This is a genomic window from Prochlorococcus sp. MIT 0701, from assembly GCF_000760295.1.
Lineage (GTDB): Bacteria > Cyanobacteriota > Cyanobacteriia > PCC-6307 > Cyanobiaceae > Prochlorococcus.
Window position 1 is genome coordinate 1 of the sequence record NZ_JNBA01000020.1, and the last position, 57,671, is coordinate 57,671.

Annotated in this window: 52 protein-coding genes, 2 tRNA genes and 1 pseudogene (1 of these 55 running past the window's edge); 43 read left to right on the forward strand and 12 right to left on the reverse strand. The window is 50.2% G+C overall.

The window, feature by feature from the left end:
• The 6 genes from EV12_RS04600 to EV12_RS04625 all read left to right on the forward strand — a co-directional run.
• A partial coding sequence (locus EV12_RS04600) for a dockerin type I domain-containing protein (RefSeq protein WP_036912612.1) occupies positions 1 to 562 on the forward strand: 562 nt, incomplete at its 5' end.
• Between the two features lie 175 nt (positions 563 to 737).
• Positions 738 to 5,078, forward strand: coding sequence for a hypothetical protein (locus tag EV12_RS04605; RefSeq protein ID WP_152562328.1), 4,341 nt, complete (start codon positions 738 to 740; stop codon positions 5,076 to 5,078).
• Positions 5,079 to 5,277: 199 nt separating this feature from the next.
• The gene (locus tag EV12_RS04610) at positions 5,278 to 18,687 is read left to right on the forward strand and encodes a putative Ig domain-containing protein (RefSeq protein ID WP_036912618.1); all 13,410 of its coding nucleotides are present in this window, start codon (positions 5,278 to 5,280) and stop codon (positions 18,685 to 18,687) included.
• 56 nt (positions 18,688 to 18,743) lie between these two features.
• Entirely contained in the window at positions 18,744 to 19,493 is a 750-nt protein-coding gene (locus EV12_RS12890; RefSeq protein WP_052039487.1) for a peptidylprolyl isomerase, read from the forward strand.
• Complete coding sequence (locus tag EV12_RS04620) at positions 19,480 to 22,383, forward strand: peptidase domain-containing ABC transporter (protein ID WP_052039486.1); 2,904 nt, start codon at positions 19,480 to 19,482, stop codon at positions 22,381 to 22,383. The genes EV12_RS12890 and EV12_RS04620 overlap by 14 nt, the downstream gene beginning before the upstream one ends.
• Positions 22,384 to 22,493: 110 nt before the next feature.
• The gene (locus EV12_RS04625) at positions 22,494 to 23,495 is read left to right on the forward strand and encodes an HlyD family secretion protein (RefSeq protein WP_036912619.1); all 1,002 of its coding nucleotides are present in this window, start codon (positions 22,494 to 22,496) and stop codon (positions 23,493 to 23,495) included.
• 440 nt (positions 23,496 to 23,935) lie between these two features.
• Here the strand turns inward: EV12_RS04625 and EV12_RS04630 are convergent.
• Together EV12_RS04630 and EV12_RS04635 are read right to left on the reverse strand one after the other, a co-directional pair.
• Positions 23,936 to 24,565: pseudogene (locus tag EV12_RS04630) on the reverse strand (ThiF family adenylyltransferase); the annotation flags it as partial.
• 28 nt (positions 24,566 to 24,593) lie between these two features.
• Positions 24,594 to 25,097, reverse strand: coding sequence for a M67 family metallopeptidase (locus tag EV12_RS04635; RefSeq protein WP_036912621.1), 504 nt, complete (start codon positions 25,095 to 25,097; stop codon positions 24,594 to 24,596).
• 53 nt (positions 25,098 to 25,150) lie between these two features.
• On the opposite strand from EV12_RS04635, the gene EV12_RS04640 reads away from it, so the two are divergent.
• Positions 25,151 to 25,540 carry a CAAD domain-containing protein gene (locus EV12_RS04640; RefSeq protein ID WP_011826894.1) on the forward strand — a complete coding sequence of 130 codons (390 nt, stop codon included), beginning with the start codon at positions 25,151 to 25,153 and terminating at the stop codon, positions 25,538 to 25,540.
• Positions 25,541 to 25,562: 22 nt separating this feature from the next.
• On the opposite strand, the gene EV12_RS04645 is transcribed toward EV12_RS04640, so the two are convergent.
• Positions 25,563 to 26,456 carry a fructosamine kinase family protein gene (locus EV12_RS04645; protein ID WP_036912622.1) on the reverse strand — a complete coding sequence of 298 codons (894 nt, stop codon included), beginning with the start codon at positions 26,454 to 26,456 and terminating at the stop codon, positions 25,563 to 25,565.
• Between the two features lie 35 nt (positions 26,457 to 26,491).
• On the opposite strand from EV12_RS04645, the gene crtD reads away from it, so the two are divergent.
• Positions 26,492 to 28,003, forward strand: coding sequence for a C-3',4' desaturase CrtD (gene crtD, locus EV12_RS04650; RefSeq protein WP_036912623.1), 1,512 nt, complete (start codon positions 26,492 to 26,494; stop codon positions 28,001 to 28,003).
• Here crtD and EV12_RS04655 read toward each other — a convergent pair.
• On the reverse strand, positions 27,963 to 28,907 hold the full coding sequence (locus EV12_RS04655) for a prephenate/arogenate dehydrogenase (protein ID WP_036912624.1): 945 nt from the start codon (positions 28,905 to 28,907) through the stop codon (positions 27,963 to 27,965). The genes crtD and EV12_RS04655 overlap by 41 nt on opposite strands.
• A gap of 58 nt (positions 28,908 to 28,965) precedes the next feature.
• Between EV12_RS04655 and EV12_RS04660 the strand changes: the two genes are divergently transcribed.
• Both EV12_RS04660 and EV12_RS04665 read left to right on the forward strand, forming a co-directional pair.
• Entirely contained in the window at positions 28,966 to 30,411 is a 1,446-nt protein-coding gene (locus EV12_RS04660; protein WP_036912626.1) for a helicase, read from the forward strand.
• Between the two features lie 41 nt (positions 30,412 to 30,452).
• Positions 30,453 to 30,692 (forward strand): DUF2839 domain-containing protein, encoded by a 240-nt coding sequence (locus EV12_RS04665; RefSeq protein ID WP_036912629.1) that lies wholly within the window; start codon positions 30,453 to 30,455, stop codon positions 30,690 to 30,692.
• A gap of 108 nt (positions 30,693 to 30,800) precedes the next feature.
• Here the strand turns inward: EV12_RS04665 and recA are convergent, their stop codons facing one another.
• From recA to EV12_RS04695, 6 genes are all read right to left on the reverse strand, one after another.
• Positions 30,801 to 31,940, reverse strand: a complete 1,140-nt coding sequence (gene recA / locus EV12_RS04670) for a recombinase RecA (RefSeq protein WP_036912632.1) — start codon at positions 31,938 to 31,940, stop codon at positions 30,801 to 30,803.
• A gap of 153 nt (positions 31,941 to 32,093) precedes the next feature.
• Positions 32,094 to 32,870, reverse strand: a complete 777-nt coding sequence (locus EV12_RS04675; RefSeq protein ID WP_036912733.1) for an HAD family hydrolase — start codon at positions 32,868 to 32,870, stop codon at positions 32,094 to 32,096.
• 15 nt (positions 32,871 to 32,885) lie between these two features.
• A tRNA-Gln gene (locus EV12_RS04680) sits at positions 32,886 to 32,957 on the reverse strand.
• A gap of 104 nt (positions 32,958 to 33,061) precedes the next feature.
• The gene (locus EV12_RS04685; protein WP_036912736.1) at positions 33,062 to 34,699 is read right to left on the reverse strand and encodes an AAA family ATPase; all 1,638 of its coding nucleotides are present in this window, start codon (positions 34,697 to 34,699) and stop codon (positions 33,062 to 33,064) included.
• A gap of 54 nt (positions 34,700 to 34,753) precedes the next feature.
• A complete protein-coding gene (locus EV12_RS04690) occupies positions 34,754 to 35,725 on the reverse strand; it encodes a Light dependent period protein LdpA domain-containing protein (RefSeq protein ID WP_036912739.1) in 972 nt (323 codons plus the stop codon).
• A gap of 71 nt (positions 35,726 to 35,796) precedes the next feature.
• Positions 35,797 to 36,258 carry an NAD(P)H-quinone oxidoreductase subunit N gene (locus EV12_RS04695; protein WP_036912635.1) on the reverse strand — a complete coding sequence of 154 codons (462 nt, stop codon included), beginning with the start codon at positions 36,256 to 36,258 and terminating at the stop codon, positions 35,797 to 35,799.
• 397 nt (positions 36,259 to 36,655) lie between these two features.
• Between EV12_RS04695 and rplC the strand changes: the two genes are divergently transcribed.
• The 30 genes from rplC to prfA all read left to right on the forward strand — a co-directional run bounded on the left by rplC (position 36,656) and on the right by prfA (position 53,364).
• Entirely contained in the window at positions 36,656 to 37,312 is a 657-nt protein-coding gene (gene rplC, locus EV12_RS04700; protein WP_036912637.1) for a 50S ribosomal protein L3, read from the forward strand.
• Positions 37,312 to 37,947, forward strand: a complete 636-nt coding sequence (rplD, locus tag EV12_RS04705; RefSeq protein WP_036912640.1) for a 50S ribosomal protein L4 — start codon at positions 37,312 to 37,314, stop codon at positions 37,945 to 37,947. Before rplC ends, rplD begins: the two co-directional genes overlap by 1 nt.
• A complete protein-coding gene (locus tag EV12_RS04710; protein WP_036912641.1) occupies positions 37,940 to 38,242 on the forward strand; it encodes a 50S ribosomal protein L23 in 303 nt (100 codons plus the stop codon). The genes rplD and EV12_RS04710 overlap by 8 nt, the downstream gene beginning before the upstream one ends.
• A gap of 16 nt (positions 38,243 to 38,258) precedes the next feature.
• Positions 38,259 to 39,122 carry a 50S ribosomal protein L2 gene (rplB, locus tag EV12_RS04715; RefSeq protein WP_036912644.1) on the forward strand — a complete coding sequence of 288 codons (864 nt, stop codon included), beginning with the start codon at positions 38,259 to 38,261 and terminating at the stop codon, positions 39,120 to 39,122.
• Positions 39,123 to 39,157: 35 nt separating this feature from the next.
• Positions 39,158 to 39,433, forward strand: coding sequence for a 30S ribosomal protein S19 (gene rpsS / locus EV12_RS13140; protein WP_011131103.1), 276 nt, complete (start codon positions 39,158 to 39,160; stop codon positions 39,431 to 39,433).
• Between the two features lie 4 nt (positions 39,434 to 39,437).
• On the forward strand, positions 39,438 to 39,806 hold the full coding sequence (rplV, locus tag EV12_RS04725; protein WP_011131104.1) for a 50S ribosomal protein L22: 369 nt from the start codon (positions 39,438 to 39,440) through the stop codon (positions 39,804 to 39,806).
• A gap of 19 nt (positions 39,807 to 39,825) precedes the next feature.
• Positions 39,826 to 40,554, forward strand: a complete 729-nt coding sequence (gene rpsC, locus EV12_RS04730; protein WP_036912650.1) for a 30S ribosomal protein S3 — start codon at positions 39,826 to 39,828, stop codon at positions 40,552 to 40,554.
• Between the two features lie 16 nt (positions 40,555 to 40,570).
• On the forward strand, positions 40,571 to 41,047 hold the full coding sequence (rplP, locus tag EV12_RS04735; protein ID WP_036912653.1) for a 50S ribosomal protein L16: 477 nt from the start codon (positions 40,571 to 40,573) through the stop codon (positions 41,045 to 41,047).
• A gap of 3 nt (positions 41,048 to 41,050) precedes the next feature.
• Positions 41,051 to 41,263: a 50S ribosomal protein L29 gene (gene rpmC / locus EV12_RS04740; protein ID WP_036912656.1), complete on the forward strand. Its 213-nt coding sequence runs from the start codon at positions 41,051 to 41,053 to the stop codon at positions 41,261 to 41,263.
• A gap of 17 nt (positions 41,264 to 41,280) precedes the next feature.
• Positions 41,281 to 41,547 (forward strand): 30S ribosomal protein S17, encoded by a 267-nt coding sequence (rpsQ, locus tag EV12_RS04745; RefSeq protein WP_036912659.1) that lies wholly within the window; start codon positions 41,281 to 41,283, stop codon positions 41,545 to 41,547.
• Positions 41,544 to 41,909: a 50S ribosomal protein L14 gene (gene rplN / locus EV12_RS04750; RefSeq protein ID WP_011131109.1), complete on the forward strand. Its 366-nt coding sequence runs from the start codon at positions 41,544 to 41,546 to the stop codon at positions 41,907 to 41,909. Before rpsQ ends, rplN begins: the two co-directional genes overlap by 4 nt.
• 1 nt (position 41,910) lies before the next feature.
• Positions 41,911 to 42,267: a 50S ribosomal protein L24 gene (rplX, locus tag EV12_RS04755; RefSeq protein ID WP_036912662.1), complete on the forward strand. Its 357-nt coding sequence runs from the start codon at positions 41,911 to 41,913 to the stop codon at positions 42,265 to 42,267.
• 125 nt (positions 42,268 to 42,392) lie between these two features.
• The gene (gene rplE, locus EV12_RS04760; RefSeq protein ID WP_036912665.1) at positions 42,393 to 42,932 is read left to right on the forward strand and encodes a 50S ribosomal protein L5; all 540 of its coding nucleotides are present in this window, start codon (positions 42,393 to 42,395) and stop codon (positions 42,930 to 42,932) included.
• A 24-nt stretch (positions 42,933 to 42,956) separates the two neighbouring features.
• Complete coding sequence (gene rpsH / locus EV12_RS04765; RefSeq protein ID WP_011131112.1) at positions 42,957 to 43,358, forward strand: 30S ribosomal protein S8; 402 nt, start codon at positions 42,957 to 42,959, stop codon at positions 43,356 to 43,358.
• Between the two features lie 15 nt (positions 43,359 to 43,373).
• Positions 43,374 to 43,913: a 50S ribosomal protein L6 gene (rplF, locus tag EV12_RS04770; RefSeq protein WP_036912668.1), complete on the forward strand. Its 540-nt coding sequence runs from the start codon at positions 43,374 to 43,376 to the stop codon at positions 43,911 to 43,913.
• Between the two features lie 33 nt (positions 43,914 to 43,946).
• Positions 43,947 to 44,315, forward strand: coding sequence for a 50S ribosomal protein L18 (rplR, locus tag EV12_RS04775; RefSeq protein WP_011826919.1), 369 nt, complete (start codon positions 43,947 to 43,949; stop codon positions 44,313 to 44,315).
• Positions 44,316 to 44,329: 14 nt separating this feature from the next.
• Positions 44,330 to 44,962: a 30S ribosomal protein S5 gene (gene rpsE / locus EV12_RS04780; RefSeq protein ID WP_036912671.1), complete on the forward strand. Its 633-nt coding sequence runs from the start codon at positions 44,330 to 44,332 to the stop codon at positions 44,960 to 44,962.
• Between the two features lie 7 nt (positions 44,963 to 44,969).
• Positions 44,970 to 45,425 carry a 50S ribosomal protein L15 gene (rplO, locus tag EV12_RS04785; protein ID WP_036912674.1) on the forward strand — a complete coding sequence of 152 codons (456 nt, stop codon included), beginning with the start codon at positions 44,970 to 44,972 and terminating at the stop codon, positions 45,423 to 45,425.
• A gap of 107 nt (positions 45,426 to 45,532) precedes the next feature.
• Complete coding sequence (secY, locus tag EV12_RS04790) at positions 45,533 to 46,852, forward strand: preprotein translocase subunit SecY (RefSeq protein WP_036912676.1); 1,320 nt, start codon at positions 45,533 to 45,535, stop codon at positions 46,850 to 46,852.
• 40 nt (positions 46,853 to 46,892) lie between these two features.
• Positions 46,893 to 47,441, forward strand: coding sequence for an adenylate kinase (locus EV12_RS04795; RefSeq protein ID WP_036912679.1), 549 nt, complete (start codon positions 46,893 to 46,895; stop codon positions 47,439 to 47,441).
• A 46-nt stretch (positions 47,442 to 47,487) separates the two neighbouring features.
• Positions 47,488 to 47,601 carry a 50S ribosomal protein L36 gene (gene rpmJ, locus EV12_RS13145; protein ID WP_072014279.1) on the forward strand — a complete coding sequence of 38 codons (114 nt, stop codon included), beginning with the start codon at positions 47,488 to 47,490 and terminating at the stop codon, positions 47,599 to 47,601.
• 107 nt (positions 47,602 to 47,708) lie between these two features.
• The gene (gene rpsM / locus EV12_RS04800) at positions 47,709 to 48,074 is read left to right on the forward strand and encodes a 30S ribosomal protein S13 (protein ID WP_036912683.1); all 366 of its coding nucleotides are present in this window, start codon (positions 47,709 to 47,711) and stop codon (positions 48,072 to 48,074) included.
• Between the two features lie 63 nt (positions 48,075 to 48,137).
• On the forward strand, positions 48,138 to 48,530 hold the full coding sequence (rpsK, locus tag EV12_RS04805; protein ID WP_036912685.1) for a 30S ribosomal protein S11: 393 nt from the start codon (positions 48,138 to 48,140) through the stop codon (positions 48,528 to 48,530).
• A gap of 43 nt (positions 48,531 to 48,573) precedes the next feature.
• Positions 48,574 to 49,512, forward strand: coding sequence for a DNA-directed RNA polymerase subunit alpha (locus tag EV12_RS04810; RefSeq protein ID WP_036912688.1), 939 nt, complete (start codon positions 48,574 to 48,576; stop codon positions 49,510 to 49,512).
• 36 nt (positions 49,513 to 49,548) lie between these two features.
• Positions 49,549 to 49,899 carry a 50S ribosomal protein L17 gene (gene rplQ, locus EV12_RS04815; protein ID WP_036912692.1) on the forward strand — a complete coding sequence of 117 codons (351 nt, stop codon included), beginning with the start codon at positions 49,549 to 49,551 and terminating at the stop codon, positions 49,897 to 49,899.
• A gap of 38 nt (positions 49,900 to 49,937) precedes the next feature.
• Entirely contained in the window at positions 49,938 to 50,825 is an 888-nt protein-coding gene (truA, locus tag EV12_RS04820; protein WP_036912695.1) for a tRNA pseudouridine(38-40) synthase TruA, read from the forward strand.
• A gap of 200 nt (positions 50,826 to 51,025) precedes the next feature.
• Positions 51,026 to 51,478 (forward strand): 50S ribosomal protein L13, encoded by a 453-nt coding sequence (rplM, locus tag EV12_RS04825; RefSeq protein ID WP_036912698.1) that lies wholly within the window; start codon positions 51,026 to 51,028, stop codon positions 51,476 to 51,478.
• On the forward strand, positions 51,475 to 51,882 hold the full coding sequence (gene rpsI, locus EV12_RS04830; RefSeq protein WP_011826929.1) for a 30S ribosomal protein S9: 408 nt from the start codon (positions 51,475 to 51,477) through the stop codon (positions 51,880 to 51,882). Before rplM ends, rpsI begins: the two co-directional genes overlap by 4 nt.
• A 48-nt stretch (positions 51,883 to 51,930) precedes the next feature.
• Positions 51,931 to 52,212: a 50S ribosomal protein L31 gene (gene rpmE / locus EV12_RS04835; protein WP_036912701.1), complete on the forward strand. Its 282-nt coding sequence runs from the start codon at positions 51,931 to 51,933 to the stop codon at positions 52,210 to 52,212.
• A 54-nt stretch (positions 52,213 to 52,266) separates the two neighbouring features.
• Positions 52,267 to 53,364: a peptide chain release factor 1 gene (gene prfA / locus EV12_RS04840; RefSeq protein WP_036912704.1), complete on the forward strand. Its 1,098-nt coding sequence runs from the start codon at positions 52,267 to 52,269 to the stop codon at positions 53,362 to 53,364.
• On the opposite strand, the gene EV12_RS04845 is transcribed toward prfA, so the two are convergent.
• Positions 53,342 to 53,887 (reverse strand): HNH endonuclease, encoded by a 546-nt coding sequence (locus tag EV12_RS04845; RefSeq protein WP_036912742.1) that lies wholly within the window; start codon positions 53,885 to 53,887, stop codon positions 53,342 to 53,344. The genes prfA and EV12_RS04845 overlap by 23 nt on opposite strands.
• A gap of 73 nt (positions 53,888 to 53,960) precedes the next feature.
• On the opposite strand from EV12_RS04845, the gene alr reads away from it, so the two are divergent.
• Together alr and EV12_RS04855 are read left to right on the forward strand one after the other, a co-directional pair.
• Positions 53,961 to 55,157, forward strand: coding sequence for an alanine racemase (gene alr / locus EV12_RS04850; RefSeq protein ID WP_036912707.1), 1,197 nt, complete (start codon positions 53,961 to 53,963; stop codon positions 55,155 to 55,157).
• Between the two features lie 64 nt (positions 55,158 to 55,221).
• Positions 55,222 to 55,310, forward strand: a tRNA-Ser gene (locus EV12_RS04855).
• 721 nt (positions 55,311 to 56,031) lie between these two features.
• Here EV12_RS04855 and EV12_RS04860 read toward each other — a convergent pair.
• Positions 56,032 to 56,919 (reverse strand): serine hydrolase, encoded by an 888-nt coding sequence (locus EV12_RS04860; protein ID WP_036912709.1) that lies wholly within the window; start codon positions 56,917 to 56,919, stop codon positions 56,032 to 56,034.
• A gap of 18 nt (positions 56,920 to 56,937) precedes the next feature.
• On the opposite strand from EV12_RS04860, the gene EV12_RS04865 reads away from it, so the two are divergent.
• Positions 56,938 to 57,671, forward strand: the 5' portion of a protein-coding gene (locus EV12_RS04865) for a C40 family peptidase (RefSeq protein ID WP_036912712.1). Its footprint extends 19 nt past the window's final position; only the first 734 of its 753 coding nucleotides appear in the window; it begins with the start codon at positions 56,938 to 56,940; the stop codon falls past the right edge of the window.

The window sequence follows — 57,671 nt, forward strand, 5'->3', positions numbered from 1 at the left end:
CATTTTGAGTCTTAAAGCAGAAGGCTCAGAGATCTTTGAGAATAAATTGGGATCCAAAAACCTGATTACCTATCAAGGGGATTTGAACTACGACGGCCGGGTCTCAATGAAAGATCTGGCGTATCTCAATGCTGGAGCAGCAAGACAACAACTAGCCAGTGAAGGACAAGCAGCTGCTGATGTCAATAAACATGGCCTTGTTGAAGCGAGTGTGGCGCGAGGAGTTGATGCCAACTTTGATGGCCAGATCTCGATGGCTGATTTAGCTGTCTTGGATGCCGATTGGGGCAAAAGCCTGCATCAAGTACCACAAGCATCAACAGATGCCTTCCTTGGCGAGAGTGAGATTTCGTGGGAGCAATTGGAAAGCCAGGGCACCACAGGCGATACGACCTGGGATAACCAAGCGTTTAAGGATCAAAACGCCCTAGAAGCCGGCAATGACTTCGTGGAATCACTGGAATCACCAGGAGCTGTGGGTGTGATCGATGCAGATGGCGATAGCAGCCGAACGGATAACGACATCGCTGGCGACTACTTCCAAGAGCCGCCTACGCCTTAAGCAGTACAAACACACTGCAGGCAAGGTGCCTGAATTGACATGCGATCTGGGCACATCCCTTTCAGGGCAAGGGTTCAGGCAAGATTAAAATAAGTAAACGTATGGCGAAATGGATTCCAACTGAATATTGCGAGCTATAATAGATATAGATATAAGTATGAGCCAGAGGGCTGTTATGACTTCCAGTTGGCCTCAAGGGCAGGATCCAGGCACAGGCAGCGATCTCTACGACGAGAATGGCGTCCTGATTACACCACCTGTTGGGGGTGCTGGAACCGCTGGAAGTGGTGGATATGGCAGTACAAATACTGGAACCACTGGAAGTGGATATGACAGTCCAAATATGGGCGATACGGGATATGGAACTGGAGAAGGTGGCGAGAGCTCAGGCTCAACGCAATTGGGCTGGGGCTACAGGGGGGATTACAATCAACTAACTGATAGTGAAAGCTGGGTAGAAGTAGGCAAAGGGTCCGATACAGCAACAAGTACAGCAACAAAAACCGTTAAAAGTGTTAGCGAATTAAACAATATTCTTGGAGATATAAAACTTGAAGCAGTTGGAAATCTCGCTGATCAAGGTATAACTAGTATTAATGCAAATGCAACATGGAATATTTACTATAGCCCTATAGACACGCAAACAGCTACTAATACTAACCTCAACCCGCTGTCTCAACAGCTCTCAGCATGGGGCTCCTGGTCCGGAAATAATGGTGACACCTTTACTACGAATGCAGAAGGTGAGTCGATTGCTGAAATAAGTCTCCAAACCAACAACCTCCTTAACGACCTGATCGCGAATTTCGCCCGTAGCAATACTGACAAGAACATTCCAGAAACCGTCCCAGCCTATAAAACTCCTTTATTTAATCCCACTACATGGGAGTTTATCAGTTCTGACAAGGGTGAGATTTGTCTTAGTTTAGTTGCTACCGAGTTCAGATACCATGACTGGAAAGGCTTTGATACCCAAGATCCATATTCCTCTAGTGAAACAAAAATCATCAATAATCCTTCAAATGATCCACACCGTGACTACGTCAGTATACAAGAAACTACATCTCTAACCCCAGACATAAAGCTTAAATTTGATAACGCATTTTGGACAGAACTTAAAGAACTTGACTCCCAGACAAATCAACCAGGGGGGCAGCAAGTAGCTGCAGAAGACCTCTCATTTAATTGGGGAGATAAATCTCTAGCATCAACAGGAATTAGCACTGATTCGGAAGGTATCAGAGTAATTGATGTAGGAGCCATTAAAGAAGGCGCTGAGACGCTGACTGATTTTTACAAAGAACTAGAAAGTGCACTGGCATTCGATCTTAATGTTGACAACTTCAGGAGGGCAGGCAAAGCTAACTTGAACGCTACATTTAGACAAGTAAATGGTTACGAAAGTATAACCCTTTCTGCTGGAGACCATGAAACATCATGGACAGACCGCCCAAGTAGTGCTGCTGCAGCCACTAGCTACCAGGATAATGTCATTAATGCAACACTTACTGACGACAAATGGACCGGAACGAGTTTCGAGCTTGAGCTAAATAGCAAAACTAAAATCAAAGATTTTCTAAGGAAACTTGAAGAAGCACCCTCCGCGGAAACACTATGGAATCTAGATGATTTCTATCTCAGCACAGGTGAGTTATACCCAAATGGCAATACTGATTTTCCGTCTGGTCCCGGCTCGGCAGATCTAGGCTTTCAATTTAAAACAATATATGATAGCAATACATTTGAACTAGAGAAAAATGAGAGATTAGATGCATCAGGCTTCTCAGAAAATGAGGGTTTAATAGATACAAGTGCAGCAAATGGTCTTAATTTAGATATACTCAAGAGTGAAGATTTCTTAGACAAAATCAAGCTAAATCTTGATAAAGGCTATACGAGTAAACTCCCCTCTCTCGGAAGAGACTTCAGTTCAACTATTCAATTCGACGTATATGACGCAGGTGACAGGTTAAACAGAACCCTAACCATAAGTTATGACTCAGACAAAGGCGGATACCAGCTTGACAGTAATATTTTTAAACAAATCAAGGCATCAGTATACGACAACCACAGATGGTCCATTCAAGATGGACGCATGTCGATTGAAGATCTCGAGGCGCGAGATATAACTCTCAAATTAAAGCAAGATGGCGACGCCATTAGTATAAACATCAACAATATGGCGGGAAGTGGGGCATCATTAACCCGTCTTTCAATCTCTGATGATGGTGAACTTACAGACGGTGAAAGCTACACCACTTCTTATGCTGTTCCAAAAGATGTTGTAACATATTCAACTCCAACAACAGATGTATTTGGGTGGGCCCTAGATGCTAACGGGTATGGGTACGACTCATCATTTGCTAGGGTGGACTATACAGATACTCTAGAAACTTGGGAAACAGTCTGGGAAACAGTTACCGAAAACATCAACACTAAAACCAGTACTAATGAATTTTTAGATTATCTAGCCGACGGTGGCAGTTGGGCTCCCGGAATAATTGAAAATATAGGCGAAATTAAGCTTGAAAATCTTTGGTCAGCCCCAGACGAGTTGCAAATTTCCTCTCTGAAGGCAAAAGGTTCAAATTTATCATCTGGATCTGACGACGAAAACAGTTTTATTCCAGACCTGAAAGGCAAAGCCATCCGACTTGATTACAATTTATTCGATAAGCTTGATGATTATGATGGTCATAACTATATCGACCCAGAAAACGCTCTGAGGGAATTAGGTGTTGTTAGTGTAGAAAAAACCTATCAGGATGATGTCTATGAAAAAGAATACATACTACAGATCACAGCTGAAGCATTGGATGATTATGATTTAGAAGGAGCAGATATCACTATCGGCTATGACTCAAGAATATTTGAAAGTATCGTTGCAAGTGACATAACTATTGGTGAGGAAATGCCAATAGCCAATGCTATTCAGATCACTGAAGGAACAGGAACAAAAGATGCAGATGGTAATTGGACTGATTGGACTAATGGAACAATACGAATAGCCGCCAGCAGTCTCTCGGACATGCTGAAAATACCGGATGGAACATTAGATGCAGAAGGAGAAGTCAGCATCTTTGCAGGAGTGGAAGCAGGAGAAGGTATCCCTTATGATCCTAATGGCGATGGTGTCGATGTTTTTGCATCTATTAAACTAAACTTTAACGAACAGAAAATTGAAGAGTTAGGTAGGAACTCTCTTGGTTTGCTGAAAGCTAATCCACTTGAATTCACGATTACAGCAAATAGAGATGAGACTATCCTCTCAAAAACCACTACAGATTCAGAGGGATATGTTAATAAGAGTATTCAGAGCCTTAGAGATCTTGGCGATCAAGAAGGAAGCAGCAAAGTTGCAGCAACTGGCAATGAAGTCACTCTCTTTGAAGCTTCAGTGGTTCTTACCCAAGATACTGGCATCGTTATGGGAACGAACCGAACAATCGGTAATCTCGGTTCTGACGCACAATTCACAAACCTCGTTCGTTCAGGGGATACGATTAAGACACTGAATCGATGGACTAATAATGGCAATACTAGAGCTAAAAACATTGAGATTACTGGTATTCTTGAAACTCCAATTTTCGATGATTCTGGGAATAGAATAGATGAATCGGGAAATATAATAACTAACGCAGCCGATTTGCCAGCCGATTTAACCGATTTAATACTAGGTCAGACCAATCCCTACGCTCAACTCATAGAGTCAGAAAGTTATTTCGAGAATGATGATGCGGGTGAGAAGAATAACCTTTTAGGCGGAACATACACGGATGGAATCTTGGTTGACACTGAAGTTGAAAGTGGGACAGTCCATGCTGCGATTAAAATTACTGGTGAGGCAGGTAAAGTTGTAGACCTCAGTGAGGGTATTTATCAGATCCAAGCAGAGGGTGGAGCGGCTCAATTTAATATCGGCCGAGGATCTAAAAACCTAATTACTTTCGCAGGTGATGTTAATTATGATGGCCGTGTTTCCATGAAAGATATTGCCTACCTCAATGCTGGTGCAGCTCGTCAAGCAAGTGGAACTACGCCTCAGACGACAATACCTGGAGCAAACGGAGAAGAAGATACTGTCGTCCCTCAGCAAATTAATGTAAGCGCCAGAGCGCTCGATGTAGATACAAACTTTGATGGAACTATCAGCATGGAAGATTTGAAAGCTATTGATACAGATTGGGGTAAATCACTACATAATGCTTCCGAGTCTTTTACCGGTATGACCAACGATTTCTCCTGGGCTCAACTTGATCAACAGTTTTATGATGATGGTTTAGACTCAAGCACCGCTCCTGTAGAAGCCGGTACATGGGATAACACACCTTTCAAGCAATCCAATGATATCGAATTCGGTCAAGATGCAGATTATGTAGCACCTCTAGAGGTTGGAGAAGTTGCTGGCACCGCAGTTGGAGGCAATGGTCCGAACGCCGTGCAAGATCCTCTGGAACAGAACCCTGCAACAACGACAGCAAATGATATTGCAGGTGATTACTTCCAAACAGATTGATCCAAGGCCAAAACTGTAAAAACCATCAATATCAGCATATTTAACCTGAAACCAAATGAAGTCTCTGATATGCAAACCTCCAAACAATACCAAGCTTGTTTCATTACTCCTTCTTGGATATTGTATTTATTGCCACTAGAAATTACTTCTAGGCTTTTCTCTGTTATGCCACTAAATAACAAGTACAGCTGATGGCTCGATGGATGAACAGCTCGCTTCAGTAAACTGGTCCTTCGATGCAACTAATAAGGATCATGATGCTGTTCAATATTCTTTTTCTGCTCCAGAGATTATTTATGATTCTTCTTCAGGATCATTAAATCAAGATTCTGCTTCAGTTACTCTAGACATTGATGATCAGAAGGCTTCACCTACGTGGCAAAATGCTGAATCTATTTCCTTGCAGCAGCATGAATTAGATGGTTCGATCCGGAAATTAGCCGGTGATGTCCCTGGCCTTGATGTTGATAATCTCTATAATCCTTCTCCATGGGATTCTCAATTAGTCCTGCATGGATCAGCTTATAAAGCTCCATCTCTTGAGCAGGGTCTGCATTCTACCGATTTGGATCAATCCCCTCCAGATCCAACTCTTTTAGATGCCCATATTGACTTGTATTTTGATACTTCAGGCTCTAGTCCGATTGAAGCACCAGGACCAACTCAGGCTCCTCCGGATGCTCTTTCTGGTCTCTACATAAGTGCTGAATCAGATTCATTGCCTCTGATTTCAAATAATCTTTCTCCTCTTTTAGGAGATGAATTCGCCAGTGATCCTTTTCTTGTTTATCAGAATACAGAGCAACTGACTGACGTTTTGTTGGAAAAGAATCCAAGTTCAGGCTTGGATGATCAACTTCTAATAGATGCAAAGACTCTTTCTGGTCCTGTTTTAGAGGGAGAGGAGTTTCCTTTTAACCCTTTGCTTGACTATCAGAATGGCGGTCAAGTTGAGCAAGATGAGCAACCATTACAAGTTGCCCTACAACGCCAAGTGCAAGTCCAGGCGCTTGTGGCTGATGATGAAGATCGTAAATTAGATACAACCCAACTCCAACCAGTTGTTGATTTCAGCCCTGAAAATGGGAATGCAACTCTCTCTTCAGTTGGAGACTTCCCAGACGTAAAAGATAATCTTGATCTTGATACTTTTAATTGGCGTCCTCTTGATCAAGATGGAGCTCCACAGCTCAATGAGCAGGACTCGCCACTCAACATTCCCTTCAAGGTTGAAGAGTGGTTTGAAGATAAGACCACGCTCATGCCATTGGGAGAGTATCCACCAACGGCTGACGCCAATGGCCCATGGAGTCTTCGTGCTTTTTCGTTGCCGGATGTGCCGTCTCCGCCTTTGCCTGACTGGCTTGAGGTGATCCAGATGTCTCCGACTCCAGAGCTTGTCGGAGATGGACGCCTTGTGATTAGTCAAACCTTTGAATCTGACCCTACGGATTCAGAGAAGCTCTGGTTAGAGATTCATGTTCAAGATCGCCGATCCGATGGTCGCGGCTTGATCGGCCTTGAGCTTGATCTCAATTGGGATGCTTCAGCATTGAATTTGATTGTTGATCAAAACCGTTCTGCTCAGGTGTTTGAGCGTAATCATTTGCCTCTTTTTCAGAGTACAGGCAAGCTCACCACACTCCAGCCAGAAACCAGTAGCGATCTACACCGTGAAGCACTTGTTGGCATCGGCGCTGCTGCGCTCCCCAATGCAGGTCTTGGTCAGTCGCTTGGCAACCTCCGTTCTTCTGATCCGCAAACGCTTTTCGCCCGCTTAGCATTTCAGGTTGAAGATCCATCTCTGGCTCCTGATCTGCAAATGCAGGTCACCATGTCGCCAACGAATGGTGGTATCTCTTTAAATGATCAAGAACTACTTGTTCTTGATGGCCATAGCCCTAATGCTTGGATTCTAAAAGCTCAGCCTACGCAAGAAGAAGTTGGTAGTTATGCCTTTACTCTCCACCAGGGAGAGATCGACAGCAACCTAACGACTCATTTGGCTGTTGCTGTGACTGAGGTCAATGATGCACCAGTAGCTTTGACAGATGTTGATATTCCTTCTGAATACTTTACACCTGAGTTGAAGCAGGGACAATCACTCAGTCATGATCTTGCACGCCTATTTAGTGATCAGGATGATTCTAGCCTTGCTTACAAACTTGTTTCAGCCCCTAGTTGGTTAGAAGTTGATAGTCAAACGGGTCAACTAATCGGTATCCCCAATAATTCTGATGTTGGTAGTTATTCTATTACTGTCATCGCCGATGATGGTCGAGGAGGTACAGCTAAGCAGCAGCTTTTGATTGACGTCAAAAACGTTAATGATAGTCCTCAGCTTGATTCCTCAGTATCGATTGTACCTCCAAATCTTATCCAAGGAGAGAGCTTTACTTATAGGTTGCCAGAAGGTGCTTTTGTTGATCCAGATCTGTCTGTAGACCGAGATGAGCAACTTAACTATCAACTTGTTGCAGCAGAAGGTGATCAATCTCCACCGGCCTGGATCCAGATTGATCACGCTAACGGAACCCTTACTGGTACAGCGGGGAGCAAGGACGTTGGTACGAATAGGTTTGTTGTCAGAGCTGTAGACGCGGCAGGCCTTTTTGTCGATCAATCTGTCAGTCTTACCGTTGAAAATGTTAATGATACTCCTCACCGCACTCTATTGCTTTCTGAATTCTTGGCGGCTCAGCTGCCTACTGCTCCTGGAGATGCTCCCCTAGGTGAGGATGATCCTAATGCATTATTTACAGGCTTAGAGCGAATCATTGATTTAAACACTTGGTTCAATGATCCAGACCTCAATGTCGTGCCTGGTGAGGAATTAGAACTTCATGTTGAGCTTGATATTGGAACTGGTCAAGCTATTGATTTGGCAGACAATGATCTTTCTCAAGATCAACGACCAGAATGGCTCAGTTGGGATGAGAATTCAGGTCTGCTAAAAATCAATCCAAGTGTTGGAGAGATTGGTCAGCATATCCTGCGCGTCCGTTCTACGGATTCGGCAGGCCTTAGTGCATCAGCGATTGTTCCTCTACTTGTTCGTCATCGTAATAGTGCCCCTGTTGTCAGCTTTTCCAGTGCAGAAGATTTTCTTGCCTCTTTGAGGACAGAAGGCGTTAATAGTGCAACAGCAATAACCTCCTCTAAGGACAGTAATCAATCCAATCAACTCAGTGGTTTGCAAATTACAGTGGCTGAGGAGCAAGATGTATTGCTGGAACTTCCTCGCTCTCTTTTCTCTGATTCGGATTTGATTGTTAGTGGGTCTGAGAAGCTAACTCTTGAGCTAGAAGGCTCTCCACAACTATTTAGGAGGTCTACAGATAATTCTCCCCCTCCCTTTAAATTTGATCCTAAAACATTAACTATAAAAGGTAATACCTCTGGCCTTGGCCTTGATGAGTATGGCGGATTGAGCCAATGGCAGGTCCGCTTAATTGCTACTGATACTTCTGGTGAATCAGCCAGTTTTGATCTATCACTTAACCTACAGCGCACTTTTGCTACCCCTGAGCTTGTAGCTCTAGATGATGTTACTAAGAAACCAGAAGGGTCCCTCGTTCAACTAAATGATCTCGTCAGATTCTCTCTTGATCCACGAGATGGTGAATTGGTCCACCTCACAATTAAACAGCCGCTAGGAAAACAACAACCATTAAATCTTGTAGAAAGAGCTGGAATTGATGTGGTCAATTCCAGCTATTCCAGTACTCAACGTCAATGGCAAATTAGTGGATCTGCAGAGCAAGTTAAAGCTGTTATCGATGGTTTGCAATTTAAAGTTCCTGATGATGATCATGCAATCGGGGATTTTAACTTAGATGTTTCAGTTCAAAGTGAGCTTGGCGATACAGGCCTTGTCTCTGATGTTGTCACTCGTTCTGTAGCGTTCACTCTTGAGCCAACTGCCAATTCGCCCCTTTGGACAGGCATCACGACTCGAGAGCCTTCAAGCGAAGATTCATTCGAATTGGTCTCTCTAGCAAGCCAGCTATTAGCCAATAGTGTCGATCCACGCGAACAGCTTAGTTATCGCGTTGAATTGCCAGCTAATCGTCCTGACCTCTTGCTAACTGATCAAAGCGGTGCCGCAATCGGCGAGCGACAAGGTGATTTACTTTTGCTGAGTTCAAAGGAGTGGCAGTCAGCATGTCTTCGCAGCACAGATGCTGCTCACCAAGATGCTTCTCTGATTGTTGAAGCGATCAGTACTGAAGCCAGCAATGGCATGCAAGCTTTCTCTTCAGCTAAAACTCTATCTACTAAACCTTGCCCATTTTTAAGCCAACCTCCTGAATTGCTCATGATGCCACCATTGGGCATTCAGCGCTCTGGTGAAGAAGCAAAGTTTCAACTTGAACTCAATTTGCCAGATGCTGCAAAGAGTTTGCGATTGCAACTCGACTTACCTGTAGATAGCGCTATCAACATTGAAGGAGCTGCAATCAGTTCAGAACAATTGCTTGGTCAGTCAGGAGAAGCTATTGCCGAACGCTTCTTTATTTCTTTCGATAGCGAACAGCGGCCTCTGCCAGATCAACTTGATTTGGGTATCATAAGTCCTGAAAGTTTTAAAGGTAGTTTTGATGGTCATTTAAGTGTATTGGCTTCCGCACGCTCTGTACTTAATGACCATATTGATTCCCAAAAGTTGGCAAATGAACTCTCAAATGGACTTGCTTGTGAGGTTGAAAATCTTTCTTTTGCCTGGGATGTTGCTCAAGTCGCTCTTGTTCCTGAATTCATCACAGAACCACTTGAAGGCGAACCTTCTCTAAGTTTCAACCCTGAAACAGGAGCCCTAATCGTTACTGTCCAGCGAGGGCTTAGCTCAACAGGTCAGCAGAATCCAAATGAAGACCTTACTCTGGCAGTTATTAATATCCCGCCTGGCTATGTATTAGCAGAAAAGCTGAACGATACCTTCCAAGCTGTTGGAGCCACAGATGCCTTTGGCACGATGACATTGTTTACCTTGAGTTCTAGTGATACACAGCAAGGCGCTGATTCAGTTGGTCATACAACGCTTAATGATGGAAACCTTTTCCTAGTAGCTACAGATAGGAATGCGGTCAGCCTTGATGGTGCTTCTCTGAATCTGGCGCTCACTGCCCGTATTAGTAACCAGCCAGGTGGTGATTCTAGATCTGAAACCATTAAGCACCAGCTTAATCTCTCACCCATAAATGGTGGGTTACCTTCTGTACAGAGGTTGTCTGCAGCAACACGATTTGTTGACCCTTTGATTCTCGACTTTACAGGCAAGCAAGGCCTGCCTCTTACTTCTTTGGCTAGTGATGGTAGTGGAGTGAGCTTTGAAATGTTGCCGGATAGCCCTGCCGTACCAACTGCCTGGCTTAAATCAGATGCGAATGCAAATGGCCAATTAAATGCCGGATTCCTTGTTCTCAACGATATCAGTAATGATTCTGCTAATGCTGATATAAATATCAGCTCTATTAGCGAGCTGCTTTCGGAGTATTTTCAGACAGATAATCGCCAACGTAGTTTTCTTTCAGGTAGTTCGGCTCTTGCCAGTCTGGATGCTAATAATGATGGACTGATCAATAGCCTTGACTCATCTTGGAATCAGTTGCAGATTTGGTTCGATGATGGTGATGCAATCAGCGAAGTCGATGAGCTACAACCCCTCAACCAGTTTCTTGACTCTATTGACCTAGACACGCTAATTACACTCGCCGAGCAGCCTGAATGGGCAGCAGATAATGCTGTGTTGCGTCGCCTAAGTGGTGCCAGTCTTGCTGATCCAGCAGCTATCTACGATCTTTATGACGTCGGTCTTCGTATCGCGCCCGCATTTACTGCAAAATTAGACCTTCAATTAGAAGGCATAGAACTTCAGAAAGCTGGCGATTCTGAAGAGATAGCAAATCAAGGAGATCTTGCAGTTAATAAAATCTCTTTATTGAAAACAAGTCTTGAGCAAGTTACTGATGAATTAACTACAGGCCTTGAATCACGTTTAAGTCGCCTTCATTTACAGGAAAATGGTAACCCTGTTCCATTGAAGTTAAGAAGCAAGGACAGTGTTAAATGGTCTGAAAATGGCTTGGATGACTTCACTTTGGTGCGCATGTCAGGTTTGCCTGCTGAGATTATTCCTTCCGTAGGTGTTCGTGATTCTCGAGGCGATTGGTTGTTTACATGGTCTGAACTAAATGCTAATGAAGGACAAGTCGAACTGATCCCCGGTCAAAACTGGAGTGGCAATGCAAATTTGCAGGTTTTAATTAGTCAGTTACAACCTGATGGCTCTTTGCTTAGTTCTGCCCTTACAAGCATGGCTTTAGATGTTGTGGCAGTTGCTGATCAGCCCTTGCTGCAATTGAACAATGTAACCATCAATGAAGATCAATCCCTAGCCTTGAATCACATCCTTAAGCGAGCAGAGCTTCTTGATGATGATGGTTCAGAAACCTTGCATTACGAGTTAAGTGCAATGCCAGAGGGAGTTGTATTGCAACGCATGGTGGCTGGTGAAGAACCGATTGTTTTAGATTCTGAAGACGGTATCTATCGGTTCAGTTCTCAAGATCTCGACGGAGTTGAATTGCTTACTGCAGAAGACTTCTCAGGACTTTTGCAATTCAAATGGCATGCTGTTGCAACAGAAGCTTCCAACGACAGTATCAGTCGCACTAGCCAGGATGTCCTGATAACGATTCGAGCGATAGCAGATAAGCCCTCTGATGTTGTTTACACCGAGTCCCCCCCTGCACTTTTGGAGGGAGGTTCTGTTTCTCTGTCTAGCTTGATCAATCAATCAACTCCTAGTTCAGGGCTTAATGACTTAGATGGTTCCGAAGAATTACGCCTTGAGTTCAAGTTGCCCCAAGGCCTTGCATTGAAGCATCAAAGTGATGATGGTTGGCAACCGATTAGCTATCTAAATGCTGATGGTGAGCAGATTGTAATGATAAGTGCTGATGATTTTTTAGAGTTGCAACTGGTAGACAAAGGGATAGAGCAAGTCGACAGCTTTAGTTTGTCTGTCTCAAGTGTCAGTCGCGAGATTAGCAATGGCAAGCTGGCTCGTAGTGAGTCTAAAGAGCTGACTCTTGGTTTTATCCGCAATGCAAGAGCTGCTAAGATTACTCTTCTAGATTCTCCTACTATTTTAGAAGATACTGATGGGGTAGATCTTAGCGATCTCGTTCAGGTAGTAGCGGCTAATAATAAGGATATCCTTAGTTATCGCATCTCTGAAATATCAGAAGGCCTCAAGCTCATCGATCCTGATGGTCAGGTTTTTCTACCAGCCAAGCTCAATAATACATTCAATCTGTCGAGCCTAGATGGTTGGCAATTGCAAACAAATCAACATCAGGCTGGTCAATTTGGTTTTGACCTTGAAGTGATTAGCAAGGCACCTGTGGATGGTGGCAAGTCAATGACAGTACTAAAACATGTCAACTTTAATGTTAAAGCAGTTGCCGATATGCCAACCCTTCTGCTTGACCAGTCTGAAGGTGAAAAATTACTAATCGAGAGCAATGGATGGTTGAATTTGAACAACCTAAAACCGATCGTCAGCTCTCCTGATAGTGATCAATCGGAACGCCTTTCTCTTTTGATCGGTGCTCTTGATGTTGATGGAGAGCCCGTTAGCCTGCCATCCCATAGCCGCTTTAATGTTCCCGCTCGACAATTAACAGATGGTCGCTGGGAAATTCAAGATGATGATTTTGATGGTCTCAGTCTCTATCTTGGAGAAATTGCTGATGATCTAACAATTACTTTTACTCCTACATCTCATGATGGGGATGATCAAATTCATGCAGAAATGACAACAATTACCGTTGCTGCTAACTCTGTTACCCAGATCCCCCTGCTTGAGGTGCGTGGAGTCATGGAAGGCCTGGAGGATTTACCAATCCCATTACTTGCTCAATTAGAAGGTGTCATTAATGCTCAGCTACGAGGAAGAGGAGTCGGCCAAACATTAGAATTGGAAATTAGCGGTTTACCTGAAGGCTCTAAGTTTGTCCGTCTTATAGATGGTGATAGTGATTCTTTGACTTCATCGTATAGCCAACCAGTGAACACCAATAAAGATAATCAACTAACATCAACGTTAAGGTTGCCTTATGTGCAATGGCAACAAATGCATTGGCTTGGTCCTGCGAACCAGTCTGGCGAATTTAGTTTTAACGTTCAAGCCTTTAGTGTTGGCAAAAATGGCGATGTCTTGAGTACGGATATGTCAACGGTTAAGGTTTTCTTGACTCAATTCAATGATAAGCCTGAGATTATCGATGACAGTGATCTAAGGGCTATAGAAGAGGGGGAGAGTGGCCAATGGGATTTGTTATCCCGTTTTAGAGACGTCGACAATAGCAAAAGTGAGCTTTCAATTAGTGTCAACACTCTCGATGAGAATGGAAGTATTGGTGAACTACCAGGCTGGCTTAGTCTTAGTTCAGAAGGGATCTTAGCTGGAAGTCCTAGCAATGTAGACGTTGGCATGCTCAAATTCTTGATTACAGCTAGCGATCCATTAGGTCAAGTAGAAACGATGAAACTTAGCTTGGACGTTGGAGATGTAAATGCAGAGCCAACTTTTAATAAAGCAGCTTTAAGTGATTGGGACATTGTAAGTAAGGATGGCAATGATGTCTATAGCCGCAGCCTTGACCTAAGGCAGCGAATACTTATAGACCTTGAAAAGGCATTTAATGATGAGGATGAAATTAATGGTGATCAACTTACCTACACGTTTAGTGATGGTGCCAACGGATGGAGCTCAGGGTTAGATGGTTTGGCTACTATAAAAGATGGTGAATTGGTTATTCAGGCTATAGGCAAAGAGAACGTTGGCTCACATTCTCTGCGTCTGCGAGCGACAGATCAAATGGGAGCGAGTATTACAAAAGAGCTGAATATCAATGTACTTAATATCAATGATGCACCAATTGTTATACGTGATAATGCCACCCTTGTTCGGGAAGGTGTCTGGGAGGAAAGAGTCCAGGTTGATCAAGATCAGGAATCTTGGCAGCTTAATCTTGAGGGGCTATTTAGTGATGCTGATATCACTGACCGCATTGACCAGATAACTCCGTCTTTTCTTCCAGCTTGGCTTCAATACACACCTTCTACATCTACTACTGGTGGAGTACTCAGTGGCAAGCCTGGAAATCGAGATGTTGGTACCACGTCCTTGGAATGGCAGGCGGTTGATGATGCAGGCGAAGTCGCTACTTATCGCCTTGATCTCGAGGTCGTCAATGTTAATGAGACTCCAGAGGCCATTGCCAACCCTGATTTGTCTGAATTAGGTGTCGTACAAAATGGAGTCGCCACTATTGATGAAGACAGCTACTCCCGCCTAGACTTGTCGAAACTATTTACGGATAGCGACAGTATTCATGGTGATTCACTTGCTTATGAAATCACAAAGATACTTAAGGAAGGTAGTCAGACTCCGCAGGTGGTTGATTGGTTGGGTATCGAGCATCGCAGCTCGATCACGCCTGACGCTAGTGGCAAACTTTTGATCGAGCCAGTTTTCTATCGAGTCACTGAATCTGGCACTCTAGGAGATGCTGTCCCCCCTGATGATATAGACAAGCTAGAAAAGAATACACTGCTCAGAGTCTTAGTTGAAGCGACAGATGATCGTAATACAGAACTTAAAGGTGTGATTGGTGCTGATCTAGATGTAACATGGAGTTCTGCACTTTCCCTTGTCAAAGACAGTGCTGTGATTACAAATTCGCTACCTCTATTTCAATCAATTTCTGAAACAACCAATGGTTTGCGTATGAAGGCAGGCTCTGCTCCTGATGGAGGATTGTCTATAGGGGAAGCTGTAGGCAATAACCCCAAGGACAGTTTGTTGAGTTTTGATTTACTGCTTAAAGATCCAGATGAAAAAGTTCTTGTAAGCCTAAATAGAGGAAAGGGGCTTAATCGTGATGGTCTTAATGGACGACTTGGTGAACAGTTTGATTCCGACAATAGTGTTGTCCATTCTTTCTCCAGTCAGGCTGGTGCTGATGTTCAGGTACTTGCGCCTGAAAATGCTGATGTCGGTAATTATATTGTAACGATTACAGCAACTGATCAGGATGGCAAAAGTGTAAGCGCAGATGTGCCATTGCTGATTTCCAACACTAATGACGCTCCAGAATTGATAAAGAATGCAGAGAACATCCTTGCCAAATGGCTTGCTGAACAACCTCATCTAGAACACAACAATGACACCACTCCTTTGGTTAAATTGTTTAAAGACCAGGATCTGATGCATGGAGATAAACTCGATATAAGGCTTATTGAAGCACCAGCACAAGATTCTCAGCAGAATGCTGTTGCTAATAGCATTGTAGAAATAACATCCGAAAATAATGGCAATATCAGCCTAAACCTGCAACCGCCTAGAGGCATTACAAGTATTTATGAGCAAATGTTCCGCTTAGAAGCTACAGATTCTGATGGTGCTACAACTAATACAGAATGGCTTACTGTTGCAATTACACCGTCTGCGGAGGCTACTGTTCTTAAAAGAGGCTCTGATAAGAAGATATTAGATTCCCAAACTATCGGTACTATAACTAAGAAGAATATAAATATTGATCTAGGCCAAGCCTTAAATATTAATGCACCTGAACTAGTTGATCAGGCTGGAGATGAGGCAGAGTTGAGATTTCTTGTTAAGTCAGCAGATGCAAAGTTGGTTCTAGAAGGCACTGATGATCAGGATTTCTTTGAGGTTAATATTAATGGCAATGGACAATCAATCTTTAGTGTCAGCCTTAACAAGCTACAACAGATTTCTGGCAACACTTACGGCAATCTAGAGAATCTAAAGCTATTACTAGCTCCCAACCAAATAGAACTTTTGCCTACTGCCTTAAGTGCAAAACAAGTTGGCGGGATTCCTTTGAAGCTATGGACAACAACTCATGTTAAAGGTGATACTTCCAAACAGTTTGGAGAGATCCAGAGCGATTATTCAGAAATTTGGATCCCTATAGAGAATGCTGCCCCAACTTTTAGCTCGGTTAAGCCTGTAAAAATTAACCAGGACTTCTTTTCCCAGGATTCCTTCGCTCCAGATAAACCTCTCTTCTCACTCATGAATCAGTTTGCTGACATTGATTCAGGTGATACTGCTAATTGGCAAATTGAGGTCCCACAAAATTTGCAAGGCATGCTCAAGCTAGATGAGTCCACTGGAGATATCAGTTTCACAAGCAAAGTTAATTCCTTATCAGATCTACCAGAAGGTAATCATAGGATTATTGTTAGACAGATCGATAGTTCAGGCAGGCTTGGAGATTCAACTGGTATTAGCAGTGGAACAGTTCGATTGTTTGTTGCTTCAAGCCATGAGGATGATTCATTAATAGGCGGCTTAGACTTGCTAACTAGAGGCGATGGGGGTGAACTTAAGCAAATATTTAGTAGGCTTTCAGCAGGTGAAGAACTTAAGCAGCAGGAAGCAGAGGTTGTGGATATTTTTGAAAGGCTTCAGGTAAAAAGTGACAAGAGGCAGGAATTTATTGAGGAGTTAGAAAAAGGTTCTTTAGCCATACTTGGCAAGCCAGAGAATGGAGAGCCTCTGTTGTTGCTGGATGCTTCCTATGATGACAACAGCTTACTGATTAATTCTGAGCAGAAAGAAGCATCTACAGAACTTTTGGACAAAGCGAAGGACCTGCTCGATAGTCAGACAATCACAGAAACACCTATGGGAGAATTGGATTTTTCCATAGATATTCAAGGAGAGAAATCAAGCATCGTTCAGATCCGTCTGGAAAATGGTGGTATGGATATAGATGATCTTGTAAAAACAACAGCTAGCGGAACTCCTTACTTATTTAATTCTCGCAAGCTAACCTATGACTCTAGCAAGGATGGAGAGATGTCAGAGTGGCTTTCTGGCCTTGCTTATGATGTGTATTTCTATGGCCTCCCAAATGGATCAAAGGCTAGCTCCTTATCAACTGGCATAAAACTCCGCAAAGAAGATGATTTTTCACAAGCGTTGTTAAGCCAAGGCTTTAGCAGCGATTACCTGCCACGAATGGATGGATCTGGACTACTGATTGACTTGGACGGAGATAATACTACTGATCTGATTAGTATGCTGCTTATTGATCAGGGATTCTTTGATACTGATCAACGCTTAGGAGTTATTGGTGATCCACTGATACCTGTGAAAACCTCTGATCTGACTCCAAAATCAGCAGTAACGAGTGGTAATAGTAACGATTTAGGTGTCGGAGTTGGTCAGACCTCTAATAACCGTAGGCGTCAAGATTCTGGATATCCGGACATACAAGATCCCATCGATACTTCTCAAGATGCAACTAGCAATCCACAAAATCAGGCTACTTCTTCTCAAGATGCAACTAGCAATCCACAAAATCAGGCTACTTCTTCTCAAGATGCAACTAGCAATCCACAAAATCAGGCTACTTCTTCTCAAGATGTAAGTAGTGATGATCCACAAAATCAGGCTACTTATTCTGAAGAAATAGATGATTCTTCAATTTCTGATGAGGAATTTATAAATGATCAAGCTAGGACTTCTAATTCTAAGTCTTCACTACCATCAGGATCGCCGCAAGGCGTTAAGCCCGACAATAGATCAATTAATAACAGCATTGGGAATCGATCCATGCAGAGTTCAAATTCCTCAAACTCTTTGAGCGGCTTGACCTCAGATAACCTCAACAGTAATAGAAGTTCTGAGTCTCTTGCTTCCGAGCAGGAACCAGATGGTTCATTACAAACAAATGATGAATCACTAGCCTCTCAAAATCAAGCAGTAAAAGCACAACGTACCAATGCATTGTTCAACAATTCATTAGCATCGGTACAAGACTGGATGCAAGCCAGAAAGGAAGACGCTCTAGGGGCTATCAATTCATTGATGGCCCCTATTGAAGATTCCAATCAAGCTTCGATGGCAGGAGCTATCGCACTGCTATTAGCTCCAATACTAGGTGAAAGACTGCTAACAAATACTGCAAAAGCTATGGATACTAATATTACGTTAAAGTTACGGCGACGAGGTGAAAACTTTAAAGGTATTTGGACTATGCCTACACGTGATGGCCGATTCATTTCTATCAGTAAGGATTGCTCCGCTCTTGATTTTAATCCTATAGATATATCAGAAACAGATACGATGCAGATTCAAATGCTTCCTGGCTTTAATTCAAATGGAAACTCGCTATTAAGCCTTGCCATGCCTCTGATGCGAAGTCCAGGTAGATTCATACATTCAGTACAAGCTTTATCTCAAGAACTGGTGAATAATCCAACCCCAGATATTAATTGGGATGATTGGATCAATCGCTCATTTAGCCAGCATACTAGGAATGGAGACCAGCCTCGCGAAGCTAAAAAAGCTTTGACTGAACTGCGACGACTTGTTGATCAAGCGATTCAGCAAGACCCTGCTTTCGCAGACGTTGTAATGCTAAGCCAACTTCATGACTGCAATTCTCTGCTTGGATTATCAACTAAGCCTCATGCAGACCCTTCTAGTAAAACTTATTCCGACGTTGTTCCTGATCAAGATGTTGGGAAAGCTATTACCTCATCTAACTCCGCAAAATGAGGCATGATTATTATTTGCTAAATTTGTAAACTTAGCTATGCTCATCAAAGAGGTTCATGCAGGAAGCTTTGGAGAAAACGCTGATGCAGCAAGTTGCCTTGCACGGACTTTTGCAATCCCTCATAAGAGCCCAGGCTGAATTCGAATTTATTAACCAGTATGAATTGGATGATGAAGGGCAACCAATAGATGATGAACAAGCAGTCTCTGCATTAATAAAAGACTTAAAAATCCCCAATCAACAAGCTCTTCAAAGCTGGAGAAATAACCATCTACTAAATGGTGACGACGATAATTTCATTAGTTATGCCCATAATCGACTTAAACGTAAGCGAGTAATCGACAAGCTCATTACAGGTAATGGTGAGTCTTTATTCTTGCGCTATAAGGATAGGCTAGACCGCGTTCTCTATAGCCTGATAAGAGTTGAATCTGAGGATCTTGCCTATAACCTTTATTATTCTATTGAGTCTGGAGAAATAGAATTCGGCTCTGCTGCAGAGTCCCACAGCTGTGGACCAGAATCCAAAACTCAGGGAATCATTGGACCTGTTGATCTGACAACACCTCATCCAGAGGTCGCTGCAAGGCTTCGTACTGCTTCTGCGAGGCAGTTATTTTCACCTTTCCAAGCTGATGAATGGGCTGTGATTGTGCGACTTGAATATAGATTTGATAGTTCTTTTGACGAATCCACTAAAGACTTTCTAGGGGGACTGTTGTTAGGAAGTAAGTCTAAGGAAATAGGGGACAAAATCTCGCGATATTATCTTGACAAGGAGGATTCGGACCTTGCAGCTGACTAATGAAAACTATCAAAAGTTGATCACTTCATTAGAATTAGATCTTGAGTTAGAAGAAGTTGAGGCTGGAGCTCTAATCTATTCGACTAATCATTCTCCAGGAAAGATTGTTTTTATAGAGAAAGGACAGATAAGGTTGATAGATGAAAAGCGAGCTTTTGGTTCACTCACTTTATTGAAATCAGAGGCTCCTTTTGTTCTTGGCCTATCGCAACTAAAATCTCTGCCCATAGCAGAAGAGGCAAGAGCAGCCTCACTCTGTAGCTATCGAGTTATAAGTCTTGAAGACTTGCCTGAAAAAACTTTTACAATTTTGAATGCTCTGTATCGCAATTCAATAGATCCATTTGAATTGCCAACTGTAAAATCTCTTCTTCAGGATTCTCATGAATATTTCAATCCTGACCATGAGAATTCTAATCTTCTGATGAATGATTTGAATATTCTTAAATCAGTTGAAAACCTTGTCAATCCAGGAATTCTTTTCTACATGGATCATGAAAGTGATGGTTTTCAATACGGACAATTCTTGACTCCGGAAATATGCCGCACCTACTTTAGTTCTCAGTCATTGCCACGAATAGCTATAGTACACAATCAAGAGCTATTGCACAAAAATAGTCAAGCATCCAAGCCAGTAGAGGGAGTTGTTGAACAAGAGCCAAATCAGCCTGAAGCTCCAATCAATAATTCATTGCCTATGACGCTGGAACTAGATAATGATGCTCGTAAGCAGGAAGTTTTTAATTTTAATCTTATTAGAGCTAATAATCGTAGAGATTCATTCGTCGCTTGTCTAAGTATGTTGGTAGAGCATTTTGAGCTCCCTACCCGTCGCGATACCATTAACAGAGCAGCAAATATCTTGGATGAAGATGATATTCGCTGGGGAAGAAAACTTCTCTCAATCTTAGATAACTTTGGACTTGCAGTTCGCAACATTCGCATTCAACCTGATCGCCCTCTGCGCTTACCCGTGCCATGCATTTGGATCGACAGTCAGGGTTTATGTTCAATCATAGTAAACACGACTAGGCGTGAAATAGTTATACTGAACCCTCTTAAGGGAGTAGAGAAACTTCGTGCATCAGAAGCAACCGAGAGATTAGCAGATAACCCAGAAGTTATATCAGTTGCTCTAGGCCTACATACTCCGAAGAGGAGATTTAATGCTTTTTGGTTGCTTCCGTATATGAAGCGTTACCGCATGCAATTAATAGAAGTATTTGCTGCAAGCTTCTTAAATCAATTGTTTGCACTCGCTACGCCTTTACTTTTTCAACAAATTATAGATCGAGTTATTAGTAAAGGTGCCTTCGATGCCTTAACGCCACTTGTCGTTTTGATGATGATTTTTGTAATACTTGAAACGATTTTTTCAAGCCTGAGAACTTTTCAATTTGTTGAAGTTTCTAATCGTATTGATATTGGTGTAGGTTCAGCAATTGTTTCAAGGCTTTTACGAATCAATGCTCGTTTCTTCGATCGGCGTCCAGTTGGAGAGCTTTCAAGTCGATTGGGAGAACTAGATAATATACGTCGATTCCTTACTGGTACAGCCTTAACAGCAGTACTTGATGCAATTTTTTCTGTTCTCTATTTTGCGGTCATGTTCTTTTACAGCCCGCTCTTGACACTAACAGTATTACTGACAATACCTTTCTTATTTATTGTTACTGTAGGCATCACTCCCATCACTCAAAGGCTCATTAGGCGACGAGCTGAGGCCGCCTCCCGTACACATTCTCTTTTAGTTGAGATCTTAAGTGGAATTCAAACTGTAAAATTACAAAATGCAGAGTTGACAGCCCGTCGCCAATGGGAGGACCGTCACCTTGAATCTATTAATCAAGGGTTCAAAGCTGTTTTAGCAAATACGACAAGCTCGAATGCCTTGCAACTCATAAGCAAGGTTAGCAACATTATTATTATCGGCCTTGGAGCTTGGCTTGTGCTTCGCAATGAACTTACTCTTGGTCAACTCATTGCCTTCCGTATTATTAGTGGTTATGTAACCCAACCAATGTTGCGGCTAGCATCAACCTGGCAGAGTTTCCAAGAGATGTCTCTTTCATTAGAAAGAGTTGGTGATGTCGTTAATCAACCACTAGAGACAAGTGAAAATGAAGAGGGCAATATAATTATCCCTCCTATTAAGGGTCGTATAGTTGCTGACGCCGTTGGTTTTGCCTATTCAAGTTCTTCAGCTCCTGTCTTGTCTTCTGTAAGCCTCGAGATAGAAGCTGGCACCTTTGTAGGACTTGTTGGTCAAAGTGGCTGTGGTAAAAGCTCATTTTTGAAGATGGTACCTAGGCTATATATACCAACTCAAGGTAGGATACTTATTGATGGCTTTGATATTGCCAAAGTTGATCTTTATAGCCTACGTAAACAGCTTGGATTTGTTCCACAAGATTGCATGCTTTTTGAAGGTACTGTTTTTTCAAATATTGCATTAGGTGATCCTCAAGCAGAAAGTGAACGGGTTTTGTCAATGTCAAAGATCGCTTGTGCCCATGAATTCATCATGACACTTCCTTATGGTTACAATACACCAATTGGCGAAAAAGGTGCGGGCCTGTCTGGTGGTCAACGACAACGAATCTCTTTGGCACGAATGTTACTTGAGGATCCTAATATGGTTATTTTAGATGAGGCTACTTCAGCCCTTGATGTAGACACTGAGAGGCAAGTTGTGACCAACCTACGTGCACACTTTAAGAATAGTACGATGCTAATGATTACTCATCGCCTTTCGACCCTTGTCGATGCTGATCAAATCATTGTTATGCATGATGGCAGGATAGATTCCATCGGTAACCATAAAGAATTAATGAAAAATAAGGGTCGTTATTACGCCCTTTACCAGTCTCAATTTGGAGAGCCAGAGTGAGTCTAAAAAAAATAGTAGGTGTTTTACGACCCCCTAAATCCAAACCCAAAAACAATATCCCACAGGCAGACTTAGGCCTATTACCTCCAACACCTCTTTGGTCCAGGGTAATGATTTGGACCATTGGTGCAGGCTCTGTCTCTCTAATCATTTGGTCTGTCTTCACGAAAGTAGAAGAAACTGTGATGCTTCAAGGCGAAATCGCTACTGCAAAGCCTGCTGTACCAGTAAAGGCTTTAGATCCAGGAGTAATAGAATCCATTCTAATAGAGCCCCATCAACCAATAACAACAGAGCAACCACTTATTATTTATGGTGATGATGAAACAAAACTCCGCCTGAAAAGTCTCAAAAAACGTCTAGAGCTCATTAAAATTCAAAATGTGAGTGAGGTCAATATGTATGATTTTCGTATAGAACAAAGTAAGCAGCAATTAGCCCTAGACAGGGACATGCTTAGGCGTCTTACCTTTCTATTAAAAGAAGGCGCTATCCAAGAGACCCAAGTCATTGAAAAGAAAACACAGATCAGCAAAGCAGAGCTCTCTATAGAAAGTATACGAGAAGAAAAGCAACGTTCAATTCATCAAACAGAGCAAACATCAGAAGAACTTAAAGGGAGTATTCAAGAACTTGAAGCCAAGTCAAATAGATTCACGATCACTTCACCCGTCAATGGTTTTATCCAAGACGTCAAATACCAGAGCCCAGGCACAAGAATTCAACAGGGCGATGTTGTAGCCACAATCATTCCCGACCGAGAGTTAATTGCCAAAGTAAAGATTCCCTCAAAATTAAGTGCTCCTATTGAAGTCAAAAGCCTTGCAAATCTAGATGTCGATGCATTCCCTGCTTCAGAGTTTGGATCTATAGAAGCTGAGGTCATATCACTGTCGCCAATGACAAGTGCACCATCAGGAGATTCGCCTCAGAAGCTTTATAGCGCTGACCTGAAACTTCTAAAACCGAGCGCACCTGATTTATTTAGCTTAGACCAACTCAGGCCAGGAATGGCAATTACAGCAAGAATAAGGCTACGCGAAAAGCCTGCAATCTCGACAGTCTTTGAGTTCCTTTCAAACCTATTTGATCCACTAACAGAACAGAGGTGAAAACATCTTTTAATAACTAATAAGTTTACTGCCAACTCCTGCTATCAATCAGAAATGACACCGCCAATACAACCTCTCAATGCCATGGCATTTTGATTCGAACAAAGCCTTAACAGAAGGAGTACCTCAACCTTAAAGCAAACAAATAATCCAACGTGCAACTATCCATTTACAGCCCTATTTAACAGCCTCTCCACTCTCAATACTGCTAGACAGAGTCAACTCAGTAGTAGCGAAACTAGCAAGCTAATCTTCATGTTATTTGCGAAGGCCTAGAAGCAATCTCTACGCAGTCTTCTTATCAATAAACTCCTTAATCTCCTCAGCAGGATACTCTCCTAAGAAACATCCTCACTGTCATCATTGGCGAACGGATGAATGCTGTTCAACATCGTACCGATTCCCGTGATGAGTTTGATCATCTCCATGGACTGAATTCAACCAATCAATCCCGGAAGAATCCCCATCACACCGCCTTAGACGCAAGAAGGAACCAAACCAGCGGGTGGCGGCTCGGCCACCAGATCGCGATAGTTGGGACTCTCAGCATCAAGGTTAAACACCGTCGCCTGACCTTCAAAGCGATGAATCGATCCATAAATACTGGGCTTACCTAAAAGCACACAAGCGTCATTCACCAGGTAACGGCTAGGGAAATTATCAGTGCAGTCACAAACAATGTCGTACGGCTGAATGATCTCAAAAGCGTTATCTCGCCTCAGCGCTTTCTCGTAAACATCCACTTGACAATGGGGATTGATTTCAAGGATGCGAGCCCGAGCAGAGTCTGTTTTTGCTTGACCTACCCAACTCGTGCCATGGATCACCTGCCGCTGCAAATTAGAAAGCTCAACAACATCGAAATCGACAATCCCGATATGGCCTACACCAGCAGCAGCCAAATAAAGCAGCAACGGCGAACCGAGCCCGCCACTACCCACGCACAACACAGAAGCCGCCTTGAGTCGTTTCTGACCAATCATCCCAACCTCTGGCAGGGTGAGATGACGAGAAAAACGCTCTAACTCAACGGGGCTCAGGTCAACATCAACGGTTTCGTGAAGACCCATAGGGGAAAGAGTGCCGCAAGCTATGCCCTTACCACTGTCCCAAATGCGCAACCTCATGCTGCTGGCCAGGTTGAACTCCTGTCAGCCACCAAGCGCGCACTTTGCCTGAACCAGCCACGATCACCAGTAACGACGGCACAGTGGCCCAGCGATGATCCATCACGGACGGCACAGCCTCACCGCCAGGATGAGAATGGGCACTGCCCAACACCTGCCAATTGCGCTCTCTGGCAAAGCGTTGAGCCTGCAACTGTTCACGAGGATCCAAAGCAAACCGACACTTGCGTGATGGCAGCAGCTCAACCCCAAGATTCGGATCATTCGAGCCTTCAGGGAGGCTTGACATTCCCGGCCCCCATACATTGCAGCAAGGCCAAATCAGCCGAACATTCCAGATACTGCCGCCTTGATAACTATTAGAATCATCTTGATCACCCAATAAAAGAGCACATCCCTCAAATGGCGCCACAGCCAATAAGCTGCGACGAAGAACCATCAGGCAATTACGATCAAACTCCAGCAGCCCTGGCATAACAAAGATCCTTTCGATACGCTCGGCAAAGATTTGCCATCGGTTTCGTGTTCATGAGCGACATCAACACCGTGACAAACGAACAATCCACCACAGAAAAGACCACCACAAACAGCGTTGATAACGCAGATGAGGAGATCAAATTCTCAGAGCGTTACAGCGAAGCCGTTGGCAAGGTCAACGAAACCCTAAACAAGCTCGATTGGAGCCAGATGGGGCGCATCGGCAAGGTTTTAGGGATCTTTGCCGCTGTGATTGTTGCCCAGATCCTGATCAAGGGAGTGATGGACACAATCAATTTGCTACCAATCGTGCCTGGACTGCTCGAACTGCTTGGTGTGGTGATGGTGGGTCAATGGAGCTGGCAAAACCTCACCACCAGTGAGAAGCGCTCTGCCCTGTCTGAGAGGGTTCAGAACCTGCGCAAGGAATACTTAGGCTGAACACTGCAAATCCAAAGACAATTCAAGTCAGCAACCAACTTGCCAAACGATTCAGAATGGCTTGGCTCTGACTTCGATATGAGCCTCCAAAGAGATTGGCGTGATTGATGAGGTGATAAAGGTTATAAACCTCGACCCTTTTGCTCGCATCAGCTGGGAGTGGCCATACCTTCTCATATCCGATATAGAAATCCTGCGAAAAACCACCGAATAATTGAGTCATCGCCAAATCAACTTCTCTATCGGCCCACCAGGTAGCAGGATCCAGCAAGACTCCCCGCCCATCTGAGAGAACATTGGCATTGCCACTCCAAAGGTCCCCATGCACGAGACTTGGACTGGGTTGATGGCGATCCAACCAAGGGATTAACGCCGAGAGGATTGGCTCAATATCGACCAGATCCAAGCCCCATCGAGCCGCCTCTGTGAGCTGAGGACGCAAGCGCAGCGTCACGAATGCATCGCCCCACTCCTCCCTCCAACCCCCTGGCTGAGAGCCAGCACCAATAAAACCATCCACGGGCCAACCAAAGCGTCCAGGGTTTTCGGCGGCAGATGCCCGATGCAAAAGGGCCAGTCCACGGCCCAGGGATGCCTGATTACCCGCCCAAAAATCCAACCAAGGCAGCAGCAACACGGCTTCACCACAGACCTGATCAAAAGCCAAAGGCTCCGGCACCTCCAACACTTCCGGATCAGCCCATGCCTTAAGAGCCTTTAGCCCCTCAACTTCGACCTTGAGCATTGGCAAAGCATCTGCCCCACCTGTTTTGGCAAACAGTTGCCGACCACCCTTCAACTGCAAACACCAGGCCTGATGAATGCATCCGCCAGCGACGCACTCAACATCCTTAATCACTTCACCACTCAAGGGTCCCTCGGCTGCTACCAGGCCCTGTCTCAGACGCTCGTTCATACCCACACCTCTCTAGACCTTGCCAGCATGAACGGATGGCTGAGGACTCAATCATCGTGATCGGGGGCGGCATTGCCGGCCTAACGGCAACAGCCCTCTTAGCCAAGCAAGGATTACCCGTCACCCTGGTGGAAGCCCACCATCAACCTGGAGGTTGTGCCGGCACCTTCAAGCGAGGTCCCTATATTTTCGATGTAGGTGCCACTCAGGTTGCCGGCCTAGAACCCAGTGGCAGCCATGAACGCATCTATAGGCATCTCAACCTGCCCATGCCACAAGCGGAGCTACTCAATCCCGCTTGTGCAGTTGATCTCGCCGACGGATCCCAACCCATTCAGCTCTGGCATGATCCAAAGCGCTGGGAACAAGAATGGCGATATCACTTCCCTGGCAGTGAGGCCTTCTGGGCTCTGACTGCCAAGCTCCACCAAAGCAACTGGGGCTTTGCCAGCCATGATCCGGTGGTCACACCCCGCAACGCTTGGGACTTAGGCCAACTGCTTCAGGCGCTGCGTCCAGCCACACTCCCCTCAGGGCTATTAAGCAGCCTGACAGTGGCAGATCTCTTAAAGCTATGCGGCTGTGCGCAGGATCAGCGCCTTCGCAAATTCCTAGATCTCCAGATCAAGCTCTATTCGCAAGAACCGCTCGATCGCACAGCGGCCCTCTATGGAGCCACCGTGCTGCAAATGGCCCAAGCACCTCTTGGGCTTTGGCATCTGCAGGGATCGATGCAAAAACTCAGCGATGATCTAATGCATGCCCTGAAGCGCGATGGCGGCCAGATATTGCTGCGCCATCGTGTGGTGGGCCTAGAAGTAGCAGAGCGGGGCATGGGTTGGACAGTCAGCATCAAAACCCCCAATGGCAAGGCTTTGGAACTGACCACAGCAGATGTGGTCTTCAGCCTGCCACCTCAATGCCTGAGCTCGCTGATGCCACCAGGAGCAGGCATGCCCAAGGCCTATCGCCAAAGGCTGGTGCAATTACCTCAACCCAGTGGGGCTTTGGTGTTCTACGGGGCCCTCGATCGCAGCGCCCTGCCTAAAAACTGTCCTGTCCATCTGCAAAGAGCCTCCAAGACACCCGGCTCCCTGTTCGTATCAATCAGCCGTGAGGGAGATGGCCGTGCTCCCGCTGGTCAAGCCACACTGATTGCAAGTGTGTTCACCGCCACAGCAGAGTGGTGTGGGCTAACTGAATCCACCTATCAAGAACGCAAGCAAATGGCCCTGTTAGCCATCCGCCAAACACTTGAAAGTTGGTTAGATCTCGCTCCTGAAGATTGGCAGCATCAAGAACTAGCCACACCAAGGAGCTTTGCAAATTGGACTGGTCGGCCCAATGGAATTGTGGGTGGCCTTGGGCAGCACCCTTCACAATTTGGGCCCTTCGGACTAGCAAGCCGCACCCCCATGCGAGGGCTCTGGCTCTGTGGCGACTCAATTCACCCTGGTGAAGGGACTGCAGGGGTGAGCATCTCGGCACTCATGGCCTGTCGCCAGCTCATGGCTCAGCGAGGTCATCAGTTACGGGTGGCGAATTGAGGTCGTCGTTGGCAGCAACAAGAAAGCTGGGTCGCAGTGCCTGGGAACGTTCCAGTTCAGCCTTTAACTGCGACCAGTGCCCATTCAAAACGGCCTCCTCAAGCTGCTCCAAGCTCCAGCGATAAGCAGCCAAACCACGCAAGATCGCTGCGGTATTGCTCTCCGCCATAGATGTCCCCAACTGGGGATTACCACCACCCACCCTGGTGGTATCAGCAAAACCACTAGAAGACAGCACTCTGGCTAGTTCGCGAACAGCAGGATCACGCTCCTCACCCACTGTTCGTAGCAACGCAGCACTCACCAGCACAGGCAGGTGGGAAATCAGCGCCACCGCTTGATCATGGTTAGCTGCATCCGCCGTAAACCATTGACTGCCCAAAGACAGCGCACATCGACGCACCAACTCGAGCGCCTCAAGGTCTGTTTGATTGTCAGGTGTCGCTACCCAAGGACGTTGCTGAAATAAGCCCCGCAGCCCTGCTTCCACTCCTGCTTCAGCGGTGCCTGCCATGGGATGGCTAGCCACAAAGCGGGGGTGTAGGTCGCGCCAGAGCTCTAAAACAGGCATCTTCACTGAACCAACATCAGTCACCACAGCAGCTGCAGGCAAAGCCTTTAGGAGATCCGGATCTGGATTGAGCAGTTGAGCCAAAGGCAGCGCCAGGATCACCAAATCACAATCCGCGAGAATGCCCGGATCGGTGCTCACAAAGTGAGCCAGCCCCCTAGCGCGAGCCCTATCAGCGGTACTGGAGCGATGCACCAGACCATTGACCTTCCAACCAAGCGCCTGCAGGTCCAATCCCAAGGAGCCACCAATCAGCCCAAGCCCTACGACTCCAGCGCAAAGTGATGGTTTTTTGTTCTGCTCCATCCCTACGGTTCTCGCACTGCAGTCCATGTTGATCGACCAATCAACATGGAGCTTTCTCGGGTTTACAGCTTCCTAGGCTCTCGCAATGCTCGAAGCCCGCAGCCATCAGCAGCTCAAGCACCTGCTCCTGCAGAACTCCTCTCCCTGGCCTCATCACCTCACTTTGAGCCGTCTTGTTGCCCGCAGTCTCAGGCGCAAAGATCACACCCTGATCCAGCTCGACCCTCGTAGCAAAGACCTCTGGTGGCTTGGTCTGCTGGTTCCTCTCTGCCTGGAGGCCAATGATGCTGTGATGATCCTTTCCGATCAGCAGCGACGGCGACTCCTCAAGGTAGAACTGCCACAACTGCTGACGAAAGGCATCAAACTCCCCTGCTGGGAAGGGCACCTTCCGCCCTCAGGGAATCAACTGTGGTTGATGAACCACAGTGAGTTGATTGAGGCACACCACCAGGGGCATCTCAAATCAAGGCAGTTGATCATTCCAGAAGCAGACCAACTAAGCCAGCGATTAAGGGACAGCATGGCTTTGTCGATCACACCTCAAGACTGGGAGCGTTTGCGGCGGGCACATCCTTCTGCGGAGGCTTCCCTCATGCAACTGCACGAACGATTAAGCCGCAGCCTGTTTACTCACGCCACCCGAGCCAATGCCCAGGTTCGCCTTGATGGCAGCGAAATTCAGGCTCTCAAAGATCTCATGCGACTTCTAGGCCCCTCACCTTCCCCTTGGCCTGCAGTACTGAAGGCCGATAGCCGTTTTTGGGCAAGCTGGGCCGAACTCGATCACCGACTACTGCAATGGCAATGGCATCTACAGCCGCTCGAACCCCTTCAAAATCTTCCAGGTCTGTTACGAGACCAGCCGTCTGTCCTGCTGAGCGGATCAAGGGAGAACGATCTCGTCCGAACTGAGTTGGACGCTGCAGCATTTCCTGCCACCGTCATGGCCACATTGAGTGAACCCAACCTGCAGGAACCAATACCTCTTTTTGCACCGCGCCGCCAACCACTACCGAATACCGAAATCTATGCAGAGCATCTGCTCGATCAATGCCGTCGTCTGATCCTGGGACGTCCTGGCATCACTGTGGTGTTACTTGATGATCAGCAACTCCGCCGCCAACTCACAAGTGAGTTGGCGGCGGAGTTTGGACGCAGAGTCGTTCATGAAACCACCGCTCCGGAATCCAACGGTGTTGTCTGTTGCCGCTGGACTTGGTGGCTTCATCACCAGGATCAACTGCCTCTCCCAGAACAACTAATCGTGGCTTTACTTCCCCTGGCGAGCGTAGAGTCACCACTCACAGCAGCAAGAGTAGAATCCCTCAAGAATCAAGGTCGTGACTGGTTCCGAGACCTTCTCTTGCCTGAAGCTCTCAGCCTGCTAACACCAGCGATAGCTCCACTCCGAAAGAATCACGGACGACTGGCAATCCTGGACGGACGTCTACGAGGACGGAGCTGGGGGAAGCAAGTACTGAGCACCATCGAACCCTGGACACCCCTGCAACGCCTATTACCGGATTAAGCCAACTACTCTTTAACAGCCAAACAGCAACGAGGAAGGCCATGGGAGAAGCCAGACGACGATCCGATCAGGGCCTAGCACCACGCCAGAAACAGTCCAAAAAAGATGACTCCCCCAGGATCATCTCCTGGCTGCCCATTACCCAACGTGATAAAGAGCGCTTTTACGCCATCACAACCCGTGGCGCCTGGATTGGCATCGGCTTCATGGTGGCTTTGTGGGTTGTAGCGCGCTTCGTGGGCCCAGCCGCTGGGTGGTGGACCCCCGCCGATGCCAGGTAAAAAAAACTGCTGGGGAAAGAAAACATGAATCATCCCAAATCTCTCTCTTCAGCAACAAACCCAAGACCCTCAAAGAGCTCTTGGGTTATCTCGTTCTTTTAGCCAGTCTTAAGCAGCTTCAGATGCCAAGCTGACGGCAGGTTTTTTAGCCGCAGTGCGGGCCGCCGCCGCCAACGGACGCATGGAATTGGCGGTCACCTCAGACCCTTCAGTGAGTTTCTGACGCACAAGAACTTCAATCTGCTCCTTGGCTTCAGAATTCTGCTCAAGCCAAGTAATCGTGTTGTCACGTCCCTGACCGATATTGTCGCCCTCATAGCTGTACCAGGCACCCTTACGGATGACAACACCGGTTTCTTCAGCTAGGTCAAGCAAGCAACCCAAGGTACTGATGCCACGACCAAAAAGAATGTCGAACTCAGCGATACGAAACGGAGGGGCTACCTTGTTTTTGGCCACCTTCACCTTGGCACGAATTCCATACTCCTCCGTGCCACGCTTGAGCGTTTGAATACGGCGGATGTCGAGACGTACGGAGGCGTAAAACTTGAGAGCATTGCCACCAGTCGTCGTCTCCGGGTTGCCGTAAGTGACGCCTATCTTGAGACGCAACTGGTTGAGAAAAATGACCGTGCAGCCGGATTTGCCGATGTTGCCAGTGATTTTGCGCATCGCCTGACTCATCAGACGGGCCTGGCTACCCACAGCCAAATCGCCCATCTCACCTTCGATCTCAGACCGGGGAGTGAGCGCAGCAACGGAATCCACAACAACGATATCAACGGCGGCAGAGCGCACAAGCTGGTCGACAATCTCCAGAGCCATCTCCCCCGTGTCCGGCTGCGATACCAGCAGGTTCTCAATATCCACTCCTAAAGAGGCTGCGTAAACCGGATCGAGCGCATGCTCGGCATCCACAAAAGCCGCGACGCCACCACGACGCTGCACCTCGGCGATGGCATGCAGGGTGAGGGTGGTTTTACCGGAACTCTCCGGGCCGTACACCTCCACGACTCGTCCTTTCGGGTACCCACCGCCAAGGGCAAGATCAAGGGTGAGCGCCCCTGTAGGGAAGGTCTCCACCCGCATCCGAGAGGCATCCCCCAAGCGCATGATCGAACCCTTGCCAAAATTGCGTTCAATCTGACCAAGCACCAAATTGAGAGCTTTGTCCCGCTCACCTGGACGGGGTTCAACCTGGAGGGAATCAGACTTAGAGGATTGAGCTGATTTCACGTCAACTGACATAGCAATAGTGAATAAAGGGTTAAACGGGTACCGTCGACTGCTGACCTAGGCGAAGCAAAAAGCACTGCGGCAAAGCTGACGGACACCGATCAAAGGGTCCAATGCCACCACAACCGCGAACCGTCTCAGATAGTACAAGCGTACCCTAACGGATCAGGGCCAGCTCGCCAAGGGTGCCGCCAAAGCTTCTGGCTCCAACAGGCGAATGCCCATGGGCAAGGTCCGACAGTCCTGCGGCTTGAGGTAGCCCCAACTCGCCAGATAGCAAGGCAGAGAAGATAATCCGGGCGTCGCGAGCACCGTCTCGAGGGTGGCACGACGGTCCTCCACGAAGCCTCGCAGTGGTCGCTCCGCCGCTAACCGCAGCAACACCTCAGGCTTACTACCCGCCTCATGGCCGTACAACCCATGAGGCGCAAGTTGGAAGCACTTCAACAGTTCAGCGGTGAACTCGGCCCCCTTGGTGGTGAGAACCACCAAGTCGAACCCTTCATCGTGGAGGCCACAAAGACGCTCAATCACACCAGGGAAAGGGCGGTGGCGGGCCAGCCAATTGAACCGATCGGCCTCCAGCGCACTCCGCCGCACCTGCTCCAAGGCCTCCTGCAACTGACCTGGCTGCCATCCCCAAGCCTCTAGAGCCTGCTGACATCGCAAGTGATAATCGACCGAAAACGCCTTAGCCCCATGCCGCAGCAAGGGTCCATCAGAACGCAGCAGCTCTGCCGCCAGAAGCACCATCTCCCAACCCTGATGGATCCAGGGCCGGAGCAAACGAAAAGCTTCAGGAACCGCATCGGGCAAAGGGTCTGAACCAAAGTCAAGACCCACTAACTGCAGACAAGCGTGACGGGCACTCCACCAGTACTCGCCCATCCCATCAACAATGACACCGTCAAAGTCGAAAACCAACAGGGAGCGAGACGTCAACTGAGGATTGAGAAACTGGGCCGCTAGGATTCGAACCTAGGAATGGCGAGACCAAAACCCGCTGCCTTACCACTTGGCGACGGCCCAATGATCCAGATCATTAGCCGCGCAGAGGAGACTTCACTGGAATCCAGATAGTTACCCACATTGAAGCCACCTTCGTCAATGCATGCTGATCAAGCAGAGCCATTTCAAGGGGGATAAACCCGCAATCGCTGTTGTTCCGCCTGGCCGAAAACATCACTACTGAGGCGATAGCGCGTCACCAAATCAACCTGCATCTGACGAACCTGCTCGCTACGGGGTAAGAGCTCCACCGGTCGTCCATAGGGCAGCACTACCTTTTCCACAGCCAATCTGCACTCTTCAAGTGCAGCCAGGGCATCTTCCTGATCACCATCCTGAGACTCTGAATGAGAGAGCTGATCCTGCGACCCAGCGCGGCGTGCTAACAGCCGCTCCAGCGCACGCTCTACCTGAGGCAATGTGTCGGACTTAATCACAAGAACCGGCACACGTGATTCACGCGCCTGACGTCTCAGAGTTGGCTGATGGCCGAGTCCCTTACGGATGCTGAGCACAACGTCAGCCTCATTGAGGCCATCCACCCAACGAACGGGCCAACCATGACGACGAATAGCCTCATCCACCAGTTGGGGCGTGATTCCACAACAGAGCACCTGCAGTGCTCTTTGATCTGAACGCTCAGCAGAGATGGCATCAGCATGATCTTGAGCAGGTGGGGCCGCTCTAGGAGAAGGTGCTTTTGGATCCGGCAGAGGGACCGCCGCCAGAGCAGGACGTGGCGAAGATGATCGACTCGGCTGCGCATCCACGAGCCGCACCGATCCATCAGAGTCCAGCTCCCGCAACTGGGGGCGTGGCAACTGTCCGCGCAGCAACTGATCAACAGTCGCAGCCACGTCGGCATGAATCGACCAACGATTGCGAGTATTCATTTCAACTGCCACAGGGAAAGTGGGCTCAGCAGCCCTCTCAAGCACAGTCTTCTGCGTGCGTCGCCGCCTTGCCTCTTCATCTCCGAGAGTGACAGCCTGAATCCCGCCAACAAGATCACTAAGGGTTGGATTCTTGATCAAATTCGCCAAAGCATTGCCATGGGCCGTAGCCACAAGCTGCACCCCCCGTTCAGCGATCGTGCGCGCAGCCTGAGCCTCTAGCTCCGTACCGATTTCATCAATCACGATGACTTCCGGCATGTGGTTCTCCACGGCCTCAATCATGACCTGATGTTGCTGTTCTGGCAGAGACACTTGCATGCGCCTGGCCCGACCAATAGCTGGATGGGGAATATCCCCGTCACCAGCAATCTCGTTACTGGTGTCAATCACCACAACCCTCCGCTGCAGATCATCAGCAAGAACCCTGGCAATCTCACGCAGCGCGGTGGTCTTACCAACTCCGGGGCGCCCCATCAGCAAGAGCGATTGACCACTATCCAGCAAATCTCTCACCATCTCCACGGTGCCAAAAACGGCCCTTCCTACACGGCAGGTGAGGCCTACCACCTCTCGCTGGCGATTACGAATAGCACTGATGCGATGCAGAGTTCGTTCAATGCCAGCGCGGTTGTCAGCACCAAACTGGCCCAAACGATCAACAGTGGTTTGCAGGTCATCGCGCGAGAGGCACTGCTCTCCTAACGCCAGCGCTCGTCCCGGATAGCGTGCTTCAGGCACTCTGCCGAGATCCAAGACCACCTCGAGTAACTGCTCCCGGCTATTGGGTGTCGCCAAAGCCTGCTGAACCGCAAGAGGCAACAAATCCAGCAATCGGTCTAGATCATCAGTAATACGCTTTGGCTTCATGGCCCTCAGCCGCAGCCATGCAGACATGGCTCCCCTAAAGGCCTTCTAGCAGGCTTACGACCAAGATTGGCGGAACAGCCATGGACGAACAAGCTGCTCTGCCTGCGCAAGAGCAGCTTGCCAACCCTCAGGCCATTCTCTCAGGCTCACATGTCTGGCCTGTGCTTCAAGCAACCAGGGCTGAAGGAGACGACGAGCCATGCCTCCAAAGGCAACACCTGCAGGCCCATGGTCACTAGAGATATAGGTGATCGTGTGGGCGTTGGTGCCCCCCGCTAACTGGAGGGGGCCAGGCGGAGCCAATGGCCGCAGCTTCCGCCAGAGCGCTACAGCAACTCGAGCCGTTCCTGACCCGATATCGCCACTCATGGGACGGCCATCAAGCTGCCAAAGAGGTCTTTGCCCAGAACGCCTTAAACAAACATGTCTTTGCCACAACTCACTTGCCAAAGCCTCAACCGTGAGCCCATGCCCCTCAAGACCACAGCTCACCCCAATCCGCTGCAGAGGCACCTGAGCCGACATCAGCGCTGCAACTGTGGATTCAAAGGCCTCCGCCCGCCCAGGTGCCGTGTGAATCTCGACTGCATCAGGATGCAATTCCGCCAACAGAGGGCCGAAATCTCTCAGTTCAAGTCGCCGGTCGTGTTCATCGATCAAACCAAGAGGGCAAATCGGCAGACATCGTCCACAGCCATAACAACGGCTTAGCTGAACCCCCCCCTTTTCACCAATAGCCTCAGCAGGACAGGCATGTTGACAAGGGCGCGAACAATCGCTTGGACAGCGAGCAGGATCAAACCAAGCTTTTCGAAAATGGGCATCCTTACCATCGCTGATGCTCACCATCAACCAAGGCCGAAAACCACTCCGCGCTTGCACCCAATCAAGCCCCTGACGAGCTGCCCTGACAACGGCAGCATCGGCCGCCACATCTACACAGTGAATACCAGCCGCGGCAAAAACCGCACAAAGGTCTGTGATGGCAAGCAAATCCTGATTGCTGGCACCACATATCAACTTCACCCAAGACCCACTGGCCAGGGCGAGCTCACCGCGAAGAGCACTTTGCTGGAAAGGGTTAGAAGGAATAGTGTTCAGACCCCGAGCAAAGTGGACATCGGCTGCCAATTCAAACTGCGAGCACCACCCATCTCAACAACGATCCGCAAACGCGACTCACGCTTACAAAGATCACAAAGCGCCAAGAGCTCAGATCTTGATAGCACCTGCCCCTCCAAAAGCCAGAGCACCACAGGAGCATTGTCGACAAATAATTCAGCCAACTGGGGCATCACCTGCTGAACCTCACCGACAGCTCCATTGCGCCCAACGCTCTGATGCCCGAGATGGGGAGGCCGAATACCGTGCAGCTGAAAAAGAAACACCTCCGGATCGCCAAGCCCCCGTGCTGAGCTCAACTGGGTGCGGTATCCAGCAGCCCGAAGCCTGCGAAGCAAACGGGTTTCACTGCCACCTTCAAGGGGAACATGCATGGCCAGACAGCCGCAAGCATCCAGGTCACGGCGAAACACCCGACCAGAAAGCAACAGCGGCATGACGACATCACTCAAGTAACCATGAGTCTGCCAGCAGGTTCGGAAAATATTTAATTGGCGTAAGTAGTGGTGTAAAGTATTTTTTTGGTTCGCATTTCTGTGCCCGTCCGCTAGCCGGGCCTCCAGAAGGCGAATCAGGTCCGACGATTGCGCCGGATCCCTAGGCCAGAGCAGAAAAGGGATTTATCCCTGAACTGCCGGGAAACTGATTGACTCAAAAGGTCGACCAAGTCCCAGCCAGCTGATTTTCTCGCTAGCTCTATCCGAAATTGCCTCAGCCCCGTTTCTTACGGTCCCAGGTCTTTCGGCACGACTGCGCTCCCTTGATCAGCACTGAATTACAAACCCCCGATCGGACAACGGACGGAGGTTATCCACGCTGGCGTTTTTACCTTCTATGTCAATCGGCATCCTTGGCAAGAAACTGGGCATGTCTCAGTTCTTCGACGATCAAGGCAGAGCCATCCCGGTCACCCTGATCGAGGCGGGTCCCTGCCGCATCACCCAACTCAAGACTTCTGACATCGACGGTTATGCCGCCGTGCAGATCGGTTTCGGTGATACCCGCGAAAAATTGATCAACAAGCCTTCCAAAGGTCACCTCACCAAATCTGGCGAGGTGCTCTTGAAGCACCTGCGCGAATATCGCGTCGAGGGCCTTGAAGGCTTAGAGCTGGGAGCAGCGATCACCGTCGGCAGTTTTGAAACTGGCCAGAAGGTAGACGTCAGCGGCGACACGATGGGGCGTGGGTTCGCTGGTTATCAAAAGCGCCACAGCTTCAGCCGTGGTCCGATGAGCCACGGTTCCAAGAACCATCGAGAGCCAGGCTCCACAGGTGCCGGAACCACCCCAGGGCGGATTTATCCAGGCAAACGCATGGCTGGCCGCTACGGCGGCAAAAAGCGCACCACCCGTGGACTCACCATCCTCAAAGTGGACAGCAACCGCAATCTCCTGGTGGTTAAGGGCTCGGTGCCTGGCAAGCCAGGCGCACTGCTCAACATCCGACCCGCAAAACGCGTAGGCAGCAAGCCTGCTCAAGGAGGTAAGTGATGGCTGAATGTGTTGTTCACGACTGGCAGGGCAAGGAAGCCGGCAAGGCAAGCCTTGAACTCAAAGTTTCTAAAGAAGCCACGGCTGTTGATCTCATGCACCGTGCCGTGCTCAGGCAGCAGGCCCATAGCCGTCAGGGGACGGCAAGCACCCTCACTCGTGCCGAGGTTCGTGGTGGTGGTCGCAAGCCCTATAAGCAAAAGGGCACCGGCCGTGCCCGCCAGGGATCGATCCGCACCCCCTTACGCCCAGGCGGCGGCATCATCTTCGGACCAAAGCCAAGGACCTACAACCTGGCGATGAACCGAAAGGAACGTCGTCTGGCCCTACGCACCGCGCTGATGGCCCGTCTTGAGGACGTCATTGTGGTCAAAGACTTTGGCACCAGCCTTAAGGCGCCGAAGACCCGAGAGATCTCAGATGCCCTTGTAAGGCTCGGCGTTGCCGCAGATGCAAAGGTTTTGATCATTCTTTCCACACCCTCCGAGATCATCCGACGCTCCGTGCGCAATCTTGAGAAGGTGAAACTGATCGCCGCCGATCAACTCAACGTCTTCGATTTGCTCCACGCCAATTCTCTGGTGCTGAGCGAGGAGGCTCTCGCCAAGATCCAGGAGGTTTACGGAGATGACTGAACGTTTCAACGGTCGGCTGGCGGATGTGATCCGCCGTCCACTGATCACGGAAAAGGCGACCAGCGCACTGGAACAAAACCAGTACACCTTTGAGGTTGACCATCGCGCCGCCAAGCCTGATATCAAGGCAGCCGTAGAACAACTCTTCGACGTCCGTGTGGTCGGCATCAGCACCATGAATCCTCCGCGGCGCAGCCGTCGAGTGGGTCGTTTCGCCGGCAAGCGAGCCCAGGTCAAAAAAGCCATCGTGCGGCTTGCCGAAGGCAACACGATCCAACTCTTCCCTGAGTCCTGAGGGGTCTGAAAACATCATGGCAATCCGTACTTTCCGCCCTTACACCCCAGGAACACGCACCAGGGTGGTCACAGACTTCAATGAGGTCACCGGCCGTAAACCCGAGCGTTCTCTTGTGGTGGCCAAGCATCGCCGCAAGGGTCGCAACAACAGAGGTGTTATCACCTGCCGCCATCGCGGTGGCGGCCACAAGCGCCTATACCGCATCGTCGATTTCCGTCGCAATAAGCACGGCATTCCGGCCAAAGTGGCGGCGATCCATTACGACCCCCATCGCAATGCCCACCTGGCACTGCTTTTCTACACTGATGGCGAGAAGCGCTACATCCTTGCTCCGGCCGGGATCGCCATTGGTCAGCAGCTGATTTCAGGCCCCGAATCGCCGATCGAGACAGGCAATGCCTTGCCACTCTCAGCCATCCCTCTTGGCTCCAGCGTCCACAACGTTGAGCTTTATGCCGGCCGTGGTGGACAAATGGCGCGTACGGCCGGCTCAAGTGCACAAGTCATGGCCAAGGAGGGTGACTACGTCGCTCTCAAGCTGCCCTCCACTGAGGTCCGCCTTGTGCGCCATGAGTGCTACGCCACTCTCGGCGAAGTGGGCAATTCGGAAGTGCGCAACACCAGCCTGGGCAAGGCTGGGCGTCGCCGTTGGCTAGGGCGACGCCCCCAAGTTCGCGGCAGTGTGATGAACCCCTGTGACCACCCTCACGGTGGTGGCGAAGGACGTGCACCGATCGGCCGTTCAGGCCCGGTGACACCCTGGGGCAAACCTGCCCTGGGTCTCAAGACGCGTAAGCGGAACAAGCCCAGTAACCGGTTCGTTCTTCGGAAACGTCGCCGCACCTCCAAACGAAGCCGTGGAGGACGCGATTCCTGATGTCACTCACTGTTCTGCCGTTCGCTTAACCCGCCATGGGACGTTCATTAAAAAAAGGCCCCTTCATTGCTGACAGCCTGCTTCGCAAGCTGGAAAAGCAAAATGCTGACGATGACAAGTCGGTGATCAAAACCTGGTCTCGAGCCTCCACCATCCTGCCGATGATGATCGGCCATACCATTGCCGTTCACAACGGCAGGAGCCATGTGCCGGTGTTCATCACCGAGCAGATGGTTGGACACAAGCTGGGTGAATTTGCTCCCACCCGCACCTTCAAAGGCCACATCAAAGACAAAAAAGGAGGCCGCTGAGACCATGACGACCTCATCACCCACGACGACAACTATCGCCAAGGCCCACGGCCGCTTCATCCGCGGCTCCGTATCAAAAGTACGGCGGGTGCTCGATCAAATCCGCGGTCGCACCTATCGCGACGCGCTGATCATGCTCGAGTTCATGCCCTACCGCTCCACTGGCCCGATCACAAAAGTTCTGAGGTCAGCTGTGGCCAATGCAGAGCACAACCTGGGTCTTGATCCAGCATCGCTTGTGATTGCCCAAGCCAGCGCCGACATGGGTCCATCCATGAAGCGTTATCGGCCCCGAGCTCAAGGTCGCGCTTTCGCGATCAAGAAGCAAACCTGCCACATCAGCATTGCTGTGGCAGCCCAGACCGACTCCTGACCCCCGAGGACACCGACCGATGGGACACAAAATCCATCCAACCGGCTTACGCCTGGGGATCACCCAGGAGCACCGATCTCGCTGGTACGCCACCAGCAAGATGTACCCAATCCTCCTTCAGGAGGACGACAGGATCCGTCGATTCATCCATAAGAAGTACGGCGCAGCAGGCATCAGCGATGTGTTGATTGCCCGCAAGGCCGACCAACTCGAAGTGGAGCTGAAGACTGCACGACCAGGTGTCCTCGTTGGCCGCCAGGGCAGTGGCATCGAAGAGCTGCGAACCGGCATCCAAAAAACCATCGGTGATCACAGCCGACAGGTTCGGATCAACGTCGTCGAAGTCGAACGAGTCGATGCCGATGCCTTCCTGCTGGCCGAGTACATCGCCCAGCAGCTCGAGAAGCGAGTCGCCTTCCGCCGCACCATCCGCATGGCCGTACAGCGGGCCCAGCGAGCGGGTGTACTGGGCTTAAAAATCCAGGTTGGTGGTCGGCTCAATGGCGCCGAAATCGCTCGCACCGAATGGACCCGCGAAGGCCGTGTGCCTCTACACACCCTTCGCGCTGAGATCGACTACGCCACAAAAGTGGCTAGCACTACCTACGGAGTACTAGGCATCAAGGTCTGGATCTTCAAAGGCGAAGTACTGGGAGACGAGGCCCAGTCAATGCCTGTGGGTGCAAGCCCACGGCGCAGGGGCAATCGTCGACCCCAACAATTCGAAGATCGCTCAAACGAGGGTTGATGAGGAGGCCTGAACCATGCTGAGTCCAAAACGCGTCAAATTCCGCAAACAGCAACGAGGCCGTATGCGCGGCGTCGCAACCAGGGGCAACACCATTGCCTTTGGAGAGTTTGCCTTGCAAGCCCAGGAATGTGGCTGGATTACCTCACGCCAAATCGAGGCCAGCCGCCGAGCCATGACCCGCTACGTCAAACGGGGTGGAAAGATCTGGATTCGGATCTTCCCAGACAAGCCAGTCACTATGCGTCCCGCTGAAACACGCATGGGCTCTGGCAAGGGCAACCCTGAATTTTGGGTGGCCGTCATTAAGCCAGGTCGGATTCTGTTCGAAATGGGCGGTGAAGAGATCACCGAAGACATTGCTAAGGAAGCCATGCGCCTTGCCCAGTACAAACTACCCATCAAGACAAAGTTCATCGGCCTGGACGACCAAGAGAAGGTTGCTGGTAGCGACAAGCCTGCCAGTGTGCCCGCCATCACCGCGGAGTCCTGACCCATGGCCCATCCCAAAGCCGCCGAGGTGCGCAAACTCACCGACGCCGACATCACAGAGCAGATCGATGGCATCCGCCGAGAGCTGTTCGATCTCCGCTTTCAGCAAGCCACCCGGCAGCTGAGCAATACGCACCGCTTCAAAGAGTCCCGCATCAAGCTGGCTCAGCTGTTGACGGTGCAGAAGGAGCGCAGCCGCTCCGCCGCCTCCTCCTGATTTTTCCCTTAGAACCCATGGCACTCAAGGAAAGACTCGGCACCGTCGTCAGCGACAAGATGGACAAAACAGTAGTGGTAGCGGTGGAAAACCGCTACCCCCATCCCATCTATCAAAAGACGGTCAGCCGAACCACCCGTTATAAAGCCCACGACGCTGGTAACACCTGCCGCGTCGGTGATCGCGTGCGAATCACTGAGACACGCCCTCTCAGTCGATCAAAGCGTTGGACGGTTGCTGAAGTCCTCAGCCACAGTCCCAAAGCTCAAGAGGTCTCCACATGATTCAGCAGGAATCCTTCCTCACTGTTGCCGATAACAGTGGCGCCAAGCGCATCCAATGCATCCGTGTGCTGGGCTCAAACCGTCGCTATGCCCATGTAGGCGACGTCATCGTGGCAGCGGTAAAAGACGCGATGCCGAATATGAGCGTCAAGAAATCCGAGGTCGTCAAAGCTGTGGTGGTTCGCACAAAAGCAACACTGCGCCGAGACACTGGCAACTCGATTCGTTTCGACGACAACGCCGCGGTGCTCATTAACGAGGACAAAAACCCTAGAGGCACTCGTGTTTTTGGGCCGGTGGCTCGGGAACTTCGCGAGCGCAATTTCACCAAAATCGTATCCCTCGCTCCGGAGGTGATCTGAAATGCCTATCGCAACCCCCAAACAAAAAACCACTCAGCGCATCAAGATGCGCATCCATAAAGGGGACACCGTCCAAGTCATCACAGGCAAGGACAAAGGAAAAACAGGCGAAGTGCTACGCACTCTGCCCATAGAGAACCGCGTCATTGTGCAGGGCGTCAACATTCGCACCCGTCACGTCAAACCCACCCAAGAGGGAGAAAGCGGCAGGATTGTCTCAGAGGAAGCGTCCGTACACGCCTCCAACGTGATGCTCTATTCCAATAACAAAAAGATCGCCAGTCGTGTGGAGCTGGTTGTCGAAAAAGACGGCAGCAAAAAACGCCGCCTCAAAAAAACCGGGGAGTTGATCGACTAATCACAACTCCAACCACAGAACCCTGGGCTATCTAAATCACAATTTCCAGCCCACCAACACCAACTTCCCTTCCTTTCCAATCCACGATCTTCTGACCACGTCCAGAAGAACCCTTCCACCAAGCCATGTCACTCAAACAGCGCTACCGGGAGACCATTCAGCCCAAACTGCTGAAGGACCTAAGCCTCTCGAATATTCACGAAGTCCCCAAGGTGCTAAAAATCACCGTCAACCGAGGGCTCGGTGAGGCCGCCCAAAACGCAAAGTCCTTGGAGGCCTCCATTACTGAACTGGCTACTATCACTGGCCAGAAAGTTGTCGTGACTAGGGCCAAGAAGGCCATCGCTGGCTTCAAAATCAGGCAGGGAATGCCCATAGGTTGCGCCGTCACACTCCGCGGAGAGCGGATGTATGCCTTCCTGGAGCGCCTGATCAATCTTGCACTGCCCAGAATCAGGGACTTCCGAGGTGTCAGCCCAAAGAGTTTTGACGGCCGTGGAAATTACACCCTTGGAGTGAGGGAGCAACTCATCTTCCCTGAGATTTCCTTCGACAAGGTCGACGCCATCAGGGGTATGGACATCACCATCGTGACCAGCGCCCGTACGGATGAAGAGGGCCAATCCCTCCTCCGAGAGATGGGAATGCCGTTCCGCAGCAACTAAGCCCTCTTCGGAGACGACTGAACTATGGCCAACCACGATCCAATCTCAGACATGCTCACCCGCATCCGCAATGCGAGTGAAAAACGTCACCAAACCACCCGCGTTCCTGCCTCTCGCATGTCACGCAGTATTGCCAAAGTCCTACAGCAAGAGGGCTTCATCTCTGAAATCAGCGAAGAAGGTGAGGGTGTACGCACCCATCTAGTCCTCGAATTGAAGTACAGCGGCAAGCACCGCCATCCCACCATCCGCTCAATGCAGCGGGTGAGCAAGCCAGGCCTGCGCATCTACAAGAACACCCGTGCCCTACCCAAGGTCCTTGGTGGCCTTGGGATGGCAATCATCTCCACTTCCAAAGGCGTGATGAGCGACCGCGATGCCCGCAAACAGGGCGTTGGCGGAGAAGTGCTCTGTTACGTGTACTGACCCGGAACCTGAACCATGTCTCGTATCGGTAAGAATCCCATCCCCATCCCCGACAAGGTGGCCGTGACCCTTGATGGTCTTGCGGTCAGCGTCAAGGGTCCCAAGGGAGAACTGAACCGCACCCTTCCAGAAGGCGTCAGCGTCAGTCAGGTGGAGAACACAATTGTGGTTACACCCACTAGTCAGAAACGTATGTCGCGTGAGCGTCACGGTCTCTGTCGCTCGCTTGTCGCCAATATGGTTGAAGGGGTGAGCAAGGGCTACACGCGCAAACTAGAACTCATCGGTGTGGGCTCACGTGCACAAGTGAAAGGCAAAAAGCTTGTAGTGAGTGCAGGTTTCAGCCACCCGGTGGAAATGGACCCTCCCGAGGGAATCACCTTTGCAGTAGAGAACAACACCAACGTCACCGTCTCAGGAGCAGACAAGGAACTGGTGGGCAATGAAGCTGCAAAGATCCGAGCCATTCGTCCACCTGAGCCCTACAAAGGCAAGGGGATCAGATACGAGGGCGAACGCATCCTGCGCAAAGCCGGCAAATCCGGCAAGAAATAGAGGTCTGCCTGACTTCCCTCCGCATTACCCACCATGTCTAACCTCTCCCGAAAGCAGCAGACCCAGAAGCGCCATCGGCGCCTGCGGCGCCATCTCAATGGCACCGCCCAGCGTCCGCGCCTGGCTGTATTTCGCTCCAACAACCACATCTATGCCCAGGTCATTGATGACGAAGCCCAAAACACCCTTTGCGCCGCCTCGACTCTCGACAAGGACTTACGCACCAGCCTTAAAGCCGATGGCAGCAGCTGTGACGCCTCCAATGCCGTCGGGGACTTAGTCGCAAAACGCGCCCTCGCCAAGGGCATCCAACAGGTGGTCTTCGATCGCGGCGGCAACCTGTACCACGGCCGAGTGAAATCCCTCGCCGATGCCGCCCGGGAAGCGGGCCTTCAGTTCTGATCCCTGCTCTCACCATGACCCAACCCAACACCCAGACCACCCCCAATGACGTCCCCGCAGCTGCGGAAGGTCAACAACAAGAACAACAGCAACAGCAACGCCGTGGCGGGGGGCGTGAGCGCAGAGGTGGCGGACGCCGAGGCGACCGCCGAGGCCAAGAGCGTGATTCCGAATGGCAAGAACGCGTCGTTCAGATTCGCCGCGTCTCCAAAACCGTAAAAGGTGGCAAAAAGATGAGTTTCCGGGCCATTGTGGTTGTCGGCAACGAGCGTGGCCAAGTGGGTGTTGGAGTCGGCAAAGCCGGCGATGTGATCGGTGCTGTTCGCAAGGGTGTCGCTGATGGCAAAAAGCACCTGGTCAAGGTTCCTCTCACTCGTCACAACTCCATCCCCACCCTGTCCAACGGACGCGAAGGTGCTGCCAATGTGCTAATCCGCCCCGCTGCCCCAGGAACAGGGGTCATCGCAGGCGGTTCAATTCGCACAGTTCTGGAACTAGCCGGAATCAAAAACGTTCTAGCGAAGCGTCTCGGCAGCAAAACCCCTCTAAACAATGCCCGAGCTGCCATGGTGGCTCTGGCAAATCTCCGCACCCATAAGGAGACCGCAAAAGAACGGGGGATCTCCCTCGAGCAGATCTACTCCTGATTCCCCTATGACTACTCTTCGACTCGACTCTCTCAAAGCCAACGCAGGTGCAAGACGCCGCAAAATGCGTAAAGGTCGCGGCATTGCCGCTGGCCAAGGAGCAAGCTGTGGTTTCGGCATGCGTGGCCAAAAGTCCCGCTCTGGTCGCCCTACCCGCCCTGGCTTCGAAGGCGGGCAGATGCCTCTCTATAGGCGCGTACCCAAACTCAAACACTTCACCACAGTGAACTCAAAAGAGTTCACTGTGGTGAACGTAGCGGCCCTCAATGAACTCAAGACGGGTAGCACAATCAATCTAGACACCCTTGTCAAAAGTGGTGTTGTCACTAGTCCCAAGCACCCTTTAAAGGTACTTGGCAATGGAGAGCTCAAAGTCAAGCTGACCATTCAGGCCGCTGCATTCACCACTACAGCCCGCAACAAGATCGAAGCCGCTGGCGGCACATGCGAAATCCTTGACTGAAACGATGGCAAGTCAAGACACCTGCATGTCTATGGTCTGAGCAGTCCGACGAGTCTTCGGGCAACGGACTGCTTTATTGCTTCAAACCCACCCAATCCCTTCCCTCAATGCTCGTCAGTCGGGGTCGCAACCCCAGTGCCGCTGAAGTCATCAGCCAATTGGTGCGCAACCCAGAGCTGCGCGGCAGAGTGCTGACCACCCTGGGATTACTTCTATTTATTCGCCTCGGCATCTACATCCCAATGCCAGGTATTGATCGGGAGGCCTTTCAGAGCTTCCTGCAACAGGGAGGGCAGCTGATCGGATTTCTAGACATTTTCACCGGTGGAGGCATCTCCACCCTGGGGATTTTCGCTCTTGGGATCCTCCCATTCATCAACGCCTCAATCATTCTCCAATTACTCACAGCAGCTCTACCCCAACTCGAGGACCTGCAAAAAAACGAAGGCGAGGCTGGTCGTCGCAAGATCGCACAGATCACCCGCTATGTAGCTCTTGGCTGGGGTCTTGTTCAAAGTGTGGTTTTTGCCCTGATCCTTCGCCAGTACGCCGTGGAAGGGCTCAGTGAGGTCGTCTTTGTCGTGCAGACAGCCCTGGCATTAGTAACAGGCTCCATGATCGTGATGTGGATGAGCGAAATCATCACTGACCGAGGGATTGGTCAAGGGGCCTCTCTTGTGATCTTCCTGAACATCGTTGCCACCCTGCCAAAAGCACTAGCTTCAACGATTGAAAAAGCACAGACCGGTGATCGCGGCGATGTGGTCGGCATCATTGTGCTCGTGATGGTTTTTCTAATGACAATCGTTGGGATCATCTTCGTGCAGGAGGGATCCCGCCGCCTGCCGATTGTGAGCGCAAAACGACAGATAGGTGGAACCAATTTGCTACCAAACCGCCAGAGCTATTTACCTCTGAAGCTGAATGCCGGTGGTGTGATGCCAATCATCTTTGCTTCTGCACTGATCTTTCTACCAATCACCATTGCGAACTTCACCAAAAACCCTTTACTCATAAGGGCTGCAAGCACTCTTAACCCAGGTGCCGCTAATCCATGGCCCTATGCCTTGGTGTTTTTCGCGCTGATTGTCGGCTTTTCTTACTTTTACGCCTCACTCACCATCAATCCAATAGACATCGCCACAAACCTAAAACGGGGAGGCGTTGCCATCCCAGGAGTGAGGCCAGGCAGTGCTACAGCGAACTACCTATCCGGGGTTCAGAACCGACTGACCCTGCTTGGCGGATTGTTCCTCGGTGCAGTTGCGATCATTCCCGCCGCGGTGGAACGCGCCACCAACGTTCAGACCTTTCAAGGCCTCGGAGCTACGTCACTGCTGATCCTTGTAGGTGTTGCCATCGACACGGCAAAACAAGTTCAGACCTACGTGATCTCTCAACGCTACGAAGGCCTTGTCCGCCAATGAACGATTCCCCACTTCGCCTCAAAGCCCTTTTTTGCCATCCATGAAGCAACGTCTCCTATTCCTAGGGCCCCCCGGCGCAGGCAAAGGGACCCAGGCTGAACGTCTCTGCGCAGCCCATGAATTAATGCACCTATCGACTGGCGATTTACTGCGTGCTGAGGTGGGCGCCAAAACATCCCTTGGTCAGGAGGCTGCTGCTGTTATGAACCGAGGCGAGCTGGTCAGCGATGAGCTGGTGCTCGCCATCGTCGAAAACCAACTCAAGAACCAAAGTGGTGGTTGGCTCTTGGATGGTTTTCCACGCACCCTGATCCAAGCCACAGCACTCGAACCCTTGCTTGAGGAACTCAAGCAACCAATTGAGGCTGTTGTACTACTGGAACTCAACGATGCAGTGTTAATTGAACGGTTAATTTCCCGAGGCCGCAGTGATGACAACGAAAGCGTGATTCGTAATCGTCTTGAGGTCTACCGCGAAAAAACAGCCCCACTTATCGACCATTACCGTCAACAAGGACTGCTACAAACGGTGGAAGCCCACGGCAGTATCGAATCAATCGCTATCAGCATCGAAAAATCTCTATGTTGACCTACGTGGTAGGGTTGCCGTTTGGAAATTTGGAGAGCCACACTCCATGAAGGTGCGTGCCTCGGTCAAGAAAATGTGTGAGAAGTGCCGGGTGATCCGCCGCCACGGCAGGGTCATGGTGATCTGCTCCACCCCTAAGCACAAGCAGCGTCAGGGATAACTCCCTGTTCCTCATTGATGATTGAACAGCACTGAATTGGGCCGTCAATCATCACCAACTCTCTCGCCACCATCGGCGACCCCTATCCCCCCTCGATTAACTGCTAAGTGGCACGGATTGCTGGCGTAGACATACCCCGTGATAAGCGGGTTGAAGTTGCACTCACCTACATCTATGGGATTGGTCTAACCCGCGCCAAAACCATCCTGACCAAATCTGACGTCAATCCTGACATCCGAGTCAAGGATCTTGAAGATGGAGATGTTCAGAAGCTGCGTACGGCCATAGAAGCCTTCACGATTGAAGGAGACCTTCGACGCCAAGAGGGCATGGCCCTCAAGCGACTGCAAGATATCGGTTGTCTTCGGGGACGTCGACACCGCATGAGCCTCCCAGTTCGCGGTCAACGCACCAGAACCAATGCCCGTACCCGCCGCGGCGCACGGAAAACCGTGGCTGGCAAGAAAAAATAAGCAACATCTACTTGAGCTGCCCAGGCAGACCCTCCCAAAACCGTATCTACCAGGCCCCAGCCCATGGCCAAACCCACCAAAAAGACAGGTTCCAAAAAGACCAAGCGCAACGTTCCCAATGGCGTTGCACATATTCAGAGCACCTTCAACAACACGATCGTCTCAATCACAGATACAGCTGGGGAAGTTATCGCCTGGTCATCTGCTGGAGCCAGTGGCTTCAAGGGTGCTCGTAAAGGCACACCCTTTGCTGCGCAAACTGCAGCTGAAGCTGCAGCCCGTAGGGCTCTCGAACAGGGCATGCGTCAGATCGAGGTACTGGTTCGTGGACCCGGCTCCGGCCGTGAAACCGCCATCCGCGCCCTGCAGGTGGCAGGCCTCGAAATCACTCTTATTAGAGACGTCACCCCAATCCCCCATAACGGTTGCCGTCGGCCCAAACGCCGGCGCGTCTGAACCCCGTTTCACTCCCTAGCTCCTGCCCTCTCTCCCCGCGACCGTGCTGCAATACCAGATCGACCGAATCGAGCATCAAGTTGCCGATGATCGCGCCCAAACAGGCGTCTTCCTCATTGGCCCGCTCGAACGCGGGCAAGCCACCACACTGGGCAATTCCCTACGCAGGGTGCTGATGGGTGGGCTTGAGGGAAGCGCCATCACAGCCGTGCGCATTGCCGGTGTCAACCACGAGTACGCGACCATCCCCGGAGTCCGAGAGGATGTGCTCGACATCTTGTTGAACTGCAAAGAGCTCTCGGTAAACAGTCGCACAAGTGAACTAGAGATCGGACGACTTGTGGTTACCGGCCCAGCCCAGGTCAAAGCTAAAGACCTGCAATTCTCCTCGCAAGTCCAAGTGGTGGATGGAGACCGCCAAATTGCCACAGTGCATGAGGGTCACAGCCTTGAGCTAGAAGTGCATGTGGAGCGAGGGATCGGTTACCGGCCTGTTGATCGCCACAACGAAGATATCAGCGCCATTGATCTACTGCAGATCGATGCTGTGTTCATGCCTGTCCGTCGGGTGAACTTCACCATCGACGAGACCGCCGTCGCAGAAGGAGGCTCAACCCGCGAGAGGCTGCGCATAGAAATTGTCACCGATGGTTCAACCACACCAGATGATGCCCTTGCAGAGTCAGCCAACCTACTGATCGAACTCTTTCAGCCGCTTGCCACCGTCACCATGGTGGAGGAGCCTGGCCTGGAACCAGAGCCTTCCGCTGAATCACAAATCCCCCTTGAAGAGCTCAACCTTTCTGTAAGGGCTTACAACTGCCTCAAGCGAGCTCAGGTGAACTCAGTGTCTGATCTGATGGGCTTCAGCTATGAGGACCTGCTTGAGATCAAGAACTTCGGTTCCAAGTCTGCAGACGAGGTCATCGAAGCCCTAGAGCGCATCGGCATCTCAATTCCTCAGAGCCGTACCAGCGCCTAACTCTTTTCACCTTCCCGCCCGGCCCCACCGAGAACCATGCGTCACCAATGTCGAGTCCCAAAGCTTGGGCGCCCAGCTGATCAACGCAAAGCCATGCTTCGCGGTCTGACCACTCAACTCATCCGTGAAGGCCGTGTCACAACAACCAAAGCCAGAGCCAAGGCCCTTCGGGACGAGGCCGAACGAATGATCACTCTGGCCAAAAACGGGAGCTTGGCATCAAGACGCCGCGCAATCGGATACATCTACGACAAGCAACTGGTCCATGCGCTTTTCGACAAGGCCCAAGACCGTTACAGCGATCGTCAAGGCGGCTACACACGCATCATCCGTACGGTGCCTCGCCGCGGCGACAATGCTGAGATGGCAATCATAGAGTTGGTCTAAAGCCTGGGGACAGTTACGACATGCTGGACTGATCAGCAATGTTCCCAAAACCAAAAGTCGAATCGCCAAAAAGTACGCCAGTCCGACGTATTGGCCTCAGCTTGCAATATGAAGGTTCAAACTTTTGCGGTTGGCAGCGTCAACCGCAAGCGGTGAGCGTGCAAGAAGTACTTGAAGAGGCAATCTCCCAGCTAGATCCTCAGAGGCCTATTCAGGCCATTGCAGCAGGTCGCACAGATGCTGGTGTCCATGCCGCGGGCCAAGTTGTGCACTTCGACTGCTCTGGCCCCATCCCAGCGGAACGTTGGGCGCCTGCTCTAAACGGACGATTACCTAGCACGATTCGTGTGCGGGAAGCAGTGGCACGCCCAGCCACCTGGCATGCATGTCATTCAGCCACATACCGAAGATATCGCTACACGATCTACAACGGTCGGCGACCCAATCTGTTCCTCACCCCCTGGAGCTGGCACCGATACCACGTGCGCCTTGATGAAGCCGTGATGCAAGTGGCTCTAGAGGGGCTCCTGGGGTTGCAAGACCTCAGCGCTTTTCAACGGGCTGGCAGTCGTCGAGCCCATGCCCGCACCACAATTCAGGAGGTAAAGATTGAGCGGCAGGGAGATTTATTAGTGTCTGAGATCCAAGCCAGCGGCTTCCTCTATGGCATGGTGCGACTATTGATGGGCCAATTGGTGGCCTTGGGCGAACACCGACTTAATCTTCAAACCTTTGAGCGCCGCTGGAAGGAGAAACGCCGTCAAGAAGTGAAAGAAGCGGCACCAGCTCAGGGGCTTTGCCTACTGCGTGCAGGGTACGAAGAAAACATTTTCTCTGAAGGCGGTTGGTATGACTGCCAACCGCGGTATTCCCTCGGAGCAAATGATCCTCCTTTGGATCCTCCATCTGCACCGAAGTCAAGCTGAACTCCTCCGCCACGACTCACCCCTAGGGCAAACACAAGGGCTTCGCGACCCATCCCATGAGTGATCTTTTGGATTTGCTCCCACGAAAGGCTAAAGTTGCAGATCGAGCTTGATCAGGCTCAGACCTAAATGTGCCTGATGCTCCTTACCCAGCACTATCCCCTTGCGATAGTGCATCTCCGAACCGGCATGCCGGCGTGATGAACAAGACCTCCGTTCCCTCAATTGATTCGATCGATCGCCAGTGGTTTCTGGTGGATGCAGAGAATCAGACACTCGGCAGACTTGCGACTGAGGTGGCCTCTGTGCTGCGCGGCAAGAACAAGCCAAGCTTCACCCCTCACCTGGATACCGGTGACTTTGTTGTGGTGGTCAATGCGGACAAAATCAGAGTCAGCGGCAACAAGGCGAATCAAAAGCTCTACCGCCGTCACTCTGGTCGTCCAGGAGGGATGAAGGTTGAAACCTTCCAAGCGTTGCAGGATCGTCTACCTGAACGCATCGTTGAAAAAGCCATTAAAGGGATGCTTCCTCACAACGCCCTTGGCAGACAGTTGTTCCGCAAACTTAAGGTCTACCGCGGCCCGGAACATCCCCATTCCGCCCAGAGACCCCAAACCCTTCAGCTCAATCCCGCCGCTTCATCGCAATGAGCAGTTCCAACAACAGCGTTGTCTACTGGGGCACTGGCCGCCGTAAGACCTCCGTTGCCCGCGTTCGCCTTGTCCCTGGCACTGGCACGATCACCATCAATGGACGCCCCGGTGACCACTATCTGAACTTCAACCCCGCCTATCTCGCGGCAGTGAAAGCACCCCTGCAAACCCTTGGTCTAAACGAGCAATACGACGTCCTCGTCAACGTTCACGGTGGTGGACTCACCGGCCAAGCCGACGCCATCAAACAGGGTGCGGCACGAGCCCTGTGTGAGTTATCAGCAGACAACCGTAAACCGCTCAAAACTGAAGGCCATCTCAGCAGAGATCCCCGCGCCAAGGAACGTCGCAAGTACGGCCTAAAGAAAGCTCGCAAAGCTCCTCAGTTCTCCAAGCGCTGATCCTTCACCCCTCCTACTTGCCCCTGCCTGCCATCTCCTGATCCTGATATGCCTAAACCTGATATTCATCCCAACTGGTATCCCGACGCAAAGGTGATCTGCAATGGAGAGGTGGTGATGACCACCGGGTCCACCCAACCAGAACTCCACGTTGATGTGTGGAGTGGTAATCACCCCTTCTTTACCGGTACCCAGAAAATCCTTGATACTGAAGGACGCGTGGATCGCTTCATGCGCAAGTACGGCATGGGCAGTGCCGATGCCACTGCGGATGAAAAAAACCCAGACGCCAAAAACAACAACAAGGACAACACATCTAAAGAAGACTGAGCTGTTGTCCTCAAAGACTTCGCCGGGTGCCAATAACATCCGCTGTTGATGGGTATGGACTCTTCAACCCTCATCACTCGGCTGGAAACAGCCAAGACCAGTTTTCAAAGTCTGGAGCGCCAGCTAGCTGATCCCGATGTGGCAGCTGATCCCAAACTTCTTGAAAGTATTGCTCGAGAAAGAGCACGCCTAGAACCCCTCGTACTCGATTTTGAAGCGCTCCAGCATGTGGAGCAGGAATGGCAAGAGACCAGGCAGCTACTACGAGAAAGTAGAGGTGATGAAGCCATGGAGTCTTTAGCCCAGGAAGAGTTGCAACAACTAGGGGCACGCAAAACAATCTTGGTGAGACGCCTCACCCTGGCCCTACTCCCAAGTGATCCACGTGATCAACGCAGCGTCATGTTGGAGATCCGCGCCGGTGCAGGCGGAAACGAAGCCTGCCTATGGGCAGGTGATTTAGCCCGCATGTATGAGCGCTACGGTCAACGCATTGGCTGGTCAGTCCAACCGTTGAGTGCAACAGAGGCCGATCTAGGGGGATTCCGTGAGCTAATCCTCTCAATCAAAGGCGATGCCGTCTTCAGCCAACTGAAATTCGAAGCAGGCGTGCATCGAGTTCAACGGGTTCCTGCTACAGAATCCCAAGGTCGTGTGCACACCTCCACAGCAACAGTGGCCGTGATGCCAGAAGCTGATGCAGTGGAAGTGCAGATCGATCCCAGCGAACTAGAAATCAGCACTGCTCGCTCAGGCGGGGCTGGCGGACAAAATGTCAACAAGGTTGAAACGGCAGTGGACCTGCTCCACAAGCCCACCGGTATCAGGGTGTTCTGCACCCAGCAACGCTCCCAACTGCAGAACCGAGAGCGTGCCATGGAAATCCTGCGAGCGAAGTTACTGGAGAGACAAATTGCAGAAGCCAACGCGCGTGAAAGCTCAACGAGAAGAGCTCAAGTGGGAACTGGCGACCGCAGCGAAAAGATCCGCACCTACAACTACAAAGACAATCGCACGACTGACCACCGATTAGGACGCAATTTCTCCCTAGAGCCAGTGCTGACTGGCCAGCTGGAAGAGCTGATCGGCGCCTGCATTGCCGAAGAACAACGCCATCAACTGGAAGAACTCAGTCATCAGGAGGAAGGCTGACGTTGAGGCTGGTATCACCAGAGCCCCAGCCGATGACATACTTTTCCCACTCGCTGTGTCGGCCCGAGTGAATCTGTCGGGTCGCCTCAAAACTGAGACTGCTGAGTGGTCGCCGCGGCAACCGATGCAGAGGCATTTCAGCCTCCTGAGGAGTACGGCTGCCCTTACTTACATTGCAAATCAAGCAAGCCGTGGTGACGTTTTCCCAGGTATCGCTACCGCCACGGCTGCGAGGGATCACATGATCTATGGAGAGTTTCTCTCCTTGGTAACCGCAGTATTGACAACTATGACCATCGCGAAAAAACACATTTCGACGAGTCAGTGGCAATTGCCGAAAAGGCACCCGAACAAAATGCCGCAACCGAATCACCGTAGGGAGCATGGTGTCCTCGCGAATCATGCGTGAGGAATCCTGTTCCAGGCTCTCCGCCTTGCCCTTGAACATCATCACCAGGGCGCGTCGCCAGGTGGTGATGTTCAGAGGCTCATAGGACGCATTGAGAACGAGAACCTGGCTCATGCCAGCCCCCTGATTAAGCGCCATGCTACCGACACCCCAAGGGTGAAGTCATTCCCTTGTTTACCCTGCCAGCATGCGAGACCTGATCGCCACACACGGTGATCTGCCTAGGAGCAAAAACCCTGAGCAGGTGGCAAAAGCCGATCCACGTCAGCGGGCCTGGGTGGAAGTTAATCCCGCAGCTGTGGAAGCCAATTGCCGCAGCCTTCGGAGACACCTTTGTGAAAATTGTGCCCTGATGGCCGTGGTGAAAGCTGATGGCTATGGCCATGGCGCTGTAACCGTAGCCCGAGCCGCCTTGCAAGGAGGAGCAAAAAGCCTTGGGGTAGCAACCCTCCAAGAAGGAATCGAGCTTCGTCAAGCCGGCCACAATGCCCCAGTGCTTGTGCTAGGCAATCTCACCCATAGCGAAGACCTGAAAGCTTGCCTTCATTGGCAACTCATGCCCACCCTCAGCAGTATGCGAGAGGCTCTGCTCTGCCAAAACCTTGCAGATGGCAGCGGCCGACAATTCAGGATTCAGCTCAAAATCGATACTGGGATGACCCGCCTCGGCTGCGAGTTAAAGGAAGCTCCCAGGCTGGTGGAGGCGATAGGTCACCTCAATCAACTCGAATTAAAGGGTATCTATAGCCATTTAGCCCTGGCAGATGGGGATCTCCAAGGTGAAGCCGCAATGGTGACTGATCAGCAGCAGCAACACTTTGAGGCGGTGCTAAGAACGCTGCCAGAGCAACACAATGGATTTGTGCGGCACCTTGCCAACTCCGCAGGCACCCTTCGCGATCGCGGACTCCACTACGACATGGTGCGCGTTGGCCTGGCTATGTATGGCCACAGCCCCAACCTGCAACTACAAGGGAAAGTAGACCTTCAGCCAGCTCTGAGCGTCAAAGCAAGGGTGACACTCATCAGGGATGTGCCTGCAGGTGTGGGAGTGAGTTACGGCCATCGCTTCACCACACGACGCCCCAGTCGCCTAGCAGTCGTAGGAATCGGCTATGCCGACGGGATTAGCCGATCCCTATCAGGCCAAATCTCTGCAATAGCCGATGGTCAGCTTCTCCCCCAGGTTGGCGCCATCACCATGGATCAACTCGTGCTTGATGCCACAAATCACCCCGACCTAGAGGTGGGAAGCATCGTGACCCTCCTAGGCAAGGACGGCGACGCCTGCATTACACCACAACAATGGAGTGATCTCAGTGGATCAATTCCATGGGAGGTGCTTTGTAGCTTCAAACATCGACTGCCCAGGCTAGTGGTTTGACACCAAACCCAGACAACTAAAACAAAGCACTAGATGTGGGTATTGGTAGGGTATGCAGGCCGCTGGAGAGGTGGCCGAGTGGTTGAAGGCGGCTCCCTGCTAAGGAGTTACAGGAGGCAACTCTTGTCGAGGGTTCGAATCCCTCCCTCTCCGTTGAAAGTCAGTTTCCGAGAGTGCCAGGCACTCCTCAAACGGCTTTAATCGACTGCTATCAAACAGTTCCTGCGTGTCAAACGGATTTGCGCCATTTGGACCAGCTGCGAGCTTGTGTTGTCCAAGAAGTTGTCCAATAATCAGCAAGAATTTTTCTTCGTGGCGTGGCAAATCGCTTTGACTGCAAAGGCATGCAAGGAATTCGTTGTCCAATTCTGCGTAACGTTCAGCGAAAGGCTCTCCAGCTCGACAAAAGCAGGCAATGATCACATCTAAAAAACTTATTATTTTTTGCTCAACTACCCAAGCTGGGACTGAAAAGTATTAAACATCTAACAAATTCTCTACCATTTTTACGCCTCTAAAGACGATTCATTAAATAGGGTATAGCAGGAGGATTTGCCTCCTCTGCCTAAGTATCTAGATTCCAAAGCATGTGTTAGCGTTTGACTTCAAGTATAATATATGTCGATTTTTGCTAAATCAATCCCGCTTTACCCGACTTGATTGAATCGATCTACTCAAGCCCCGCTAAACGAGAGAAGCGGGAGCACTTTTAAAAAGATAAAAGGATATGAATTCACTAGATCACTTGCTGTTACAGGCTTTATCTATATAGACAAATATAATTTAGACATGCATTGGCTGTTTTGTACCGCTTTCACTCAAACTCAACTTTTTTTATCGTTTAATTTACTTAGTAGCCTCAATTCTTTTAACCCTATAGCTTGCTCAATTCGCGAGCCATTGCCGGCAAAAGGGTTGTGTCATTAGCTCGCTCCCTTCCTTGAGTGAAGACCACCAAAAGCATCGGTCTGCCTCCTTGTAAAGACCACCAAGCCGCATCATGACGAGCCTGACTCATCCAGCCAGCCTTACTCCACAAACGGGATCCCACCGGCAAACCTTCTCCAAGAAATCCATCCACCTGATTCTCTGGATCCGCCTTGCGCTGCAAGAGATCAATAGACCTTGAAAGGAGCTGCCGCAGGCGCTTACAGGCCAACGGAGACACCAAGGCATCAGTCATCACTGACTCAAGCATGCGAGCTGTAGCTGCGGTGGTTAACGCATTGCGATTACCGAGACCTTCGCCATAAAAATCTCGCTCTCGACCATAAGGTCCATCACCCCAGGTCTTCTGGCAACAGTTCACCTTTTCCAACTCTTCCCAGCCCAACCCTTGCAGCCAGTCGTTCACCAGGTGGCGCTGCTGCTGCCAAGTCTGCCAGCTTTCTCCCAGCAGCGATGGGCCGCTTGTCGTACCGGTGAGCAGATCCAACACAAGGCTTGTGGCGTCATTACTCGAGTCAGCAATCATGTCTCGCATCGCCCGACGAAGCTCATCGACCTCTGGCAACAGGTCCTGCTGAAGCCATGCCTCAGCAGCAAGGGCATAGACAAGCTTGACAACACTGGCAGGGAAAAGAATGCGCTGATCCGACCAACCCGCCCCCGAGCCACTTCCGGGAGTTGGATCAGAACAGTCATAACGAACCCAGCTGATCGCCACGCTGTTATGAAGGCCAGGGCGCCTCTCTGCCGCCAATCGATCCAAAAGCCCCGTTAGCTGAGCCTGCATAGCACTATCGGGGCGGTAGAACGCCATTGCTAATCACTTCAGGCAATGCCGACCCTAGGCACCCCAATCACCACTGACCTTCTTGCTCCAGGCAGCTGCTGGCAACTGCAAAGGGGAATTAACGGTTATGCCGGTGTCGAAGGAGCAGAACTAGCCACCCAGGCGACGGCAGGCCGAAGCTTTGAAGTGCTCGATCCAGCGAAGCACAACAAATATCAACAGCCACTAGCTCGGCTATGGGTGCGGCTAATGGAAGACGGATACCCCTGCTGGCTTGATCTAAGCGAGGTGAACAGCCAGATCATTCGACGGGGAAGCTGGCGACCTCAACTGCTTGTCATCAGAGAGATCCGGCAACGACTAGCGGCTGTGATGAGCTGGGTGGAAGCAGCAGCCAACCAGCCAAACACTTACCTATGGGGCGGCAGCATAGGGCCAGATTTTGACTGCTCCGGCCTGATACAGACCGCCTTTGCTAGTCAAGGCATCTGGCTACCGCGAGACGCCTATCAGCAGGAAAGGTTCTGTACCCCGCTGGCAGTGAAGCCTGACAACACCCAACGACTTCAAACTGGAGACCTGCTTTTCTTTGGTACGCCAGAACGCTGTACCCATGTTGGGCTTTATCGCAGCGAAGGGCACTACTGGCACAGCTCCGGCAAGGAGTTTGGTCGCAACGGAATCCATTGCGAAGGCCTGCATCCCCGCAACACCCATCCAGTGGCCTGCCACTATCGAGGCCAGCTACGCGGAGCGGGCCGAGTGGAACGCTGCCATGA

Excerpts from the sequence above, each read along its gene's own strand:
- rplN (WP_011131109.1), top strand. The coding sequence starts at position 41,544 with ATGATTCAGCAGGAATCCTTCCTCACTGTTGCCGATAACAGTGGCGCC.
- rplF (WP_036912668.1), top strand. The coding sequence starts at position 43,374 with ATGTCTCGTATCGGTAAGAATCCCATCCCCATCCCCGACAAGGTGGCC.
- rpsC (WP_036912650.1), top strand. The coding sequence starts at position 39,826 with ATGGGACACAAAATCCATCCAACCGGCTTACGCCTGGGGATCACCCAG.
- rpmC (WP_036912656.1), top strand. The coding sequence starts at position 41,051 with ATGGCCCATCCCAAAGCCGCCGAGGTGCGCAAACTCACCGACGCCGAC.
- rplM (WP_036912698.1), top strand. The coding sequence starts at position 51,026 with ATGAACAAGACCTCCGTTCCCTCAATTGATTCGATCGATCGCCAGTGG.
- crtD (WP_036912623.1), top strand. The coding sequence starts at position 26,492 with ATGGCTGAGGACTCAATCATCGTGATCGGGGGCGGCATTGCCGGCCTA.
- prfA (WP_036912704.1), top strand. The coding sequence starts at position 52,267 with ATGGACTCTTCAACCCTCATCACTCGGCTGGAAACAGCCAAGACCAGT.
- rplD (WP_036912640.1), top strand. The coding sequence starts at position 37,312 with ATGGCTGAATGTGTTGTTCACGACTGGCAGGGCAAGGAAGCCGGCAAG.
- rplQ (WP_036912692.1), top strand. The coding sequence starts at position 49,549 with ATGCGTCACCAATGTCGAGTCCCAAAGCTTGGGCGCCCAGCTGATCAA.
- rpsK (WP_036912685.1), top strand. The coding sequence starts at position 48,138 with ATGGCCAAACCCACCAAAAAGACAGGTTCCAAAAAGACCAAGCGCAAC.
- rplB (WP_036912644.1), top strand. The coding sequence starts at position 38,259 with ATGGCAATCCGTACTTTCCGCCCTTACACCCCAGGAACACGCACCAGG.
- EV12_RS04635 (WP_036912621.1), bottom strand. The coding sequence starts at position 25,097 with ATGCCAGGGCTGCTGGAGTTTGATCGTAATTGCCTGATGGTTCTTCGT.
- rpsS (WP_011131103.1), top strand. The coding sequence starts at position 39,158 with ATGGGACGTTCATTAAAAAAAGGCCCCTTCATTGCTGACAGCCTGCTT.
- rpsQ (WP_036912659.1), top strand. The coding sequence starts at position 41,281 with ATGGCACTCAAGGAAAGACTCGGCACCGTCGTCAGCGACAAGATGGAC.
- EV12_RS04645 (WP_036912622.1), bottom strand. The coding sequence starts at position 26,456 with ATGAACGAGCGTCTGAGACAGGGCCTGGTAGCAGCCGAGGGACCCTTG.
- rplV (WP_011131104.1), top strand. The coding sequence starts at position 39,438 with ATGACGACCTCATCACCCACGACGACAACTATCGCCAAGGCCCACGGC.
- rpmE (WP_036912701.1), top strand. The coding sequence starts at position 51,931 with ATGCCTAAACCTGATATTCATCCCAACTGGTATCCCGACGCAAAGGTG.
- EV12_RS12890 (WP_052039487.1), top strand. The coding sequence starts at position 18,744 with ATGCAGGAAGCTTTGGAGAAAACGCTGATGCAGCAAGTTGCCTTGCAC.
- rplO (WP_036912674.1), top strand. The coding sequence starts at position 44,970 with ATGACTACTCTTCGACTCGACTCTCTCAAAGCCAACGCAGGTGCAAGA.
- EV12_RS04660 (WP_036912626.1), top strand. The coding sequence starts at position 28,966 with ATGCTCGAAGCCCGCAGCCATCAGCAGCTCAAGCACCTGCTCCTGCAG.
- secY (WP_036912676.1), top strand. The coding sequence starts at position 45,533 with ATGCTCGTCAGTCGGGGTCGCAACCCCAGTGCCGCTGAAGTCATCAGC.
- EV12_RS04655 (WP_036912624.1), bottom strand. The coding sequence starts at position 28,907 with ATGGACTGCAGTGCGAGAACCGTAGGGATGGAGCAGAACAAAAAACCA.
- EV12_RS04685 (WP_036912736.1), bottom strand. The coding sequence starts at position 34,699 with ATGAAGCCAAAGCGTATTACTGATGATCTAGACCGATTGCTGGATTTG.
- rplC (WP_036912637.1), top strand. The coding sequence starts at position 36,656 with ATGTCAATCGGCATCCTTGGCAAGAAACTGGGCATGTCTCAGTTCTTC.
- EV12_RS04625 (WP_036912619.1), top strand. The coding sequence starts at position 22,494 with ATGATTTGGACCATTGGTGCAGGCTCTGTCTCTCTAATCATTTGGTCT.
- EV12_RS04695 (WP_036912635.1), bottom strand. The coding sequence starts at position 36,258 with ATGCCGCTGTTGCTTTCTGGTCGGGTGTTTCGCCGTGACCTGGATGCT.
- rplR (WP_011826919.1), top strand. The coding sequence starts at position 43,947 with ATGTCTAACCTCTCCCGAAAGCAGCAGACCCAGAAGCGCCATCGGCGC.
- rplP (WP_036912653.1), top strand. The coding sequence starts at position 40,571 with ATGCTGAGTCCAAAACGCGTCAAATTCCGCAAACAGCAACGAGGCCGT.
- EV12_RS04710 (WP_036912641.1), top strand. The coding sequence starts at position 37,940 with ATGACTGAACGTTTCAACGGTCGGCTGGCGGATGTGATCCGCCGTCCA.
- EV12_RS04640 (WP_011826894.1), top strand. The coding sequence starts at position 25,151 with ATGAGCGACATCAACACCGTGACAAACGAACAATCCACCACAGAAAAG.
- rplE (WP_036912665.1), top strand. The coding sequence starts at position 42,393 with ATGTCACTCAAACAGCGCTACCGGGAGACCATTCAGCCCAAACTGCTG.
- EV12_RS04795 (WP_036912679.1), top strand. The coding sequence starts at position 46,893 with ATGAAGCAACGTCTCCTATTCCTAGGGCCCCCCGGCGCAGGCAAAGGG.
- rpsI (WP_011826929.1), top strand. The coding sequence starts at position 51,475 with ATGAGCAGTTCCAACAACAGCGTTGTCTACTGGGGCACTGGCCGCCGT.
- EV12_RS04605 (WP_152562328.1), top strand. The coding sequence starts at position 738 with ATGACTTCCAGTTGGCCTCAAGGGCAGGATCCAGGCACAGGCAGCGAT.
- truA (WP_036912695.1), top strand. The coding sequence starts at position 49,938 with ATGTTCCCAAAACCAAAAGTCGAATCGCCAAAAAGTACGCCAGTCCGA.
- rpsH (WP_011131112.1), top strand. The coding sequence starts at position 42,957 with ATGGCCAACCACGATCCAATCTCAGACATGCTCACCCGCATCCGCAAT.
- rpmJ (WP_072014279.1), top strand. The coding sequence starts at position 47,488 with ATGAAGGTGCGTGCCTCGGTCAAGAAAATGTGTGAGAAGTGCCGGGTG.
- EV12_RS04860 (WP_036912709.1), bottom strand. The coding sequence starts at position 56,919 with ATGGCGTTCTACCGCCCCGATAGTGCTATGCAGGCTCAGCTAACGGGG.
- rplX (WP_036912662.1), top strand. The coding sequence starts at position 41,911 with ATGCCTATCGCAACCCCCAAACAAAAAACCACTCAGCGCATCAAGATG.
- EV12_RS04665 (WP_036912629.1), top strand. The coding sequence starts at position 30,453 with ATGGGAGAAGCCAGACGACGATCCGATCAGGGCCTAGCACCACGCCAG.
- rpsE (WP_036912671.1), top strand. The coding sequence starts at position 44,330 with ATGACCCAACCCAACACCCAGACCACCCCCAATGACGTCCCCGCAGCT.
- alr (WP_036912707.1), top strand. The coding sequence starts at position 53,961 with ATGCGAGACCTGATCGCCACACACGGTGATCTGCCTAGGAGCAAAAAC.
- EV12_RS04610 (WP_036912618.1), top strand. The coding sequence starts at position 5,278 with ATGGATGAACAGCTCGCTTCAGTAAACTGGTCCTTCGATGCAACTAAT.
- recA (WP_036912632.1), bottom strand. The coding sequence starts at position 31,940 with ATGTCAGTTGACGTGAAATCAGCTCAATCCTCTAAGTCTGATTCCCTC.
- EV12_RS04845 (WP_036912742.1), bottom strand. The coding sequence starts at position 53,887 with ATGAGCCAGGTTCTCGTTCTCAATGCGTCCTATGAGCCTCTGAACATC.